This window comes from Putridiphycobacter roseus (assembly GCF_003234935.1).
Classification (GTDB): domain Bacteria; phylum Bacteroidota; class Bacteroidia; order Flavobacteriales_D; family Crocinitomicaceae; genus Putridiphycobacter; species Putridiphycobacter roseus.
The window spans coordinates 1-53,138 of the sequence record NZ_QKSB01000017.1 but is presented as its reverse complement, the minus strand read 5'-3'; the positions used below and the strand labels follow the sequence as shown (position 1 = coordinate 53,138).

Genomic DNA, 53,138 nt, shown 5'->3' with positions numbered 1-53,138 from the left:
ACAACCGGAATCCGAGACAACTATTAATGCTAAGGTATAAGTTCCTATTTGATTATAGGTGTGACTTGGTTGCTGGAGGTTACTCGTAGTATTATCGCCAAAATCCCATTCGTAAGATTGAATACTTCCTGTAGTAATACTTGAATTATTAGACAAAGTGATTGCATCTAGCACACAGGTATCGTTTACGGTAAAAGCCGCAGTTGGATTTGGGTCGATTGTTATTGGTTTAATGATGCTATCAAAACAACCTAAATCTGATTCGGCATAAAGCGTAACGTTATAAGTTCCTGCGTTTGAATACCAATGTGTTTCTAAAGAATCTAAGGCAGTGGTGTTGTCCCCAAAATCCCAATGTAAACTATCAATCACACTGCCCAAACTAAGGGTACTTAGGCTGATAAAGTTAACAGAATCTGAAAAACAATTTTCGTTAGAGATAAAATCAACTGCAGGTTTGTCATCAATGTTAACGATTATGCTATCAGATGTTTGACAGCCTAAATTGGATTCAGCAGTAAATTTCACCTTAAAAGTACCAGCAGTGTCGTATGCAAAAACAGGGTTTTGTATAAAAGCAGAATCTCCACTACCAAAATCCCAATAATGATGATCAATACTATATCCACCGATAATAAAACTTGAAGCGTCGAATGTAATACTGTCTCCTAGGCAACCATTTCCGCCTGAGTTAATAAAAGCAAATGGATAAACAGATGGGATAGCTTCATAGTTAGCTCCTTGACAATTGCCACCTAAGTTGTAAACAGCGGTATAATTCCCAAGGTTATAAGGGGTAATGTCTATGGTGCTATTTGTTTCTCCAATCAAAGCAATAGAGTCTTGAAACCATTGCCAAGTTCCACCAGTAGTGTCTATACTTGCGGTTAGCAAATAATCATTGGTACAAAAACTGCCAGTATCGGTTATCTGTATATCATATAATTTACTATACATTAAGTCTAGGTTGTCAAACATAATTCGATTCCAATTGTAAGAAGTTCCGACATAAGGAACCGTCAAACAAGTTTGGGTGAGCGCTATGCCGTAAGTAGCAATAGTGGGCGAGAAATTGAAAGAAAAAGTGTGCCATGTACTATCAAATGGCACTGTTGGACTAACAGAGTCTAGGACATACCAGTTTGGATCTGCACAATTTTGATTTTGGATAGGAATATTACCACAATTCGCTGTTCCCATTAAAGAAATATGAATTTTATTGTTCCAATTATTGTTCCAATTAATATTGCTCCACGTGTTAAATGCATCCACATTTATAGTATACGTGTTACCTGGCATAAAAGGTGCGTTCAAACAAGCATTTGCACCTTGGTTAGTATTACTGTTGGTATAATTATAGTTGTAAAAAGCCATTGCTAAAAATCCATTAGCGACACTTAGCGTGCATTCTTGGGGTACATTATAATAAGAGGAATTCGTGTAATAATCACTACAACTATCACAAGAGTTTTGATATTGCAAGGACCAGCTACTATATATGTTTTGGGAGGTCGACCAATCGTCTAAACAATTTAAATTATTATTGTTATTGTAATAATAAACATCTGGGCAACAGGAAGAATTGTCAAAATTTGGATTTGGAATAGCAGATGACCATTGTGCATTTAAGCCGGTGCTACAATCGCAGTCGGGGTCATTTAAATCAATTAAACCATCCCCATCATCATCCAAAGCGTTATCACATATTTCTTGTGAAAACAAGGAAATGTTTATTAGAAGTAAAAAAATAGTTCCAAAAATACCTTTTAACATAAATTAGTATATCTACTATATAAACGTTATAATTTCCAAATGGTTGCCTCTGTGTTAATCAGAAGGTGGTTTCTGAGCTATTAAGTCTTGGTAATTAAGCGGCTATTTTAGTTAAAGATGTTGTACATGTTGGAAAGACAAAATCCATACAAAATAGTACACCATTTTGGTTCTTCATGTGGAATAGATTTGTAAAATATAAGAATGCAAGAATGAGGAAATAAAACAACTATAGTTTTAATACCTCAGTCTTGCACTTATTAATGAACTGGCTTTAGAATAGTTTAGCTAACTTTATTTCCAAAACGCATGGCTTTAATCATCCAAGTTGGCAGTCTTTTTTCGGCATCTCTTTTGCTTAAATCTAAATACCAATTTAATTTTTTCATTAAAGGTACTTTATGTGTTTCTACAAATTCTATTAAATTTCCGTCAGGATCTTCAATGTAAGAAAATCTTCCACCTGCTTCACCCATATCAAATGTACTACCACTGTCTACGGTAAAAGGAAAGCCTGCGGCTGCGCATTCTTTTTTTAGGGTATCCATTCCTCTTACGTCGAAACAAAGGTGAATAAATCCCCAATCTCCCCATAATCGATCCTTGAATATCTTAACAGGTTTTCTTTCTAAAGCTTGAACTAATTCTATTTGAGTGGGGCCTAATAATTCTGAAAAAGGACCTTTTCTTTCTTGTTTGTGTTTCAGTAATACTCTTCTGTATTTTTGGTTTCCAGTTGAAAAACCTTTTAAATCTTCAAAGTTTCCTGTTTCATCATACACTATGGTTTCATAATCCAATACATCTTGGTATAATTTTAATGCAGCATCAATATCACTTACACCAATTAAGGCACCAGCAACACCACCACATTTTGAAGGGTGTTTAGTATCCATTAGCCATCCGGATCCTTTAACTACATTAAAAATATTTCCATTTGGATCTTCCACAAAAAAGCTTTGCTCTCCAGCAGGATTTGTAGATAGTTCACCAATGAATTTTGCACCATTTGCTTTCATATGTGCAAATGAGGCAGCCACATCATGCGATTTAATACGACAAGAAAAAGTACCTAAGTCCCCTAATTGAATGTCAAATTTCGCTTTGTTTGTAGGTCGACTGGTATATTGCCATATTTCAAATCCGCCGCCGCCTTCCATTGAAATGGCCAAAGAAGCAGTTCTTTTCTGTATTTTATCTCCAGTATATTTAATCATTAAGGGTGCTTCAGCAGCATCTTCAAAAATTCGGATATCCATGCCGAACATGGTTCTATACCATTTCCAAATACCCTGTACGTCGGGAACGCCAATTCCCATTTGTTGTATGCCACAAATTATTTTTTCCATTGTTGATAAATATTTAAAGATGCAAATATAAAAAATTATTAGATTGGATTAATAATTGATACTTTAGCCAATTGTAATTTATGAAATTATTTACTTTATTTCTTTTTGTTCAATGGTGCGCAGTAGGATTGTACAGTCAAACTTATATTTATAAGGGAGAAGGCAAGTATAATAGAGATGTTGCATTTACGATAGATAAAAACAAAGTGTATCACGGAAACGGGAATAGTGGAAATACCGTGATTTATACCATTGAAAATAATAAAATTTATTTTGGGAATAGCACTTCTACCTTTCAATTAGCTTATACCATTGATGGTAATAAAATATACAGAGGAAATTCCAAATTTACGGATGATTTACTCTACGTGATTTATGACAATAAAGTATACAAAAGTGACTTTAGAAGTCCTATGGATTGCTTGCTTACTTTTGAGGATGCCAAGGTATATTTTGGAGATTCCACATTCGATAATAACTTGATATATTCCTACAGCTCTAAGGAGACTTACGACTTGACTATTTTGACTTGTATTTTAGGACCTTATTAATATTTTAAACATTTATGAAGCGTTTTTTAAACTTATTATTTATATTGATTTCTACTTACTCATTTGGTGTTAAGGTGAATCCTGTTTCTCCAGCCCAAATGGAATCAATGACCTTGGTGAAGCGAATTAATTTCGATCAAATTGGTGGTGTATTGTACCAAGATGAAGTCCAGAATTTTGTCATAGATTTTGATAATTATCGTAATTATTCTTTGTCTGTAAACGACTCTATTTATCCTACCTTAAGTAATGGTTTGGTATTGATTAAAGATTTTCAATTAGGGGAGCATTCTATTGCCTTGGTGAAGACGGGGGAAAAAACAATAAAGAAGAAATTTAAGTATAATAGAACTGCACCGTTGATTACAAATGATGCAGTAGTTTTTGGTTTGTTATTCTTGGTATTAGTTTTAATTTTTAGAACTGCTGAAATGCCAATATTCAAAAAGTTTTATGGCATTGTACCTGCTTTGTTATTGTGCTATTTTATTCCGGCTATTCTAAATTCTCTCAACATTATTTCCTCGGATATTTCAAATTTATATTTTGTTGCTTCTCGTTATTTATTACCTGCTAGTTTAATTCTTTTGTGCTTAAGTATCGATATTCAAGGAATCAAACGATTGGGAGGCAAAGCAGTTATCATGTTTTTTGCAGCGACTATTGGGATCATTATTGGTGGTCCAATTGCTTTGTATTTAGTTTCCTTAGCCGCACCAGAAGTACTGACTGGTGGATTATGGCGTGGTTTAGCGACAGTGGCGGGTTCATGGATTGGTGGTGGTGCAAATCAGGCAGCTATGTTGGAAGTGTATCAAGCATCCGATAAGTTGTTTTCTAAAATGATTATTGTAGATGTAGTGGTGGCTAATATTTTTATGTCAGTATTATTATTTGGAACTGGCCAAAATAAGCGCTTGAACAAATTCTTTAAAGCAGATGATAGCGCCATAGAAGCATTAAAAACTAAAATGGAAGCCTTTCAAAAAAGTGTTGAAAAAGTCTTGACATTTAAATCCTTGACTTATATGCTTGGTATTGTTTTTGGTCTTGTGGGCTTGGCACATTTACTTTCTGGTTATATAGCACCAGGTATTGAAGAATGGTTAGAATCCATCAAGTCTTCTTCTCCAAATGCAGCAATATTATTCACTTCCTTTGGCAGTGGCTTCTTTTGGTTGGTGGTTTTATCGACTATATTTGGGGTGATTTTATCCTTTACTAAGGCCAGGAATTTTGAAGGAATAGGAGCTTCTAAAGTCGGTTCTTTATTTTTGTATATTCTAGTAGCTACTATTGGTACGAAAATGAATATTGCTGAAATGATAAGGGAATGGAATGATTTTGTTTACTTATTTGCCATTGGTCTTATTTGGATATTAATTCATGCTTTGTTTTTGTTTGTAGTGGCTAAAATTATTAAAGCACCTTTCTTTTATGTAGCGGTAGGCAGTCAAGCTAATGTGGGTGGTGCTGCATCTGCTCCTGTGGTTGCCAGTGCTTTTAGTCCAGCATTAGCACCTGTTGGTGTTTTGTTAGCTGTGTTAGGTTATGCTGTTGGTACCTTTGGTGCCATATTATGTACTATATTAATGCAATCTATTTCTGTATAAAAGTGAATAAAATTTTAACAGTAATATTATTCTTTTGCTTTACCTTATCTGCTTGGACGCAAATTAGGGTAAAAACTTCGACCATTGATTTGGGGGATATTTTAGAAGATAATGGCGTGGTAATTGCCAGCTTTGAATTGCTTAATCCCTATTTTAAGGATACCATTACGATATTAGATTATAGCACTTCTTGCGGTTGTACTGCTATATTAAATGAGGAAACCTTTATTTATCCCCGACAAACCATTCAACTAAAAGTATCTTATGATCCCAATGATCGGGTTGGACTTTTTGCTAAATCCATTCATTTAAAAACTAAGACAGGACGATACGAAGAAAACAGTCTGTATTTAAAATTGACAGGAAACGTAATTGGAAAAGAAAAATTACAAACCGAAGTCCCCGTAGCATTAATTGATTACAAGGTAGCACCCATTTATTTTTACCCCATTACAGTTTTTGATACTTCTTTTTTTGATTTAAATAAGATAATTGACTTTGTAAATGATATTACTTACGAAATAGACTACTATAATTTTACAACGGTAGGTATTGAAATTAGGGTAAGGGATAAAGCACAGATTGAGCAATTAGAAATATTAATGGCTTATTACAAGCACAAATTAAAAAGAGAATTAAACAGACGACAATATGGGGAAGGCGCATTAATGTTCGCAAATACTGTTTTTATAGCGGATAATCGCATACCAGCTTGGTCTGTGGCCCAAATAAAAGTATACTCCAATAAATTTAATGCGGATGCATTGACAGAAAGTGTAATTGAAGTAACAAAAGTAGCCCCCGTAAAAAGAGATGTTCGCTTATTGGCTTATTCAAGTGAGGAAATGCCGAAGGGTAAAGATTTGGTGGATAAACTAGACTTAAGTACAGTTAATGCTAAGCTGTTTAAAAATGGTAGAATTGATTTAAACGTAACCGTGAAAGTTCCAGCATCAAAAGGAAAAAGGAAGGCGCGTAAAATTGGAAAAAGCTTGGATAAAAATTTATATAGAACTTTAAAAAAATCCAGTGGTATAACCAAAGCAGATTACCAAATAGTAATGGACACCATAGCCGTGCATGCTAAGGAAACATATGAAGTAGAAGTGTATGATGTGGCAGATAATAATAAGATACCCACTTTAAAATATGTCGAAAAACCAGAGTCGGTAATTGTCCCTTTGTTACCAACCTATAAAGCACAAATGTTTACTGCCCAGGAAAATATACTTGAAAATTCGGCTGATTTTAAACAGTTTTGGAATGCATTGTTAGCTTATACAAATACCGGAAATGAAGTCCAAATTACCATAGAATCCTCAGGTTCTAATTATCCAAAAAAATTAGCGGGTGATCCATATGCTATCGCACAAGAAAAAGGAGAGAAAACAATGGCTTGGATAAAAGAAAAATATTTTCAAGCCACTGGAAAAAAACTATTGGTTGAATTAATCGTTAATATTCAAGGACCAAGCTTTGAAACTCAAAATTTTACGCAACCTCAATATTTTAATTTTGAATACATAAAGTTGGTGCCTAATTATTTAAAGTCACGAAACATGCCTTTGCGTCCAATTAAACCAAAACCATATATTGTTAACTATGACTATTATTATGTAGGGATAGATACTGGCTCTATTGTGTTTCAGAAATTTGCAGATTATTTAATTTATGAAGTGCAAAAAAATGGATTTGTAACCCTCCGAACAGAATCAAGCGCTTCACATATTCCAGTAGATGAAAAACGCTCAAATGAATATTGGGCATATAGTCACCTGCAAGTAAGTAAAGAAAGATTGTATGACTACTTGAAAAAGAGATTAATTGATCCAAATAGGGTACTGATAACTAATGAAAAAATTGTGGTACAAGGTATTCCTTATGATAAAAAAACGCCAATTGTTAGGTATCGAAACTTTCAATATGTAACTTTCGTTCCTCAAAAATACTTATAACCCATGAAGTCTTTGATTCTTTTCTTTTTATTGTGTTCCACTATGGCTTTTGGTCATAAGTCTTATATTTCTATTGCGACCATGGAGTATAATGAAAAGTTAGGGCAAATTGAAGTATCCTTGAAGTTAACAGCGCATGATTTTGAACACATTCTCGACCAAAAGTTTTCTAAATCCATTCATATTGAAAATGTATTGGATAGTAGCGAAGTAGGGCAGTTTATTCAAGCTTATTTAATGGACCATTTTACCATAAAATCTGACGGTCAAGCAGCAAGTATGCATTATGTAGGTAAAGAAGTCACCTTAAGGGATGATTTGTACTTTTATTTTACGTTTAAACCTATTTTAAACCCATCACATATAATCATTCAAAACTCCATTTTATTTGAACTATTTTCGGAACAACAAAACCGGGTACACTATAAATACAAAGGAGATTTTAAAAGTGGTACTTTAACAACTAAGACAACTGTTTTAACAATTAAGCAATAAATTACATACCCTCATGAAAAAACTAGTTTTATCTATTTTTATTTTCGGATTGGCAGGACAATTAATTGGTCAAGATCAAAGTAAATTCAAGCAATTAAAAGAAGAATTAGCTACACCTAATGTATACAGGACAGCCTCAGGCGCTCCTGGTCATGAATATTACCAGCAAAAAGCGGATTACAATATGCAAATTGTATTGGATGATGCGGCGCAACAGATTTCAGGGAAAGAAACCATTACTTATACCAATAACTCCCCAGATGTATTGACTTATTTATGGGTTCAGTTGGACCAAAATATGCGGGCAAAAGATTCGGATACAAAATTAATTTCAAGTGAAGATATTAACAAATTTAAATACCCTGGTAGTTTACAACGTCATTTTGACTATGCAAATTTTGATGGTGGCTTTAAAATTGAAGGTGTGACTGATTATGCAGGCAACAAACTGACCTACACTATTGTGAAGACCATGATGCGAATTGAACTTCCAAAACCAATGTTATCTAAAGGAAAATTCTCTTTTAAGATTGATTGGCACTACAATATCAATAACCGCATGGAAATTGGTGGTCGTTCAGGTCTAGAATATTTTGAAAAAGAAGATAATTACATTTATACCATTGCACAGTTTTTTCCTAGAATGTGTGTTTACAATGATGTGGAAGGATGGCAAAATAAGCAATTTTTAGGCAATGGTGAATTCACTTTACCTTTTGGTGATTATGAGGTTGCGATTACGGTCCCTTCTGATCATGTTGTTTCTGCAACCGGCGTATTAAGTAATGCAGGTAAAATATTATCGGACGATCAATTGGATAGATTAAAAGAGGCTGCTGATGCTGAAAAACCGGTTTTTATTGTAACTCCCGAGGAAGCATTAGAAGCAGAGAAATCTAAAGCAAAGGATACTAAAACCTGGAAGTTTGAAGCAAAAAATGTAAGGGATTTCGCTTTTGCTTCTTCTCGCAAATTTATTTGGGATGCACAAGTAGTGAAACAAAAAACAAAGGATGTAATGGCTATGTCTTTTTATCCAAAAGAAGGAAATCCATTGTGGGAAAGGTATTCTACTAGAGTGATAGTGCAGACTTTAAAAACGTATTCCAAACACACGTTCGACTATCCATATCCAGTTGCAATTTCGGTACATACCGATAGAATAGGGATGGAATATCCCATGATTTGCTTTAATGGTGGTCGTCCAAATGCAGACGGTACTTATTCTGAAAGAACTAAATATGGGATGCATTCTGTGATCATTCACGAAGTTGGACATAATTATTTTCCAATGATTGTTAATTCCGACGAAAGACAATGGACTTGGATGGATGAAGGATTAAATACATTTCTACAATACTTAACAGAACAAGAATGGCAAAGAGATTACCCTTCTCGAAGAGGTCCAGCAAATTTAATTGTTGATTACATGAAAGGGGACAAAAGTAACATAGTGCCTATTATGACAAATTCAGAATCATTGTTGCAATTTGGTAACAATGCTTATGGGAAACCAGCAACAGCTTTAAACATTTTACGGGAAACAGTAATGGGGAGAGAGTTGTTTGATTATGCCTTTAAAACTTATGCTACGCGTTGGATGTTTAAACACCCGACACCTGCTGATTTCTTTAGAACCATGGAAGATGCAAGTGCCATAGATTTAGATTGGTTTTGGAGAGGTTGGTTTATGACTACAGACCATGTAGATATTGCCTTAAAAAACGTATCTCATTACGAATTAAATACCATGAATACGGAAAAGGAATTGGCATTTAACGAGTCAGTTGCTAAAGCTGGACCAAAAAATATCAGTGAGATAAGAAATAAAACCGCTATTAAGCAAACGGAAAACGAACGCGATCCTAGTTTAAATGATAAATATATAGGTGTAGATGAAAATGCATTGTCTGAGGCTGAAATTAAAAAGAATGAACGTATTTTAGAAAATCTTTCGGATAAAGAGAAAGCTTTACTTGATGCAGGATACCAGTTTTATCAACTCGATTTTGAAAATATAGGCGGCTTAGTGATGCCTATCATCTTATCCTTTACTTTTGAAGATAATTCAACCGAAGTGGTTCGTATTCCTGCAGAAATATGGAAAAGAAATAACTTTGAAGTATCGAAAGTGTTTATTTTTAAAAAACAAGTAAAAAATATTCAACTGGACCCATTTATTGAAACTGCAGATACCGATACTGGAAATAATGCATGGCCAAGTCAAGTGGTACCTAGTAGATTTAATATGTTTAAAAGCGGAAGTCGTTACTGAAAAAATAAAATATGGCCGAAAAGCAATCTAAGAAAAAGTTAGCATTACATTGGAAAATAATGATAGGTATGGCATTGGGAATTCTGTTTGGAATTGTCATGCTGTATGTTTCTAATGGACCTGATATCGTAAAAGATTGGATTAAGCCATTTGGAAGTATTTTTATTAAATCCTTAAAGTTAATAGCCATACCATTAATTTTGGCTTCTTTAATTTCGGGTATTACCAATTTAAAAGACATTTCAAAATTATCTAAAATGGGAGGAAGGACTATTGGTATTTACATTGTGACTACTATCCTAGCAGTTTCCATTGGTTTAGTTTTGGTCAACTTGGTGAAACCAGGTAATTCTATCACGGATAAAACCCGAACTGAATTAGTTAAAAATTATTCTGGAGATACGCAAAAGTATAAGGATGAGGCAAAGCGTCAAAAAGATGCTGGTCCGTTACAAGCATTAGAAGATTTAGTGCCTGAAAATATTTTTGCCGCTGCGACTTCGAATAGAAATATGCTGCAAATTATCTTTTTTGCTGTCTTTTTCGGCATCTCCTTGGTATTGATTCCTGAAGAAAAAGGAAAAACAGTGCAATCCTTTTTTAATGGGGTAAATGAAGTGATATTAAAAATGGTCGATTTAATTATGTTGGCTGCTCCTTACGGCGTATTTGCATTATTGGCGGCCTTGGTAGTAGAAGCACCAAATCCCGACCTGTTTCAGGCCTTAGGTTTTTATGCCTTGACCGTTGTTTTTGGTTTATTAGGAATGATAGTTATATACATTATCATCATGTCCGCTTACACCAAAAAGTCTCCTAAATTCTTCTTGAATGGTATTGCTCCAGCTCAATTATTAGCATTTTCTACCAGCTCAAGTGCAGCTACTTTACCAGTAACCATGGAAAGAGTAACGGAACATTTAGGCGTAGATGAAGATGTGTCAAGCTTTGTATTGCCAATTGGTGCAACCATTAATATGGATGGTACAAGTTTGTACCAAGCTGTTGCTGCTGTGTTTATTGCACAAGCTTTTGGAATGGACCTGACTTTAGGTACACAATTGGGAATTATCGCTACAGCTACTTTAGCTTCTATAGGTAGCGCCGCTGTTCCAGGCGCAGGTATGGTAATGCTGGTTGGAGTGCTGGGGTATGCAGGTATTCCTGAAGCAGGTTTGGCTTTAATTTTTGCAGTAGATCGTCCTTTAGACATGTGTCGTACAGTGGTCAATGTTACTGGTGATGCAACAGTGTCAATGATTGTAGCAAAATCTATCGATAAGCTGGGTGAACCAAAGGTTAAGGATTGGGATGATAACTTTGTTCAATAGATATGTTGATGACTTTTAATTTGACTTATCATCTAAAACTATATAAAAGAGTATCGGCTTGCATAGTACTTGTGCTTTTATTTTTTTCTTGTCAAAAAGAAGAGATTGTTCCGAATGCTGAAATATATAAAGACATAGATATTTATATTCCAAATACAATTACAACAAATACCTATGGCAATTCAGTATTTACAGTAGAAATAGCTATAACTAATGATAGCATCAATGATTTTCATTTTATCATTTTTAATAAAATGAAGTATAAAGTATTTGAAAGTTTTAATGCTTATGAAACCACTTGGAATGGCCAATATAATAATGAGTTTGTACCTTCTGATGTTTATACTTGGGAGCTCAATTTTAGACTTGGAAACGGGAAAAAGAAATTTTTAGCTGGACATGTTTTTGTGCTTAGTTAAGGTTTCAAAAGAATAAATGTAAAGAAACTTCATGAATTTTATTAAGTATGCCGGAGTAGTTGTACACTTGGTAATCTTGACTATAGGTTAGTTTGAGTTTGTTGAAATTTAGTCCAATACTAAATATGACTGCATTATTAATTCTAAAAAAGGATCCTAGACTGATTATTTTGTATTTAGCATTAAAACCAAAAATAATTTCTTCAAATCTCCCTTGTTTTGAATACATAAATTGTGGAGAAATTACTACGTTCTCCAATATATTACTGTAGTTTTCTAAGTTGAAATTTAGTCCCAAATGAGCGATATATTTCCTATCTAATTTTATTTGGTCTTGTAAAAATGATCGCCTTGGTTTTAATAAGTTTTTTACTGAAAAGCCACCATAAATCAAAGGTGAGTATATGGCAATTCCAGAATTAATATTTAGATAACGTATTGTACCCCATAAGTTTTGATATACAGCTCCTCCTGGTAGATCGCTTGTGGTATAAATAAATCCAACGCGCGGGTCAATCTGGTCGCCAAAATTCAATTCATTCCAATTAAAAAAATTTTGGTTATACCCTGCTTGAACACCAACTAAGAGCGTGTAATTTCGGGACAGCTTTTGGTGAAAGGAATACGTTAAGTAGGCTGCATTGTTTATATAAGTATTATAACCAACCATTTCGTTTACCAAATTAAATGCAATACCTCCCCTTAATTTTCGATTGTAGCTATCAATTGAAACGGTATTGGTATTAAAAATTCCTGTATTAAAATTTTGGTATCTCGAGTTGATATGAATACTAGGACATCCATGGTCTGCACCAGCCAAAGCAGGGTTCAGGTAAATTGGGTTATTGTGAAATTGGCTAAAAGTAGGGTCTTGAGCTAGACTTGTTTTAAAAATTAAAAGCAAAAGAGTGATGATTTGTATTTTTTTGAAAGATTCAGGTTTTAAGATAAACACAGAATTCCTTTTTTTACTTTGCATTTTTTTATACACACTTAAAGATAATAGAGGACTAAAAGTATTAATAATTACTTTAATCACGTCTTTTATTTTACTTTTTAAAGACTGAAGATAACATATTGCCACTTTTAGCGCAAAAAGTTATAGCTATACGCCATGTTAAGTAAGTACCCGAAATAAAACCTATTATATGGATGGTACAAGTTTGTACCAAGCTGTTGCTGCTGTTTTTATTGCACAAGCTTTTGGAATGGACCTGACTTTAGGTACGCAATTGGGAATTATCGCTACAGCTACTTTAGCTTCTATAGGTAGCGCCGCTGTCCCAGGCGCAGGTATGGTAATGCTGGTTGGAGTGCTGGGGTATGCAGGTATTCCTGAAGCAGGTTTGGCTTTAATTTTTGCAGTAGATCGTCCTTTAGACATGTGTCGTACAGTGGTCAATGTTACTGGTGATGCAACAGTGTCAATGATTGTAGCAAAATCTATTGATAAGCTGGGTGAACCAAAGGTTAAGGAGTGGGATGATAACTACGTCAAGCCTTCAACACATTAAATATAAAATATATCCCTATTGATGGATTTAACATCAAAATCAATGGTACCATTTTTGGCGATAAATAGGTCAATCATGTCACCAACCATAGCGCAACTCAATGGGTTTTGATTATTAATGTCTAGGGTGGTTAATTCCTCTTCAATACACCAAGCAATTGCATCATTAATTAATTTTGCGGCTGCATTTTCGCCTAAATGTTCCAACATTAAGGCCACCGATAAAATAGCTGCCATGGGATTACCTTTGTCCATTCCTTTTATTTCAGGGAAGGCGCTATGTGAAGGCTGGAAAATTGTGGTTGAATTTCCTGTAGAAATAGCAGCAAGTAGTTCTATTGAACCAGAAATTTCATGGACTAACCCCGTTAACTTATTATCAAACATATTGCTGGTCAAAATAACGTCAAACTGAAGTGGATTAACTAGCAATTGAATAGCCGCTTGGTCGATATCCAGATGTTTTAATTGTACGTCTGGGTACTGTTTTGATAATTTTTCAATTACGTTTTTCCAATGTGTTGATATTTCAAAAAAATTAGCATTCTCCATTAAGCAAATAGTATGTTTTCTTTTTTGAGCGGTTTGAAAGGCTAAATGCCCGATACGTTCTATTTTTTTAATGGAATATTCGGATAATTCACTTGGACTATTTTGATTCTTTTTTTCTGGTATAAATTGAATACTTTCTGACATTTCTTGATAAATAATCATATCTGTCCCTTTAATTATTTTTGACTTTAAGGGTGATTTAACCAAGAGTTGTTGGTGTATTTTTATCGGACGAATTTTGGCGAATAGACCTAAAAAATGGTGCAGATTTAAAAGTCCTTTTTCGTTCTGATTTTTAATATTTATATCTCTATCCGCTGTAGAATCGTCAAATGTTCCCAATAAAATAGCATCTGCTTTTTCATATTTTTTTAAAGTATTTTCTGTAATGGTTTCTCCGGTATGGGTAATGGCAGCCGCACCAATCCAATCATAATTTAATTCTATTTGGAATGAAAATAATTCTGCACAAGTAGTTAATACTTTAACTGCTTGATTAATAACTTCTGGCCCTATGCCATCTCCAGGTAAAACAATAATATTATATGATTTCATAAAAATGATTTTTCAAAAAATTCAACGTCAGGTCTAAGTTTAACTAAGTAATCTATTTCGTCTACGCCATTAATTATACAAGCTTTTTTGAATGGGTTTATTTCAAATTTTTTCATGCAAATTCCAGGTATGTCAATTTCCTGCTTTTCTAAGTCAACTGTAATCAGTAAGCCTGGTTGTTGAATAATTGCAGAGATCGTTTGCTCTATTTCGTATTCGTTCAAAACAATGGGAATAATACCATTGTTAAGGGCATTATTTTTAAAAATATCTGCAAAACTCAAAGCTATAATTATTTGAATGCCATAATCTTTAAGTGCCCATGCTGCATGTTCTCTTGAGGATCCGCACCCAAAATTAGTCAAGGTAACTAGTATGCTACCTTTAAATTCTCTATTTAACCAAAATTCCTTTACTAACTTTTTGTTTTCATAACGCCAGTCAGCAAACAAACAATCTGCATAATCATCTAAATCAATTGCTTTTAAAAATCGGGCAGGAATGATTTGATCGGTATCAATATCGTTTAAAGGGATGGGAATGGCAGTAGATGTAATTTTGGTTAATTTTTTCATGTTATAAATATTGTCGTGGGTCTTTTATCGTTCCATGTATTGCTGCCACGGCTGCTGTGGCGGGACTAGCAAGGATGGTTCTTGCCCCTTTTCCTTGTCTACCTTCATAGTTTCTATTAGAAGTAGAGATACATAAAGCGCCCATGGGAATTTTGTCATCATTCATTGCCAAACAAGCCGAACAACCAGGGGATCTAAATTCGGCACCAAAGGATTTAAAAATTTCGACCAGTCCTTCATTAGCAGCTTGTTTACTAACGATTTGAGAGCCTGGTACTATCCACATTTTTACACTTTTAGCTTTTCGTTTACCTTTTATTATTTTGGCAACCAAACGTAAATCCTCAATCCTACCATTGGTGCAACTGCCAATAAAAACATAGTTTATTTTTTTATCTATTAGACTTTCTCCTACTTTAAAATTCATGTATTTTAAGGCATCTGTTTCCTTATTTTTTTTGGTGATAATATCATTAATTCTAATACTTTGGTCGGGACTAGTTCCATAAGTGATCATGGGTTCGACATACTCGGCATGAATGGTTATTTTTTTATCGAAGACCGCATTTTTATCTGAATTAAGAGCCGTCCATTTTTCTTTTAGTTTTTCGAAAGCCTTTCCTTTTGGAAGCGTAGGTTTATCTTCCAGGTATTGATAAGTGGTTTCATCTGGTCCAACCAAACCTCCTCTAGCACCCATTTCTATACTCATATTACAAATGGTCATTCTTTCTTCCATGCTTAGGTGGGTAATTCCTTCTCCAAAAAATTCTATAAAATAGCCTGCCCCACCATTTACACCAACTTTTTTAATGATGTGTAATATTAAATCTTTTGCAGTTACCTTGCTATTTATTATTCCTTTTACCTCTATGCCTAAGGTTTTGGGACGTGACATGATGACACATTGTGCCGCAAATACTTGTTGTATTTGAGTGGCACCAATTCCAAAAGCAATGCAACCAAAAGCACCATGGGTACTGGTGTGACTATCACCACAAACAATGGTGATACCTGGTTGGGTTAAGCCTAGTTCTGGACCAATAACATGGACTATTCCATTGTGTTGGTCTCCAATACCATAATATTTTACTTCGTGCTTTGCACAATTATTTTCAAGTGTACTAACTTGTAACTTCGACAAAGGGTCTTGGATGGGGAGGTGTTGCTTTTTGGTTGGAATGTTATGGTCCACCGTTGCAATAGTTTGTGCAGGTCTAAATAAATTTAAGTTTTTATTTTCTAATCCATTAAATGCCTGTGGACTGGTAACCTCATGTATAAAATGTTTGTCAATATATAATACATCTAATTCTTCCGATATTTTTTTTACTACCCTTGCATTCCATATTTTTTCAAATATTGTTTGACTCATGCTTTGGTAATTAGTCGGTTAGTATAAGTATAGTCTTTTATTGGGTTTTGATTTGCAGATATTAGATAAAACATCATTCCTGTTTGCATCACACTTCTGTCTGATAGAAATTCAGTTGACAATGCTATGCTATAAACATAGGTTTGTTGCAATGTATCTGTAGTTTTATTTTCTTTAGCTATGCATAACATCCCTATAGAATTTTGTTCTTTACTTTTGGAAGAAATACCAATATTTGGGGTGTTTTTACGGACCATGATTAGCTTAATGATTACAAGAAGACTAATATTGATAATATAAAAGAAATAACCGTGTCAATTTTTTTGATTATTGGGATGTTAAACTATCTTTATATTATTGCAACTTACTGGTAAGGTGTATTTAATGGCAGTAAATTTTTCCAATGTCTAAACAGTTAACAAACCAACTTTTCGTATTGATAAAATCGCTGAGTAAAGCAGAGAAACGCCATTTTACGCTATATGCAAAAAGATCATCAGGAGCTAAAGAATTGAAATTTTTGGCGCTATTTAAGGTCTTGGATGGACAACAAAAATATGATGAAGAAAAGTTACTGAAAAAGATTCCACATGTGAATAAGACACAGCTTTCTAATTTGAAAGCACATTTATATGATCAATTACTGGTAAGTTTAAGGTTGCTGAATAGAAAAGAAGAGGATTTGCACATTCGTGAAATTGTGGATTTTGCAAAAGTATTATACCAAAAAGGTCTTTTTTTACAAAGTTTAGCGCAATTGGCTAAAGCTAGAACTTTAGCGGAATCGAGTAATAAATTAACCTTGTTTTTAGCGATTTTAGAATTTGAAAAATCTATCGAATCACAATATATTACCAGAAGTCACAAAACTAGATCAGATGAGTTGACCCAAATGACCCAAGAAACTAGAAAAGTGATCAATATGGAAAGCCAATGGTCTGACTTTTCTTTACAACTTTATGGTTTATACCTAAAAATTGGACACGTAAGAAACAATGCGGATTATAAAAAAGTAACCCTATTTTTTAAACAAGGTTTACCGCTCGAAAAAGACTTAACATTGGGGTTTTATGGACAGGTATATAAATTGGAATCTTATGTTTGGTACCATTTTATTGTGCAAAATTTTGAACAATGTTATAAGTATTCAAGGGCTTGGATAAATGTGTTTGAAAAAGAGCCAAGTTTTAAATCCATCACTCCAGACATTTATATGAAAGGCTTACATAACCTAATTTCGGCACTTTTCTTTTGTCAAGATAATCAGCGATTTTCTATTTATTTTATGGAGTTAAATAACTTTATTACGGATAATACTGCCATTTTCACTCAAAAAAATAAAATATTAGCCTTTCTATATCTCGAAACAGCCAGACTCAATCAATATTTTTTAAATGCTGAATTTTCAAAAGGAATTATGTACCTGGATGATTTAGATGCACAAATTTCTAGCTATGATATATATATAGATGAACATAGAAAGTTGGTGCTTTATTACAAAATGGCTTGTATGAAATTTGGCGCGGCAGACTATAAGGGCTGTATTGATTATTTAAATAGAATTATCAATAATAAAATGAGCCATTTGAAGGAAGATATTCAAAGTTTTGCTCGAATTTTAAATTTAATAGCACATTACGAATTGGGTAATGACGATTTAATTGATTACCAAGTCCGGTCTACTTATCGATACTTGTTAAAAGTGAAAGATTTACAATTAGTACAAATAGAAATATTGCGTTTTTTAAAACGTTCCGTCTATATGAACCGAATCGACATTACGGAAGATTTTAGGGACTTAAAAAATAAATTAGAAATTATTTTCACTAATAAATTTGAAAGAAGACCATTGTTATACCTTGATTTATTGGCTTGGCTAGAAAGTAAAATTCAAAACTTGTCTCTTGAAGAGGTACTACAAAAAAGGTTGAACAAAGGGGAGCACTGATATTTTTTTTGGCCAAAACTTTTTTATTGCGGCTGTCGATATTGGATGGGATATCTTTCCATATTGAAGTATAGAATCCTTGGTTTATGCAGTGTAATTGTTCAAAAACAACAAAATTTGACGAATGTAAATATTGTTTTAATGCTAGATAACTAGTGTTTTAGTATATGATTTGTTATTTTATATAGTACTTTGTATTGCATAGTACTATATAAATGTTTAGATTTGTAAAAAAATCGAATATGAAAGTCGACAATACGAAAGCACAAATGCGGAAAGGTATTTTAGAATACTGCATATTGATGTTGCTTTCAAAAAAAGAGGCCTATCCATCTGAAATAATAGCTGAATTAAAGTCTGCAAAATTAATTGTAGTAGAGGGGACTATTTATCCTTTACTGACCCGATTAAAAAATGCAGAATTGTTGCGTTACAATTGGGTAGAATCAAATGCCGGACCTCCGCGTAAATATTACAGCATTACCGTTACAGGAGAATTATTTTTAAAAGATTTAAAAACAACATGGGAAGAATTGGCTTTTGCCGTTAATGCCATTTCAAAAGCTTAAGTTATGAAAAAGACAGTATCAGTAAATATAGGTGGGTTTGCTTTCAATATAGAAGAAGGTGCCTATGAACAATTAAGGGCTTATTTAGCCGCAGTAGAAAATAATCTGGCAACTGATCAAGCGGAAATTATGCATGATATTGAAGCGAGAATTGCAGAGATTTTTAAAGAGAAATTAGCGGGTACCAAAGAAGTGATTGATGAAGGGAATATAGAAGAGTTGATTGGTATTATGGGACAACCAGAAGATTATCAAGAAGGAGAAGAAACTTTTGAAAATCAGGAACAAAGTGCGCATTCAGATACAGCTCATGATAATAGAAAGTCCTTATACCGTGACATGGACAATGCTTCTGTTGGTGGGGTATGTAGTGGATTAGCCAAATATTTTGATGTGGATCCATTGTTTATTAGGATTTTATTTGTTCTCTTCACTGTGTTTGCTGGCTCAGGACTATTATTGTATCTGATTTTATGGTTGGTGATTCCAGAAGCTAAAACAACAGCAGATAAATTAAAAATGAGCGGAGAAAACATTAATTTAGAATCGATTAAATCTCATTTCAATCAATTAGGACGCGATATTAATCAAAACTTAAAGTCAAAAAAATTCAATAAAAAAATAAATAAATTTGTTGATTCCTCGGTGAGTACAGCTAACCAGGTAGCCATTGTTTTACAAAAAATTATAGGTACCGTATTTATCATAGCCAGTATTGTAGCTTTATTCTTTTTTACCTTGTATTTAATGGGGAATCAAGACATCATTCCGTTTACTTCATTTATCATAGCCGATAGTTTATTTGATTTTTCATTGCTCATTTTTCCAACTGTGTTGTTGGCTAAAATTGCCTTTGTTAGTATTGTCGTAATGTTAGCTATTCCACTGGTATCATTCTTGTTGGCAGGGGTGAAAATGGTATTTAATTTAAATGGAGAAGTGCCTAAGGCGCTTAAAATTATCTTGGGTATCCTATTTACATTGAGTGTTTGTTTTTTGTTTATTGCAGGAGTCAGAACAGGTGTCCACTTTACACATGAAGGTGAAATTGAAAAGACTTATGAAGTGACTAATAAGGAAGCAGTAATTCAAATAGCGTTTGTGGATGGACCATCCAATTACTTTATGAATAATAGTTTGTATTTCGGACCGCAATTTATGGATGTAAAACAAGACTCATTTGGATTGCGAAATATTGCGCTTCACTTGTCAGCCACTACGGATACCAATGGAATAGAAGTAAAGGTGATTAAAGAATCACATGGTATTAGTCAAATGAGTGCAAATGAAAATGCAGTACAAATACAATATGAATTGCGTATTGTAGACGGCGTGATTCAATTGCCTTCATACATGTTGTTAAACAACGCGCAAAAATTTAGGGGACAAGCTGTGGATGTTTATGTGAAAGTACCTGAGAATACAATTGTTGTATTGAATGAAAACGCTTATAAGGTGGATTTTTATATTAACCACAATAATTATTACAAACATTATTCAAAGTATGGCAGACGAGTTATTGAAAAGAGGTGGAAAGCGAAGGATGGAAAATTAATCTGTGAAAATTGCAGGGAAGATTATTGATTATTGTAAAGGTGGTTTAATTTTAATTTAAAAGTAAATGTTGTTCCATGGGCAGTATCAATTTCATAAGATCCGTCAAAATGCTCTATCAAAGTTTCAATTAATTCTATTCCGAACGAATTTGGTTTAGAAGGTGGTATCCATGTTCCTGTATCTTGGTACTTAAAAGTGATGCCATTTTCTTGCTTAAGGATTTGAATCGTAATACTACCTTCTTTTTTATGTATAAAACCGTGTTTAATTGAATTCGTGATGAGTTCATTCATGATTAAAGATAGTGGTACCATATCATCCATATGTAACCTATTTATTTCTGTTTGAATTTGTGTGGAAACCGCACAATTTGTAGCATATGAACTGATTAAATCTGCACACAAGTTTTCTAAATAAAATTGGAGGTCTAAATCATTTACCTTGTCTCCTCTATAAAGTTCTTCATGTATCAAGGCCATGGTAGATATTCTGTAGATAGAATCTTTAAAGGGGGCTGTAAGTGCATCTTCTTTATCAATTTTGTACAATTGTAAACGCAAAAGACTTATAATAACTTGTAAATTATTTTTAACGCGGTGATGGATTTCTTTAATCATGGTTGTTTTCTCTAAGGTGTTTATTTTAAGAGAATTATTAGATTGTATGAGGGCGTTTTGGGATTGTTCAAAATCTTTTAATATTTTATTTATCATAAATATAAATATGATCGTACAAGCAAGTAGATTTAACACATATTTTACTGCAGGAAAATCAGGGCTTAAGAATAAATCGTTCATAGGAGGAGCGATTTGTAAAGTGATAAGAATTTTAAGGGAGATTAAACTCATGATGTTAAAAACTAAGTAAAATAAGGCGCCCCTTTTACCCACCGTATAAAATGCAAATAAAGTGATGTTGATAATCCAAAACATACCGCCATGATTTCCAATGTAAGTACCCGAAATAAAACCTATTATATGGATGATTACCGCGTATCCAATATTGGTAAACACCGCTAGTTTATAATTCTTTGTTTTTTTAACAATTGTATAACAAATGGTCGCTATAAATAATGACCCAAGTGCTTGAATAAAATACATTTTTTGATCGAAATAAGCAGAAAAAACAATTAGTAGGAAGCATATGATGGCAATAAAATAAACATTTTCAGTCAATTTTAATCTTTTTAATTCTCCTACATTTTGTTCCGTTGTCATGGTTTCAAATTTACAATTGTAGCTTCCCAAAAATTAGGGTAACTTTTATTAACACATTCAGGATCCGTAATATATAGTCCGTGAGGTGTAAGTAAGGATGCAATGGCAAAAGCCATGGCTATTCTATGGTCTTTATGAGAATTAATTTGACCAGAATTTAAATTCCCTTCACCATATATTTTTAAAACATTGTCGCCTGCTTTAATGGTTAAACCTAATTTGGCAAACTCTTCTATTAATACAGTAGCTCTATCGGACTCTTTATACCTTAATCTTTCCGTACCAAATATGGTCGATTTACCTTGTATTCCGGCAGCTAAACTTGCTAATACAGGAAATAAATCTGGACAATTTTCAGCATTAAATTCAAAAGGTTTTAATACTTCTGGCGGAATTATTTTTAAGGTATTGTTCTCCCATTTTATTTTTCCGCCAACTAAATGAACGACTTTTAAAATCGCAATATCGGCTTGTGTAGAATTTGGATTTAGATTCTCAATTGTGATCCCATTTTTAGAAAGTAATCCATAAACAATCCAACAAGCAGCCCCACTAAAATCTCCTTCAATGGTAAAGGTATTCAAAGGTGGAGTATAGGTCTGTTTACCTTTGATATGATAAGATAAATAATCGTTATTTTGAATAGAGATACCATATTTTGCTAAAACAGCTATGGTAATGTCAATATAAGGAGTACTGACAGCGTTTTCTACCTGCAATACGGAATCTTCTGCGCACAATGGTAAAGCCATTAATAAGCCAGAAATGTACTGAGAACTTAAATTACCATCCACGGTATAGTTACCACCTTTTAGCTTTCCTTCTACTTGAATGGGTAAGTAATTGTTGTTTAATTGCACTTTTAAACCCATTTCAGGAAGGTATTTTTTAAACCAATGCATTGGTCTATTCAAAAGGGTACCCGTTCCAGTTATGGTGTAATTTTTATTGAAATGACTTACGATAGGGACACTCAACCGGGTGCCTAATCCCGATTCTCCAACAGACAACTCGTAAGCAATTTTTCCTTTTTTAGGAAGGATGGTGATTTGTTCATTTTCCCAAATAATTTCAGCGCCTAATTGGGTAATAATTTTTAAGATGTTTTGCACATCATCACTTTGGTTAATGCCAAGTATTTTTGAGCTTGTATTTGCTAAAGCTGCAGCAAATAGTACCCTTTGTCCAATACTTTTAGAAGTCGGTGCTTTAACCGTTTGTATGGTATCATTTATGTGGATGAATTTACTCAATCTCCTTGGTTTTATTTAATATTTTGGTTTGTCTTGCGACAGATTCTTTATGGATACTTTTTAAAATTCCCTCTACAAATTTCTCACTTAATCCATTATTTAAGCCAAATTTAGTTCTTGTTCTTAATATTTCTGACCATCTATCTACTTGTAAAATAGTCATGTTATTATCTTTTTTAAACTGTCCTATAGCATCAATTACTTCAAATCTTTTGATAAGATTTTTAAGTAAATCCGCATCAATTTCATCTATTTTACCTCTTAAGTTTTCTAATATAGAATTTTCCCCCGTATTTGGTGTTAATTCACGGATGATTATTTTCTCTAGTATGTTTTTAAAATTAGCTGGTGTAACTTGTTGTTGTGCATCACTCAAGGCCTTGTTTGGTTCATGGTGTACTTCTACCATTAAGCCAGTCATGTTCATGTCCATTGCTTTTTGGGATATAGGTAAAATTAACTCCCTTGTTCCACCAATATGACTGGGGTCACAAATAATGGGTAAGCCTGGAAAAGCTTGCATTAGTCCAACTGGGATGCCCCAATTTGGAACATTCCGATATTTAGTTTTCTCATAGGAAGAAAATCCCCGGTGAATCGCAGCAATATCTGTCACCCCAGCTCCTTGAATTCTTTCTATGGCACCTACCCATAAATCTAAATCAGGAGTAATGGGGTTTTTGATCATAATTGGAATATTTGTCCCTTGAATGGCATCCGCGATTTCTTGAACTGAAAAGGGATTTACGGTAGTTCTAGCACCAATCCATAATACATCAATACCCGCCTTTAAAGCTTCCTCAACATGCTTTGCATTTGCCACTTCGGTGGCAGTAGGTAGCTTTGCTTTTTTTCCTGCCGCTACAAGCCATGCTAGTCCTACAGACCCAACCCCCTCAAATGTGTTCGGTCTAGTCCTTGGTTTCCAAATTCCTCCCCTTAATAAATTCGTGTTGCCATCTTTGGCCAAGGCAGTCGCTATGTAGTCAATTTGTTGCTCACTTTCTACACTGCAAGGTCCTGCAATTATATAGGGTTTGTCCGTTTTTTTAAACATAGGTGCTCATGAATTTTATAATATCAATAATCCGTTTTCATTCAAATATTCAAAGTTTTTTGAACCTAAAAAATCAGAAAGATCATAATTGGGGGTGAATATAGTATCTAAGTCTTTTATTCTGCAACTAGCTGCGTTGGAAATGTGACATTTTTCTAATAGGAGGGCAGTTAAGTTTAAAACCTCTTGCTTGCCTTTTATTTCAAACTGGTTATTTTTTGTGTTTATTTTCAAAGCGTATTTATTGCTTTTAATTTGCACCATTCTATCAAGTATGATTTTTGGACCAAGCCATACTATTTTTGAAGTTGGTTTAATCGCTACGGCTGGACTGTTTTCAAGGGCAAGTTCAATAAAGTTTTGGGCTAAAGTTGTTGGTTTTATATGAAAGTCAAACCATGTTTTTAGTGGTAGATCAAAACCGGTCCCGCGCATGTAGTTATGTAAAGATGTTTTTAATCCTTGACTGTATTTTTGGTGGTCTACTCCAGAAGTATCTTGGTGTGGAATATCGTTATTAGCAAAGCTTCCTTTGTCTTCCTTTGTAGCCAATACTTTAAATCTTTCCGGATTTATGCCGATAGGACTATGTGCGGTCATGGCAAATTGATGCCAAAAACCAGATTGCACCAAATTTGCCTCAAATAGCTGTCGAACGACTTCTAAACTATTGATGGTTTCCGCATCTGTTTGTGTAGGAAAACCGTACATTAAATAACCATGTACTAAAATTCCAGCTGCTGAAAAATTTTGCGTTACTGTAGCGAGTTGTTGTAAATCTACCCCTTTGTCAATTAACTTTAATAAGCGATCCGAAGCTACTTCAATTCCACCTGAAACAGCAATACAACCTGAAGCTTTAAGTAACTGACATAAATCGGCAGAAAAGCTTTTTTCAAATCGAATATTTGTCCACCAAGAAACACTTAATTTTCTGTGCAGGATGGTCAAAGCCAATTCTCGCATTAAGGAAGGTGGAGCCGCTTCATCCACAAAATGAAAGCCTGTCTCGCCAGTTGCTGCTATTAATTCCTCCATTCTATCTACGAGCATGGCCGCAGAATTTGGTTCATAGTCTTTTATATAAGATAAACTAATGTCACAAAAGGTACATTTTCGCCAATAACAACCATGGGCTAAAGTAAGCTTGTTCCACCGGCCATCACTCCATAAACTATGCATGGGATTTGTGACCTCAATCACGGAAATGTAGGACTTTATTTTTAAATCACTATAATCTGGTGTACCAACATCTTCTTGTTTAAAGTCTGCGATAACTGGATTGTCAAAATAGGTGACAAGTCCATCTACCAAGGTCAATGTTCTTTTTAAAGTCTTTAAATTGGTTTGTGACTGTACATGCTTTATTAATTGTAAAATGGGTGCCTCTCCATCATCTAAAGTAATAAAATCAATCCACTCAAAAACTCTTGGATCTTTAATGCTCCTTAACTCTGTATTTGGGTAACCACCCCCCATGACAATTTTTGTGTTGGGGGCTATTTTTTTTATATGTTGTGCACATTTCAAACCAGCGACTAAATTGCCAGGAAATGGAATCGATAATGCGACCAACTGGGGTTGTGTTTTTCTGATTTCGGTACCAAGTATTTCAAGTGTGACTTGATGAATATAACTATCCTCTTTTTGAATAAAATCATAAATCTCATCAAAATTATTGGCACTTTGACTCATTCTTTCTGCATAGCGACTAAACCCGAAAAGTGGATCAATATTTTCGACAATAAAGTCGGAAATGTCTTCTAAATACAAGGTGGCTAAATGCTTTGCCTTGTCTTGCTGTCCCATTTGACCAAATGCCCAGTCTAAGTCTTCCAAATCATTAAATCTGGGTCCTTCTGGTAAAAAACCTTCTTGTACAATTGCGTTTGCTAAAGTTGGGTTCTGGCCTTGCAAAAAATGAATAGTTGCATCTATACTACCAATATAATCTTCTTTTAAATCAATAAATCGCCGACTTTGTTCACTGCAATTTTCCCAAGTTACCTTTTCGAAAAGCGCAATTAAACCTTGGGTTGAAAAAATATTTAGTATGACATCAATTCCCAAATCAAGTTGTGCGACAGAAATATTTTGGGTGTTTAAAAAACCTTTTAAATAAGCCGTTGCTGGATATGGCGTGTTCAATTGTGTAAAAGGGGGAGTAATTAATAAAATATCTTTTGTCAAAACGAAGGGAATTTAATTCAAATTTACAGTAAATTACCGAATCTAGATTAATTCTTAAGACAGAATCATAAATCATTTTTAAAGATTGAATTTTTTGTGCTAAAATCATTATTTTAGCAGAAAAATAACATCATATGAGCAGTATTTCATTCCAAATATCTAATAACGTTGGCTACATTACATTAAATCGTCCAACTGTTTTTAATAGTTTTAACCAAGAAATGGCTTTTAGTCTGCACAAAATATTAGACGAGTGCAATGCAAACGACGAAGTAAGAGCAATACATATTACAGGAGAAGGAAAGGCTTTTTGTGCTGGTCAAGATTTACAAGAAGTAACTGATCCGAATGGACCAGAATTGAGTTCGATAGTGAGCGACCATTACAATCCAATTGTAGCGAGGTTAAGAAGTATTGAAAAACCAATAATCGCTGCAGTAAATGGTGTCGCAGCTGGTGCTGGAGCAAATATAGCATTGGCTTGTGATATTTGTGTGGCACATGAAGCTGCGAGTTTTATTCAAGCTTTTAGTAAAATTGGCTTAATTCCAGATTCTGCAGGGACTTATTTTTTACCCCGTTTAATTGGTATGCAGCGTGCAACAGCTTTAATGATGTTGGGGGATAAAATTGCTGCAAATGATGCTGTGGCTATGGGGATGATTTATCAAGCATTTTCTGAGGCAGAGTTTGTAGAAGGCGCAAAAAAAATTGCTGAAAAACTAGCTAAAATGCCCACCAAAGGATTGGGGTTAACTAAAAGAGCGTTGAATCAATCTTTCAATAATGATTTAAATCAACAATTGGCCTTAGAAGGCGAATTGCAAACCATTGCTGGAGAAACCTATGATTATAATGAAGGTGTGAATGCTTTTTTAGAAAAAAGAAAGCCTACATTTAAAGGGAAATAGAACAGTTAAGCATGAAGCAATTAATAATTGGATGGTTCATTTGGTGCAGCGTTTTCACTTTTGGACAAGGCAGAGTGGATGGTTTTTTAAAAGGAAAAGGTAATTTAGATATTGCCTTGGGTAGCAATTATGAAGCCAATAAGCAGTATTATGCTGGAAATAATTTGATAAACCTATCAAGAGATATTTTGAGCTTTAGCGCTTTTTTCGCCTATGGGATTACGGATAAATTAGATGTGAATTTTTCGGTACCTTACGTAAGTGTAAATAGTGCTGAAAAGAGTATTCAAGATCCAGCTTTATTTATTAAATACCACATTACATCCATTTCATTAAAAGCGGGTGACCATAACTTAGGTAAACTGAACTTAATATTTGCTGCAGGTTTTTCAGCCAATATCAACGATTATCAGACTGCTGGAGGCAATGCAATTGGACAACAAGCCAAAACAATTGACCTTAGACCAGTCATTCATTATCAGGCGAATTCCGGTTGGTTTGCAACCTTACAAGGCGGCTATAATTACAAGTTTGAACCTGTACCGGACGCCATTCCCTTTGCATTGAAAGTTGGTTTAGCTAAAGCAAAATGGTATGCAGATGTTTGGTATGATGGGCAACATGGAATTGGAGGTTTCGATTATCTAGGTACGCCAGCGCCACCTTCTTTTAGAGAATTAGGGGTCAGTTATCACAAAATAGGAGGGACATTTTATAAGCCAATCAATCAATACTTAGGTGTTTTTGGTGGACTATCTTACATGTTGGCAGGAAGAAATATATCAAAAGGAGCTGGTGGTAATATTGGTTTTGTATTTAAACCGGCGATTAAAAAGTAATAATTTATTTAAAATTTTATAGAAAAATGATTGAAATTGGCGTATTAGGAGCAGGATCAATGGGGGCAGGAATTGCACAAGTAGCATCACAAGCAGGACATAAAGTGGTGTTGTGTGATTTAAGTGAGGAACAGTTAAGTAAAGCGAAAGCTAACTTGGGTAAAGTTATGCTCAGGTTGGTGGAAAAAGGTAGATTGTCGGAATTAGAGGCCAATGATATTCAAAGAAGAATAAATTATTCCACAGACATGGGTGACTTTAAGAATGCTGGTCTAGTAATTGAAGCCATTGTGGAAAATATTAAAGTAAAAAAGGATGTTTTTGCTACTTTAGAAAATATTGTAAATGATACTTGTGTCTTGGCTTCCAACACCTCTTCCTTATCCATTGCTTCCATTGCAGCAGCATGCAAGCAACCAGAAAGAGTAATGGGAATCCACTTTTTTAACCCCGCGCCATTAATGCCTTTGGTAGAAATTATTCCAGCAGTACAAACAGATGAAAATAAATTAAATAAAACCAAATATTTAATCGATTCATGGAAAAAAGTGACGGTTTTAACTAAAGATACACCTGGTTTTATTGTCAATCGTGTAGCAAGACCATTTTACGGGGAAGCATTAAAAATATATGAAGAAGGTGTTGCTGATTTTGCAACCATTGATTGGGCAATGACTGAGTTGGGTGGATTTAGAATGGGCCCATTTACTTTGATGGATTACATAGGTAATGATATTAATTATACGGTAACAGAGTCTGTTTTTAAAGCTTTTTATTACGACCCACGTTATAGACCTTCTTTTACACAAAAAAGACATGCAGAAGCAGGTTGGCTTGGTAGAAAGTCGGGTAGGGGTTACTTTAATTATGCCGAGGGAGCAGAGAAAGCTTTACCGAAGGAAGATAAAATACTAGGTACAGAAATATTAAATAGAATTTTAGTAATGCTGATTAACGAAGCAGTAGATGCTGTTTTCTTAAATATTGCCTCTACTAAAGATGTTGATTTAGCCATGACCAAAGGGGTGAACTATCCAAAAGGATTGTTGGCTTGGGCCAATGAAATAGGTTTAGAAAATGTGTTGTCTCAGTTGGAAAATTTACACAATGAATACGGGGACGATAGATACCGTCCTTCTGTATTGTTGAGAAGAATGGTGAAAAATAAGGAAGTGTTTACTTTTTAAACCAAGTAAGCAGATTCCTGTTTACCAAATTGAACTTTAATCTTGTCTTGAAGGGTGGTAGAAATTGCCATCCCTTCAAAGTCAGCCGAAATTGGAAACCTTCGGTGCGTTCTGTTGACTAAAACAGCGGTCTTTATAGAATGAATATTGGTAGATAATAAATGGCGTACTGCATGAATTAAAGTCCTGCCAGAGTTAATCACATCATCTACTAAAATAACATTGGCGCCTTTTAAATCTTCTAATGAAATATCCATCACAATGGGTACTGTTAGAGGCGCATCTTTGTTTATTTTAATGTTGAATAAATGTATGCCACCCTTAAAATCATCTGCTGCAATTTTCTTTAATGCAACGACTAAGCGTTCGGCAAAAATAAACCCGTTACCATCAATACCGCCTATGAATAACTGGTCTTCCTTGTAAAAATTCTCATAAATTTGAAAGGCAATCCGTTCAATTCTTTGTTTGATTTGTGACTGGTTTAAAATTTCTGTTTTCATAAAATTATTTTACACTGCGTTCATTAAACAATACATACCCGTAACTAAGTTGTAAAGAAAGTGGTTTTTCTTGCTGTCCGTAATAATTGACGGTGGCACGGATAGGACCAACAAAGGAATGGTAAATTAAGGAGGCGGAAGCTAATTCAAACCGACTGGCAAATGGTTTTGAAAATGAAGTTTCTCCATTTTCATTTAACATACTTTTTAAAGGTTGAAATAGGTACGCTTCAATTCTTAAATCTAATTTATCTTTTAGGGTGAAAATATTAATTAACCCTATTGCCGCATATTCGTTAGAGCGATAATCTTCGTAATAAACAGTTTGTGCATCAGGAAAAGGGTTAAAGTTTTGTGCAGACAACTTGGATACTGTATAATTATGCAAATTAGGTTTGTAGGCGTAATACCCCTCCAGATAAAATCCTAGTCGATAATTTTTATAATCTAAAAAGTAATCGACATATTTTAAATCCAAATAAACCCAGTTTCTAAAAGTATTGTCCTGTGAAATATTATTTGGAGAAGTAGATCCTGGAACAGTGTTTTCGATTGCATGTACATATCGTGAAGAAATTTCAAACAAAGAACCACTAGATTCAAAAGATTTTCTGTTAAAAGTGTTTCTGGTATATTTAATCCCTGGAGAATAGAATAGCATGCTGGTAACATCAACAGTATCATTATCTAGGTAATCGGAAGACTGATAGTATTCATAATTGTTAACGCCATTTTTAAAACTAAACTCTAACTTTCCTTTTGTAGCAACTTCCACATTGTATTTTACGCCCCAAAAAGATTCATCTAATATTAAAAATGAAGGTTGCACATCTTCAAAAAATATAGCAAAATTGGTAAAGTAATCCCAACGACTTCTACTATACATAGGCTCTATATAGGTCTCGTTTTTGGTGGGTAAGTGTAATTTAAGTCCTGTTTTAATAGAACCATAAAAATTACCAAAATAGGCATTTGCATAAACCGATACTGGGGTGATTTTAAAATCGTTATAGGATAGCTTTAAAAACCCAGTATTGACCGGGCGAGAAGAAAAATGTCCGCCAAAGGAAGCTTTTAAAGGTTTTTCTTTCCGGACGTATAACCCAAGTGTTTGGGTGGAATCTTTATAGGCCTCAATACTTGGAGAAAAGGAATGAATATAATCAGACTGGTATAGTTTTAAATACCGGTATTTTAAAGTTTCGTAATTTATACCATTTTCCTTCTTTAGTTTCATCAACTTTCGGTTTATATAAGCGCTTTCATTTGCATTTATTCCCGTTGTTTCAATTGCATCAAAAGAAAATTTTATTTTTTTGTCCAGGTATTTTTTTCTTCTTGCTTTTAAATCCTCTTTATTTTCAATTCTGAATATTTGGGATTTAATAGAGTCCACTTTTAATAATGCGGCTTGATAGCCAATCGCTATCGCACTATCAATTTGGTCAAAATCAAAAGTACCTATGTTCCCTAAATCAGGAGATATGATGACACCATTTTCACAGGGTAAATTGTAATTAGAATGCTGGGAGAATAAGTTTCTTACTTGAGACATTAAATCGTCATCTAATGGTGGTGGTTCATTATAGGAAACATTACTGCCAATGATAAAATCTATATTGAACTCATCAAGTAAACTATTTGCTGGGAAGTTATTGTATAAACCACCATCAAAAAGTAGTCTACCATCTAATTTAACGGGACTCAAAAAAAAAGGATAAGCCATAGAGGCCCTGACTGCCATATTTAAACTGCCCTTTCTAAACGTAATGCTTTCTTTGGTGGTGATGTCTGAAGCAATACATCTAAAAGGAATAAACAAACTGTCGAATGAATTATTCGTTGCACTTGGATTAACGCCTAATAAATGTAACAATTCCAAGTCCAAATAGGTCGAATTGAGTAAATTTGTGGGTAAAGATTTTTGAATAATGGAATCTTTTGAAAGTTTTATGGATAATAATTCTGCATCAATATCTGCATTGTGCAAATAGAATTTATATTCTTCTTCAATTAATCCTTGGGACATTAAAAAGAATTTTTCAGACTTTGCAATGGCCTCAATTTGTAAGGGGCTAAGTCCAGAAGCATATAAAGCACCAACCAAAGCTCCAGCAGAAGTACCTGTAATATAGTCAATTGGGATATTGTTCTCTTCCAGTGCTTTTAAAACACCGATATGGGCAAAACCAGTTGCACCACCACCACTAAATACTAGACCAATTTTTTGAGTCATTCCAAAAAAGGAATAAAAAATCAATAAAATAGACAGCATTTTCTTCATATGTAAGCAAAAGTAAGTTTTCTTTTTTTAAAAGAAAATAATATCAAATGATAAGTGCTTATATTTGCAGAAAAAAAAATATGCAAATTGTAGCGAAAACGTTTTTTGGATTTGAAGACCTATTGGAAGAAGAGTTAAAAGCCTTAGGAGCAAAAAACATTGAGAAAGGTAATAGAATGGTAAAGTATGAAGGTAATAAAGAGTTACTTTATCGTTCAAATATTTGGCTACGTACTGCAATATCTGTTTTAATGCCTATTGAAACTTTTCAATTTAGAGATGAAGATGATTTAAAAAAGAAATTGAGTTACATTAAATATAGTACTTATTTCTCTGTTACAAAATCTTTTGCTGTAAAAGGGGCGGTAAATTCCAAAGAATTTAATCACTCTCAATATCCTTTACTATTGTTAAAAGATGCCATTGCAGATCACTTTAGAGATAGTTTTAATAAAAGGCCAGACGTAGATAAATCTAAACCTAATGTCGTTTTTGATTTACACATTCAAGACAATGAGTGTACGGTATCTCTAAATAGCTCTGGGGCGCCTTTATTTCAAAGAGGATATAGAAAGAGTGTTGGTGAAGCACCTTTAAATGAAATTGTTGCAGCAGCCTTAATTATGCGATCTGGTTGGGATAGAAATTCAGATTTGATCGATCCTTTTTGTGGGTCTGGTACCATTCCAATTGAAGCAGCTTTGATGGCCAATGATTTACCACCAATGATTGAAAGAAAAAACTTTGGTTTTAAACATTGGAAAGATTATGATGTAAATTTATTTGAAGCTTTGCAAGATGAGATTCCAAGAAAACCAAAAGCGGGTTTAAAATTTAAAATAATTGGGTCGGATACGGATACACAAATGATTCTTAATTCAAGAGAAAACTCTAGAATGCTGCCAGTGGATAATATTTTAAAATTTGAAGCAAAAGATTTTAAAGACCAAGAAGCACCAAGTGATAAAGGGGTGTTAATTTGCAATCCTCCTTATGGTGAACGTTTAGAAATTGAAGCATTGGAAGAGTTTTATGGTGAAATTGGCACTTTCTTTAAACACAAAATGGGTGGTTTCGATTGCTGGATAATTAGTTCTAGTACAGATGGATTAAAGTCTGTTGGTTTAAAGCCTGCTAAAAAAATCAGAGTATATAATGGGGATTTAGAATGTGATTTCAGAAAATATGAAATTTTCCCAGGTAGCTTAAAAGAACATAAAACTAGAATTACGGAACCAAGAGGAAGAAGACCTAAAACGAAAAAATAATTACGATTACTTATCGGCTGCTTTGGTTTGGAAATCAAGCCAAAGCGGATCGTTAGGTACTGGTGCAATAATGCTAACCATTTCCTTTTTTATTGGATGTTCAAAAATTAATTTTCGAGCATGTAAATGAATGGATCCATCTTTATTCGGTCGCTTAGCACCATACTTTAAATCACCTTTTATAATACATTTAATGTTAGACAATTGCACTCTTATTTGGTGGTGTCTACCTGTAAGTGGATTGATTTCTAAGTAAAAATAGCGGTCTCCTTTTCCTTTATAAGTATATTCTAATTCTGCTTTTTTACTTTTGTCTACCGGTTTAATGTGCGGGTAGCTTTTATTTTGTTTTTCATTTTTTAATAGATGGTCTACTAAATAACCCGTTTTTTGGGGGGGGTGTGCTTCGGTAATGGCCCAATATATTTTATTAATCTCTTTGTCTTGAAACATTTTATTTAATCGAGTTAAAGCTTTACTCGTTTTTGCAAACATTACAATGCCAGAGGTGGGTCTGTCTAATCGGTGAACAGTACCTAGGTATACATTACCAGGCTTATTGTATTTTATTTTTAAATATTCTTTGAGCAAGTCATTTAAAGGAAGGTCTCCCGTTTTGTCCCCCTGTACTATGTCCCCACTTTTTTTATTGATAATAAGAATGTGGTTGTCTTCGAATAAAACTTCGGGTTGGTATGGCTTGGACATAAGTATAAAATTAATTGGCTAAAAGTACAAATAGATAAATCAATGACAAAAAAAAAGGCCTCCTTATCGGAGACCTTTCTATAGTAAATGCTGTAATTAGTTTACTTTAGTTGATAAATCAGCTCCCGCTTTAAATTTAACAACATTTTTTGCTGCGATATTAATTTCTTTACCAGTTTGTGGGTTTCTTCCAGTTCTAGCTGCTCTATTAGAAACAGAGAAAGATCCAAATCCAACTAAAGAGATTTTATCACCTTTTTTAAGTGCTCCTTCTGTAGCAGTAATAAATCCTTCTAAAGCTCTTTTTGAGTCAGCTTTTGATAATCCTGAGTTGTCTGCAATTGCATCTACTAATTCTGATTTGTTCATTTTTTTGTTTTTTAAAATTGGTTAAACATTTATTTGAAACGAATATATATTTAAAATCCTTAACTTTCAAGCGTTTCAAGGGAAAATTCCTTTATTTTGTTAATAAAAGTGGTTGATTGTTAATAAACCCCCATATTTCGCACTTTTTCGGCATTGCTTTATTGGTGCGGGTTTGCAAGGTGCCATTGTAGAATATCGAAACCTTTTAGAAAATCTGAAGTTTTCATTCTCGTTTTTCCTTCTAATTGTAAGTTTTCTATTTTTAAATAGCCATCTGTACAAAGAAAGAATAATCCTTCTTCGTTGACTACTATGGATTCCTTATTCGAATTAATAATTTTGGCAGGTTTACTCTCAAATATTTTTAGGTTTTTTTGTTGACCTTCCTTATATAATATAGTATATGCCGTTGGGTAGGGAGAAAGGCCCCTTATTTTATTGTGGGTAGCTTTTACGGTATTGTCCCATTTTATGAGACAATCGGGTTTGAAAATTTTAGGTGCATGTGTTGCTTCTGCAGCAGGCTGATCAATTGCAGTGGCTGTACCATCAAATATTTGACCAACGGTTTTACTTAATAACTTTGCCCCAACAACCATTAATCGATCATGTATATCCCCTGCAGTATCGTTAGGTGCTATGTCAATTTTTGAAAAATCAATTATTTTTCCAGTATCAATTTCCTTTTCAATAAAAAAGGTAGTGACTCCTGTTTGTGTATCCCCATTTATAACTGCCCAATTAATAGGCGCCGCACCACGGTATCTCGGCAGCAAGGATCCATGCAAGTTAATGGTTCCTAATTTAGGCATGTCCCATACCATTTCTGGAAGCATTCTAAACGCAACGACAACAAAAAGATCCGCTTGGTAAGCTTTTAACGCTGCTATAAAGTCTGGTGATTTCAATTTTTCCGGTTGCAAGACTGGAATATTTTGGGTTAAAGCAAATTCTTTAACTGCCGAAGCTTTTAATTTTTGTCCCCTGCCGGCTGGTCGGTCCGGTGCTGTGACAACCGCTAAAACATCTATTCCAGTTTCAATTAACGACTTTAAAGATGCTACTGCAAAGTCGGGTGTTCCCATGAATATTACTTTTTTACTCATAATAGTATCGATTCATTTTTTTATAATAATGCCACAAATATATAACAGATAATATGCCTGTCACCAGAAAGTAAATATATTCAACGGTCCATATATAAAATATATCCCATTGGTAAACGAGTATCACTTGGTAAGAGAAAATTAAATAAATAAGGATAGAAACAATTTCAATGAGCATGGCATGAAAAGTCTTACCTAAAGCGGAAACAGAATTATAGAGAATGGCGACTACCGAAAATATAAGCATAGACCCAAATACCAATTGTAGTATTTCTGCTGATTTTTCAATGACTAATGGATTGTCTGAAATTAAACGTACTAATAAATGGGGGTAGAGTATGGCACCATGAAAAAATAGCAAATAGAAAACTACACTCAAAATCAACATTTGTTTAATCGACTTTTTTATTTGGATTGGATTTTTCTTCCCATGAAAGTAAGAAACATAGGTTCGTGTTGTAGCGCCAAATCCAAAAATAGGAATAAAGGAAATAAAAAATAAATTTCTTACTACATGGGATACTTCTAAATTAAAGGCGCTCCCTTGTTCTATCATGCTAAAAAATACAAACCAAACAGCAATAGATAAAAATCCACCAATCATTAAAGGATAACTGAGTTTTATTAATTGCTTAAACCTACTGCTTTCAAATTGTTTCACCCAAGTGAATTCAAAACCTTTTAAATGTTTACTTTTAATTAAATAATAAAATAATAATAAACAGGTAGCTGCTTCCGAAATTGTAGAGGCAAGTGCAGCGCCAGCTAGTCCCATTTCTGGTAAGCCAAATCGGCCGAAAATTAAGCCAAAGTCTAAGAAAATATTAAGAACAGCTAAAAATAAAGAAGCATAAATAATGATTTTTGTTTTTCCTATACCTATAAAAAAAGACATGATGCTCACTTGGATACCGGCAAAAATTAAACCATACATGCGGTAATTTAAAAATGTTTCCATGGCTTCACCAATGGGCTTGTTGGCTACAAAATTTTGCGTGAAAAGAGGGATAAGCAAAAATAATATGCCAATAAATACAATGGATAATGTCATTTGAATGACAAAAGAATGGTTTAAAGTTCTGTTAATGGCAAATGGTTTGTTTTTGCCAAATTCATTCGCAATCTGAATTTGTGTTCCATCTCCCAAGCCCTTGTTTAGCATGAAAAACACTAAATACAATAAGCCGGCGTTGTTGGCAGCATCAAAGGCTACTGTACCTAACTTATTTACCAAAATCGCATCTGTAATCATGACAATGTTTTGGATGAAAGTCCCCAACATTATTGGAATAGCAATTTGAATTATACTTTTTTTGTCTACTTTTAACATTATAGAAGGATGAAAAGATTTTTCAAAAAAAATCTCGTACAAAAATATAACAATGTTCAAACAATTTAACATATCTATTTTATTTATTATATCCTCTTGGACATGTAGTTTGCATGCTGCAATTGATTCTACTTATTTTAAATTATTAGATTCTGCCGAGTTGTACATTACTTTTTTAGAAAAGGATCAACAAAAAGCGGATATTTATTTTGACCAAGCATATGATTTGTTGAATGGATTAAATGATCCCTTAAATACAGCAATTTTTTATTTTCGAAAGTCTAAACTTGAAATGTTTAGAGAAAACGTAAAGCTTGGGGAGAAATACTGTAAAATCGCTTTGGCTGAGTTAAAAGGAGAACAGAATAATATTTTGTATTACCAAATAAAGCACCGATTAGGAAATGCTTATTACATAGAAAATGAATATAATAAAGCCGTAAATCAATATTTGGAAATAATATATTCCGAAAAGAAGGAAGAAGAACTGAGTGAAGAAGATAGATTAGAGTTAAAAAAAATAAAAGCCTACTCGTACAATAATATTGCTGGGATAAATTATGTACTATCTGCTGAAAATAATGCAATTAACTATTACGAAAAATCAGCAGTACTTTTTGAGGAATTAAATAATGAGGCAATGCTAAAGTATTGTTACTTTTATTTGGCTAGTGCTTATATCGACAAAAAAGAATTTGAAAAAGCTAGAGAAAATATTTTGATAGGATTGAAAATGGTGGATGAACAAAATAATACCATTGATGTAGCGGATTTTTATTTGACATATAGTCACTATTTTTTGGAAATTAACCAATTAGATTCCGCTAAATATTATATAGATAAATGCCTATTAATTTTTAATGAATATGATGATGTGCTTTCTATCCATAAAGCGAATGTATTCAAAGGGGAGTATTTATTGAAAACAAATAAGTATCATGAGGCTATTGATATTCTAGAAAATGGTTACCAAGATTTAATAGAAGGGCATTCTAGGAAGCTTCAATTAAGAATTGAAGAATTGTTGGCAAAGAGTTACATGGAGATTAATAATTATCGAAAAGCATACGAATACATTAATCTAGCATTGAAATCTCAATCTAATATTTTGCAAAACAATGAAGATTTCTTTGCTTTTGAATTCGATAAACGAATTAAAATGAATCAAATTTTCTACCAGGATAGTATCCAAGCCATATCTGACAATTTAAAGATCAGTAAAATTGAATCTGATTTAAAGGAAAAGTCGATTTTAAATAAATTTCTATTTTTCGCTGTTCTCGTTTTTCTATTGATAACAGTTGGCCTATTTTATATTGTGAACAGAAATATGAAAATCAATAAAAAATTAAAAAGTTCTATTAATGAAAATAATATTTTATTTAAAGAGGTGCACCACCGTGTAAAGAATAATTTTCAGATTATTTCCAGTCTAATGAATTTACAAAAAATGGCCGTGGACGAACCAAAAATAGATGCTATCTTAAATGAAATCCAACAAAGAATAAACTCCATGTCATTGGTACATGAACTATTGTATAAGCATGACGAAGTGGATAGAATTGATATTTATGAATATGTGAAAGAGTTGGTGGTTTCGATTGAAAACAGTTACAATAATGCAAAAAAGGAAATTAATTACCATATTCAAATCAATAAAATTGAATTGGTTTTAGAAAAAGCCATCCCACTCGGGTTGATTTTAAATGAAGCGATTACAAATGCCATGAAACACGCATTTGTAGGTAATGATAAAGGTGATATTTGGATTGAATTATCCAGTATAAGCGAGACGCATTATCAGTTAATTGTAAAAGATAATGGTATAGGTACTTCTGGCGTAAATTATCGAAGTGACAATTCTCTAGGTTTAGATTTAATCGAAATTCTTTCTGAACAGTTAGATGGTAAAGCCGAAATTAAAAATGAAGATGGTATGCTGGTTAAAATTATTTTTGAAAAATAATGGACTTAAAAATCAATGTCTAAATTAAACATTTTTCTAAATTTTATCAGCGATTCGTTTTCTTTACTGAGGTCATCAAATACGGATTTATTGTCCGTAAAACTTGCTTTTTTAGCTTCAATCATGTTGTAATTCAGACTGATATTTGAGTTTTTTAATTTTTTTCTTAAGAACCCTATAAAATCTGGTTTAATAAAATCTACTTCCTTTACTTGATTACCATTATTGAGGTCAATAGTAATGGAAAAGTCTGAAGCTAGTCGGTGATTGGCAGCGTTGAGGGTAGAGTATAAGCTACTTTTTTTCTCTCGTTGTAATTTTAATACATAAGAACGCCATGCGTGATCTAGTTCTTCGGTTGTAAAGGTTTGGTTTTCTTCGGCCTGTCGCGAAGCTTGAACGTCTTCCTTATTGTTCGTTTTTTTTATGGGATTAAGTATGCTGTTAATACCCACGTTTGCAGATCGAAATTCACCTACAGGTCTCCCAATTTTTTTTGGAGGAACACTGGTAGTCGCGGTATAGGACTTAGTGGGCTCACTAGAGACTGATTGCGTTTCTTTAGGCGCAACTGTTGGAGTTACTTTTGCGTCTTGACTGGTAAAAGGAATAATTTCTATGGGGAGAAATTCTAAGGTGACTGGGTCAATTAAACTTTTTTTTTTTCAATATTCGATTGAATAGAGGATAATTTCATCAAGGAAACCTCTACGTGAAGTCTTTTATTTTTACTGCCTTTAAAATGGTGTTCCGTTTCTTTTAATAAATTTAAAGCTACTAAAATAAATTGAACAGAACAGGCTTTGGATTGCGCCAAATATTTATCCTTAATATCATTAGGTACTTCTAAAAGTTTGAGAGAAGCTTCTTCTTTACAAACCAATACATTTCTTAAATGCTCTGCCAAGCCAATAATGAACTGTGAACCATCAAAACCTTTGTCTAAAATATCATGATAAATCAATAAATTACTACTGATATCCGAATTTAGAGAAGCATCCACTACTTTAAAGTAATAATCGTAATCCAGTACATTTAAATTTTCAATAACCGATTCATAAGTAATGTTTCCACCACTAAAAGATACAATCTGATCGAAAATAGATAAAGCATCTCTCAAAGCACCATCTGCTTTTTGTCCTATAATATGTAAAGCTTTGTCATCTGCTTTTACCGACTCTTCCTTCGCTATGTGTTTAAGATGGCTTACTATATCATCTACCTTTATTCTATGAAAATCGAAAATTTGACAACGGGATAAAATGGTGGGTAAAATTTTGTGTTTTTCCGTAGTTGCTAAAATAAAAATGGCATGCTCTGGTGGTTCCTCTAATGTTTTCAAAAATGCATTAAAGGCAGCTTGAGATAACATGTGTACCTCGTCAATGATAAATATTTTGTATTTACCGACTTGAGGTGCTATTCTAACTTGGTCAATTAAGTTTCTGATGTCTTCTACAGAGTTATTGGAAGCAGCATCTAATTCTAAAATATTAAATGAATGGCCTTCATTAAAAGAAGTACAAGATTCACAATTGTTGCAAGGCTCCGCATTTTCATCTAAATTAAAACAATTGATGGTTTTGGCTAAAATTCTTGCTGTAGTCGTTTTTCCAACTCCCCTTGATCCGCAAAATAAAAATGCTTGTGCTAAATGTTGTTTGTTTATAGCGTTTTTTAAAGTCGTGGTAATAGAAGATTGCCCCACAACAGTGTTGAAGGTTTGTGGTCTATACTTTCTGGCGGATACTACAAAATTGCTCATAATCTTTAGAGCTGCAAATATAATTTATCTACTTGTAAATTGATTATATTTATCCGTTTTTCTACTAATTGTTGATAAGTATTGGATTTCCGATATAAAAAACTATCTTTGCACTCAATTTTAAAAACAAATAATATGAATAGGTACGAAACTGTTTTCATTCTAACTCCCGTTTTGTCTGAAGAACAGGCAAAGGAAGCAGTAAAAGTCTTTGAAGATTATATCACTACTAATGGTGGTACAATCAAGCACAAAGAATTCTGGGGTATGAAAAAAATGGCATACCCAATCCAGAAAAAAACAACTGGATTTTACAATTTAATTGAATTTGAAGCTGATGGTGAAATGATCCGTAAGTTAGAAATCGAATATAAACGTGATGAGCGTATTATGAGATTTTTGACTGTGAAAATGGAAAACCATCACATTGCATTCGCTGAAAAAACTAGAAGTAAAGCTACTGCTTAAGTATTAATCAATTAAAAGTAAAGAATTATGGCATCAGATATTAGATATTTAAATCCGATCAGTATTGAAATTAAAAAAGAGAAATACTGTAGATTCAAAAAAAGTGGTATTAAATATGTGGATTACAAAAATCCTGATTATTTAATCAAGTTTATTAATGAGCAAGGTAAAATTTTACCAAGACGTTTAACAGGTACTTCTCAAAAATACCAAAAGAAGGTAAACAAAGCAGTAAAAAGAGCGCGTCACTTAGCTATTTTACCGTATGTAGCGGATATGATGAAATAATTTTATTTCACATTTGTTAAACAATTAAAAAACTTATCATGGAAGTTATATTAAAGAAAAACGTAGATAAATTAGGATATAAAGATGAAGTTGTAACTGTGAAAAATGGTTACGGAAGAAACTTTTTAATTCCTCAAGGTTATGCAAAATTAGCCACAGTTTCTGAAAAGAAAGCGCATACAGAAGTATTAAAACAAAAGTCACATAAAGAATCTAAAATTCAAGAGGATGCAACAGCTGTTGCAGCTAAATTAGAGACTGTAGTGGTGAAAATTATTTCTAAAGTAGGAGAAAATGGAAAGATTTTTGGTTCAGTGAATGCTGTATTAATTTCTGAAGCATTAAGAAAAGAAGGTGTTGAAGTTGATAGAAAATCTATCAAAATTAAAGATGAACCAATTAGAGAAATTGGAACATACGAAGCAACAGCTAACTTACACAAAGAAGTAAAGCAAGATTTCAAATTTGAAGTAGTAGGAGAGTAATTCTTTCAAACTTTAAAAAATATTAAACCTCGACCATATGCGTCGGGGTTTTTTTATGACCTTATTTTTCTTGAAAGTATTTGTTGTGATGAAGACCATTTGGATACATCCACAATTTGTTTTCGTTGCATACCATACGATTGATTATTTTATAAGTCTCAATCCATTTTGAGACGAGTTCACTTTGTGCCGAGCTCACTGGCCCAGTATTCCAATCCGCGTCTAATGTAAAAAGTTGTTCTCCGTATTCCATATAATTATCAAAAACAAAACTCGGAATGTCGCTCCTGTTAATGGTCAATGGAATGCTTCTGTTTGCGCAATATGTTCTGCTGGTGTCAAGTCCTTCACCAATAAAGTGCTTTTGTGGAGAGAATGATAAGTCAAAATTTTGTGCTAACAAGGAGAGTAGGCTTGGGGCAATGTCGATATGCGAACACATACCTTTAAACGTTGCCGCTTTTGTAATAAGTGGGGAATAAATAATTAATGGTACATGGAATCGCTCTAAAGCGTGTGCTCTTAAGTTTAAGTTGATAGCATGATCTCCAACTATAATAAAAATAGTGTTTTTAAACTGAGGAGTCTTACTACATGCTTGTATAAAAAAACGCAAATCATCATCCGCTGCAATAGCCGAACTGATTATTTTATGGGGGATGTTAATACTGTCAAGTTCTAATCCGCACTTAGTAAGCCTGCTTTTTAGGTAGTCCTGATTGTAGTAGTGGTCGTCAGCCAAGTTAAAGGGACTGTGTACCGTAATAGTTTGGTAAATACTAAAAAATGGTGATTTAAATTTGTTAGCGTGCATGTCGTCGAGTGATTGACTGAACAGCGCTCTGTCATTGTAGCCCCAGACATAGTCGCTTTGTTTATTTGATTTTTTTTGGTATTTAGTCGTATCGAAATTATTGTCAGACGTAAAGTAATCAATGCCATTGTATTTTATAAAGTATTCAATTTTATCAAATAATTTCCAGCCACCATAATAGTAGTTTGATAAATAGTCATTTTCTTTTAAGTATTGAATGATACTTGTTTGGTTTGGATATCTGCTACCATATGCATTGGCGTAAAATTGGCCCATAAAACCGCGTTCACTCGTTCCAAAAGGTAAGGAAGCTAAAATGTTAGGCAGTACACCAAATGAGCGATCGGCATTGGATAGGAAATGTGTCCAATTTAAACCTGCTTTGGCTAAACTATCGGTGAATGGTGTTAAACTACCACCTATACAATTACTTTCGCCAGAAAATGTACTGGATAGACTTTCAGAGATAATAAGTACAATATTGGGTTGTATGCTGTCCTTTTTAAAAAAAGATCCTAAGACATTCGAATCTTCTGAGTCGTAAATGAAGGGTAGGTTCTTATGGGTGAAGTTTCGCTGCGGGTAATGGGTTTGGAAATTTATGATGGCTAATTTTTTTGTCACCTCACTGTCATTTGTTGTTCCATATGCTTTAGAATAGCTGTCTATAAAAAAAATAGGTTTTGAGTTTCCTAATAAAAATTGATACGCTGTATCGAAGGCTTGAAATTCTTTAAATAAATTTTTGTGAGATAATACAGCAATTATAAAGCATGCTAGTGTGGTATAAACCACAATGTTTTTCCGGAAATTTCTTGCTTTAATGCGCTTGTGTTTAATGAATAGCAGGATGATGGTAAACACGATAATAATAAAGTTCATGATCCAGAAATAAGACCGGTTTCCACTCATCTCTGTATTGGCAATATGGTAGAGCTCTTCAAAGGTGAATTCAAAGAGTATTGCTGTTAATACCGCATTATTCGTTAAAAAAAACTGAGTAAATATTAACTGAATAAAAATGATGAAAAATATAACAATCCTGATGGTTATTTTATAAGTGCGGAAGTGAAGAATTGAAATTAAAAATGCTGGAATGAATAATATCGCACCAGTGATAAGTATGAATAGGGTGTCGTACTTTACACTCTTTGTGAAGAATAACTGTAAACTTAACTGTTGGTCTGAATGATTATAAATGTAGTAATATTCACCTAATCTAATCAGCAGGAATACAAAAATAGTACTTAAAAAAAGTATGGCATAGTCGAAGAGGAATCTTTGTATGTTTTGTATTTTAATTTTTTTCATTTACCTGTTACCTCTATTTTTGTTTGCCTTTATTTTTTCAGCCACCTGATCGACTGTTGCTGTATTAAATTCTTTATTTATTCCGGGGATTGCCTCTTTGGCTTTGCTGTATTTTAAAAACTCGTACAGTAATTTCTCTCTACCATATTCATTGGTTGAGAAAATGTCGTTACTTATAGCGCTACTAATACTTGTTATTTTACCTATGAAGTAGTTTTGGTGGAATTTTTCCTGCTCTATTGAAAGTGTTAACTTGGCATTAATGATTTGCTTGTATTGCTGCCAGCTTCTTCTTTTATGTCTTAAAAAGATACGATACGCCCTGTATTTATTGTTCTCTTTATCGAATAATAAATCAATTTTGCTTAAAAGCGAAGCAATGGAAACTAATAGAATGAATAGGTGAAGCATGGGGTTAATAATTAAAATAACTTTAATGAAGTCAAATGTAAATACAACATTTACAAGGTGGTTGTAGGTTTTTTCTTCGTTATTTATAGTCATGTAGTTTTAATAAACGTACTAATATATATAAATAATATACAACGACTACTTTTTAAATGATAGTTAGTGCATTATTAGTCTGTTAATGAGTTTGGATCAACGATTTTCACCTAGATATAGGTATGGTTATTTCATTATTTTTTTTAATTATTTCCGAAAAATAAATTATGATTAATATATAATAATTAATGTTTATCGTTAAATATGTAATTTAATTCATTACATTTACAAAAAAAAACAATATGAAAAATTTAAATTTTAAAAGTGTATTCGGAATTTTGTTCTTGATTGGACTTTTCATTGTCATTAATAAAGTGGATGATAAAAGAATCTTAATGGGCATCACAGGTATACTTGTGGTGATTTTTTTGTTTAATTTTTTAGTCCGAAAAAAGCCTGGTTTTAAATCTTATTTCTTGAGTCCATTCAATTTATTTTCTTCAAAAATAACAGTGAAAAAATCTTTTGACCTTTCAAAAGATATATTGGTACCTAAATTTAAAGAAGTACTAGAAGCTGCTGATTTTAAAATTGGTTATAGTGATGAGGCTGCAGGGGAATTGTTTGCTTATTCCAATATTTCATGGAAGTCCTGGGGCGAAAATATTTATGTTGATGTAAATGAAAATGGAGATGTTGTGTTTACATCAGTTGCAATCATTGGTGTTTATAGCTGGGGAAAGAACGAAAAGAACTTAGAGAAATTAGTAGAAACATTTGAATCATCATTAATTATATAAGTATGGCAATTATAGTAAATTTAGACGTGATGATGGCAAAGCGTAAAATGCGCTTAAATGAATTATCCGAAATTGTAGGGGTGTCTGTAGTTAACTTGTCCATTTTAAAGCAAGGCAAGGGAAAAGCTATCCGATTTTCAACCTTAGCCGCTATTTGTGAAGCCTTGTCATGTCAACCTGGAGATATTTTGGCATACGAGGACGATCATTCTTTAGAGTAGACTCCTTTAGTTTCTAGTAAAGGAATATAGATTTGAGTCTAATGCTGTACTGAAATAGTCTTTTTTTTTGGCTTAGGGTATTTGTGTAATATTAAAAATCTGTAATTCCTCAGTTGTTTACTTGATGGTTGTCAGGTTTTAAATTGGTAATATTCAATAAATTTGTTGTGCAAATAAACAGCACATGAAGTTTACAAAAGAACAATTAGAAGGGGCAAAAACGCGCAAAGATTTGATGCAAATTGCTTCAGAAAATGAGATGGATATCCGTAAAGTCACTAAAAATTTAAAGTACTTAATGGAGTTAGAGTCTTTACAAGCTGAAATGGTAGCGCTTCAGAAATGGATAACAGACAACAATAAAAGGGTGGCTATTATTTTTGAAGGTAGAGATGCAGCAGGTAAAGGCGGGGCGATAAAGCGTTTTAAAGAGCATTTAAATCCACGTACTTCAAGAGTAGTTGCTTTGTCTCGACCAACAGAAGTGGAACAAGGACAATGGTATTTTAGAAGGTATATAAAAGAATTACCAAACCCTGGTGAAATTGTATTTTTTGATAGAAGCTGGTACAATCGTGCAGTGGTTGAGCCTGTAATGGGATTTTGTACAAATTTACAATATGATCAATTTATGGTTCAAGTACCCGAATTTGAACATATGCTGCACGAAGACGGGTTAGTCGTTATTAAATTTTGGTTCTCTATTTCGAAACAAGAACAAAAGGAAAGATTTGACGATAGACTTGGGAATCCATTAAAGCAATGGAAGTTTAGTCCCGTAGATATGGAGGGACAAAAGATGTGGGATAGGTACACTTTTTTTAAACAAGAAATGTTTAGTAAAACGCATACCAATTTTTCTCCGTGGATTATTGTTAAAACCAATGATAAAAAAACAGCAAGGTTAGAAAGTATGCGCTATGTCTTGTCCCGTTTTAATTATAAGGATAAAACAGAATCATTAGATGGGTTAATATCTCCAGATCCTAATGTTATCATTCGATATTATAGAAATGCCAAACAAATAGATATTTAAAGTAATGGAAGCGACTACTAAAATAGAATTAACAGAAAGCGAAGTAGATTTAATAAATACTAAATTGGGACTTCGAAACTTATTTTCGTCAAAAAAAACGGATGTCAAAAAGGCATTAAGGTACACCAAATATGAAAATGATTTAACAGATCGACAAGTAGAAATGGTGAAACTACAAAGTTGGGTGATTAAGGAGCGAAAAAAAGTGGTGGTTATTTTTGAAGGTAGAGATGCTGCTGGAAAAGGTGGTGCTATTAGAAGGATTACCGCCCATATTAATCCAAGGCATTTTAGAATTGTTGCGTTAAATAAGCCTACTGAGGATGAAAAAGGACAATGGTATTTTCAACGATATGTCAATAAACTGCCAAAACCTGGTGAAATCGTATTCTTCGATAGAAGTTGGTATAATAGAGCCATTGTTGAACCTGTAAATAACTTTTGTACCCAAAAAGAGTATTCCGTTTTTATGTCTCAAATTAATCCATTTGAAAAAATGGTTTTAGATTCTGATACATTTCTAGTGAAAATTTATTTTTCTATCAGTAAAGAAGAACAAATTAGAAGGTTTGAGGATATTAAAAAAAGTGATTTAAAGCGTTGGAAAATATCTCCAGTAGATGAACGTGCCATTGCATTGTGGGATGATTATACTAAATACAAAGATGCTATGTTTGAAAATACAAATGAGGCTCAAGCACCATGGATGCGTATTGATGCCAATAAAAAAACAAATGCAAGAATTAAAGCGCTTGATTATATATTAGAAAATATACCCTATGATAAATAACCATGTTTAATTGGTGATTTAGAAAATAAAAAAACCAGTCCGTATTGGACTGGTTTTTTTGTAAAAATATTTATTTGATTACATTAACATGCCGCCACAAACATTTAAAGTTTGTCCGGTGATGTAACCCGACATATCAGAAGCTAAGAATACTGTCGCATTAGCTACATCTGCAGGTGTACCACCTCTTTTTAAAGGAATTGAATCTCTCCATCCTTGTACCACTTTCTCGTCTAAGGCAGCAGTCATTTCCGTTTCAATAAATCCTGGTGCAATGGCGTTACATCTAATGTTTCTCGAACCTAATTCTTGTGCAATAGATTTGGTAAAACCAATCATTCCTGCTTTTGAAGCCGCATAATTTGATTGTCCAGCGTTTCCTGAAACACCTACTACTGAACTCATGTTTATAATAGAGCCTTTTCTAGCTTTTAACATGGGACGCATTACAGCTTTGGTTAAGTTAAAGGCAGACTTTAAGTTTACGTTCATTACTTCATCCCAATGCGCTTCTGTCATTCTCATCAATAAATTATCTCTTGTAATTCCAGCATTATTTACTAAAATATCAATCTGACCAAAAGCTTCCATTACTTCGTCTGCTAACTTTTGTGCAGAATCAAAGTCTGAAGCATTTGATTTAAAACCTTTAATAGATCCACCATCTGCAGCTAATTCTGCTTCTAATGCTCTTGCTTTCTCGTCGGAAGATAAATAAGTGAAGGCTACTGTTGCACCTTGTTTTATAAATTCTTTGGCTATTTCTTTTCCAATACCTCTTGAGGCACCGGTGATAATAGCTACTTTACCGTCTAATAAACCCATAGTTAATTTTATTTGGTTCAAATATAGAAAATTTATGGCATAAAAAAACCCAGAGGATTAATGTCTGGGTTTAATATTATCTTAGTAAAAGATTAACTTTCTACTGGTGGCTCAATCAAAATTCTTCCACAGTGCTCACAAACAATAATTTTCTTTCTTGCTTGTATGTCTAATTGTCTTTGTGGTGGAATTTCATTGAAACAACCGCCGCATGAGTTTCTTTCTACTGAAACTACCGCTAAACCATTAATTGCATTATTTCTTAATCTTTCGTATGCAGCAACTAATCTTGGTTCAATATTTTTCTTTGCTTTATCCGATTTTTTAATCAACTTTTCTTCGTCAGCCTCCGTTTCGTTGATAATCGCTTGCAATTCTTTTTTCTTAATTTCTAAATCGTTGGTACGCTCCGTTAATTTAGCTTTTGCTTCTTCAATTGCTTCCTTTTTAGATTCAATTCTAAATTGTGCCTCCTTGATTTTTTTCTCTGCTAATTCAACTTCTAATCCTTGAAATTCAATTTCCTTAGATAAAGAATCGTATTCTCTGTTATTTCTAACGTTTTTTTGTTGCTCGCTATATTTCTTTATTGCAGCACCTGCGTCAGTAATTGCATTTTTCTTGTTAGAAATATCAGTTTCTAATTCAGTCAACTCATCATCCAACTTTCCTGCTCTGATAGATAATCCTTCAACTTCACTTTCTAATTCTTCTACCTCTAAAGGCAATTCACCTCTTACGGTTCTAATCTTATCAATCGAAGAATCAACTTCTTGTAAATAATAAAGCGCATTTAACTTTTCGGTAATAGCGCTATCTGTATTTTTTTTAGCCATCTTTATTTAATAATATTTTACAGGATTTGTAACTCTTTCTGTTAAATAGGGTGCAAATTTAATAAAATTTTCTGATAAAATATCATGAATTAACTCAATTGTGAATTGCTCACTTTCATAATGACCAATGTCTGCGATAATAATATCTTGCTCCGCATCAAAAAATTCATGGTATTTAAAGTCTCCTGTGATGTAAATATCTGCCTTTACGTTTTTGGCTTGTGCCAATAAAAAACTACCAGAACCACCACACCAAGCAATTTTTTGTACCGTCTTTTGTAAAATGTCTGTGTGCCGAATGACTTGACATTTAAATGTCTTTTTTAATTGATCAAAGAACTCAAGTGTATCGACTGGTTTGTCTAAACTGCCATACATACCAGCGCCAATTTCGGTATTGGCATTGTTCAGTGTAAAAATATCGTATGCAACGGACTCGTATGGATGTGCTTGTAATAATGCAACAATAATTTGGTTGCGTTGCGATTTATTGATGATGACTTCAATTTTAATTTCTTTTTCAAGCTGTCTTTTACCAATTTCACCTACAAACGGTTGGGCACTATCATTTGCCTTAAAACTGCCATCTCCCTCTAGTGTAAAACTGCACTCGCTATAAGCACCAATCTTTCCAGCTCCTGCCGTATACAAGGCATTCAACACCGTTTCTTGGTGTGCCATGGGGACATATGTAGCTAATTTTTCTAAATTTCCATAGGTAGGCGCCAATATTTTTGGGTTTGTGATACCCAATAATTGACCAATTTTATAATTCACTCCCTTGGCATAATTATCTAAATTGGTGTGAATCGCATAAATGGCAATATTGTTTTTTATGGCTTTAATCACTGTGCGTTCAATGTAATTTTTACCGGTTATACTTTTCAACCCCTTAAATACAATTGGGTGGTGAGCAATAATCAAATTACATTTTTTTTCTATGGCTTCATCAATCGTAGCTTCTATGCAGTCTAAGGTGATGAGTGCATTGGTGATTTCCCAATTTTTATCACCACAGATATAACCTGAATTGTCGTAAGACTCTTGGGTACTCAATGGTGCTAAGGATTCTAAATAGTTGGTGATTTCTTTTAGTAGCATGCTTCAAAAATAATTCATTTTTTTGAAGCAGCAATTTGTGGAGTGATTAAAATAATATTCCTTAAGAATGAATTATATTTGTACTCCCTTACTCAAACTATACAATGGCTAAACCAATCGAATCACAAGAAGAATTTATTGAAATATACGGTGCGAAGGTCCACAATTTAAAAAATATTGACCTGAAAATTCCTCGAAATAAATTAGTTGTATTTACTGGTTTAAGTGGTAGCGGAAAGTCTTCGCTTGCTTTTGATACGATTTTTGCCGAGGGACAAAGAAGGTACTTGGAAACTTTTTCTGCCTATGCCCGTCAGTTTTTGGGTGGACTAGAACGACCAGATGTGGATGAAATCCTAGGCTTGAGTCCAGTAATCTCGATTGAACAAAAAACAGTAAACCGAAGCCCGAGATCTACTGTGGGGACGGTGACAGAAATATATGATTTCTTGAGGTTGTTGTATGCTAGAGTGGGAGAGGCTTATTCCTACAATACTGGGGAGAAAATGGTCAAGTATTCCGACCAACAAATTATTGATTTAATATTAGAAAAATTCGAAGGCCGAAAAATAGTATTGTTGGCGCCAAAAGTAAAAGGTAGAAAAGGACATTACCGTGAGCTTTTTGAACAAATATCTAAAACGGGCTATTCCAAAGTAAGGGTTGATGGTGAGATTATTGACATTACCCCAAATATGCGTCTCGATCGTTATAAAATTCACGACATTGAAATGGTGGTCGATCGAATTTTGGTCAATGAAGAGAATACGCAAAGGGTTACAGATGCCGTGAAATTGGCTTTAAAATTTGGTCAGGATGTGATGCAATTAATCGATTTTGAAACAGGCGAAACCGCACAGTTTAGCCGTTTTTTAATGTGTCCAACTACCGGGATTTCTTATGCCGAACCAGAACCTAATTTATTTTCTTTTAACTCGCCTTACGGGGCTTGTAAAAAGTGTAACGGACTGGGCATGATTTCGGAAGTGGATACGGATAAAGTAATTCCTGATCCCAATAAAAGTATAAAAGAAGGTGGGATTATTCCGCTGGGTAAAATGAAAAACGATTGGATTGGAACCCAAATTGAATCCATTTTAACGGCTTATGGACATAAAACGACGGATAAAATAAAAGATATTGATGACGCCTTGATTCAAAAACTCTTATTCGGCTTTGAAGAAGTATTGACCATTGGTGATGAATCTAAAACGGTAGACTTTGAAGGGATAACTAATTTTGTGTTGCGACATTATGAAGAAAACCCCTCTGCTCCAGTAAAAAGATGGGCCGATAGTTTTATGAACCAAATTACTTGTCCAGTTTGCGAAGGGACTAGGTTAAATCAAGAATCATCTTACTTTAAAATAAATGAAAAGAGTATTGGTGAATTGAGCCAAATGGATGTAGTGGAGCTGCACGAATGGTTTACTCATGTTGCTGAAACTTTAAATGAAAAACAATTAAAAATTGGGAAGGAAATTCTCAAGGAAATTAAAAACCGTTTGCAATTCTTAATTGATGTCGGTTTATATTATTTGAACTTAAACCGTTCTTCCAAGACTTTAAGCGGTGGTGAAGCGCAAAGAATTCGATTGGCGACTCAAATTGGATCGGAATTGATGAATGTGTTGTACATTTTAGATGAACCTAGTATTGGATTGCACCAAAGGGATAATTCTAAATTAATTGAAGCCTTAAAACGCTTGCGAGATGTTGGTAATTCTGTAATTGTAGTGGAGCACGACAAGGAAATGATGGAAGCATCAGACTTTATTGTGGATATCGGTCCCAAAGCAGGGATTCATGGTGGAAATATAACACAAGCTTCAACTATTGGCGAACTCAAGTCGAGTGGTAGTACTACTGCTGGATATTTGAACGGGGACTTAAAAATTGAAGTACCAACTACTAGAAGAAAAGGGAACGGAAAGAAATTAGAATTGATTGGAGCAACGGGACATAATTTAAAGAACATTGACTTAAAAATTCAATTGGGGACTTTTACTTGTATCACCGGAGTGTCGGGGAGTGGTAAGTCTTCTTTGATTAACCATACTTTGTACCCAATATTAAACGCGCACATTTACAATGGGGTAAAAAAACCATTGCCTTATAAAAAAATAAAAGGACTAGAGCATTTAGACAAGGTCATTGATATTGATCAAGCGCCGATTGGTAGAACACCGAGGTCGAATCCAGCAACTTACACGGGTATATTTGGAGATATACGTAATTTGTTTGCGGATATTGGAGAATCAAAAATACGTGGATACAAGGCCGGAAGGTTTAGTTTTAACGTAAAAGGTGGTCGTTGTGAAGCCTGTAAGGGTGGGGGACTGCGTTTAATTGAAATGAACTTTTTACCAGATGTTTATGTAGAGTGTGAAGAATGTCAAGGTAAAAGATACAATAGAGAAACCTTAGAAGTAAGGTACAAAGGGAAAAATATCAACGATATATTAGAAATGACCATTGAGGATGCGACCTTGTTTTTTGAAGGTATTCCTAAGATTAGAAAAAAACTGGAGACTTTATTGTCTGTCGGATTGGGCTACATAAAAATTGGTCAACCTTCAACCACCATTAGTGGTGGAGAAGCACAAAGGATTAAATTAGCGACAGAATTATCCAAAAAATCAACAGGAAATACCATTTATATTTTAGATGAACCTTCCACAGGTTTACACTTTGAGGACATTAAAATGTTGTTGGCGGTACTGAAACGCTTGGCGGATGAAGGCAATACGGTATTGGTGATTGAACACAATATGGACATTATAAAAGTAGCCGATTATATCATTGATATCGGTCCTGAAGGCGGAAGACATGGCGGGGAGATTATGATTGAAGGAACCCCAGAAAAAATTTGCAAGGCGAAAAATACCAAAAGCGATACGGTAACCTATTTAAGGAAAGAGTTGGTTTAGTGAAGAGTTAATAGTTATTGGATATTAGTTTTGGGAAAGTAATGTTTTTATTTATTTACGGATATGATACTCGAGCACTCATATTTCAAATCTCAAAACTAAAATTCCAAATTTCATGAAGGTAGTTGCTATAGTCCAAAAGCTAACTGCTTAACTCCTGACTCCTTAACTCCTTTTTCCTAGATGCTAGAAGATAGACAATAGTATTCATTATTAAGATTATAGTAGCTAAACAAAATACAAGTGTCAGTTCGTCCCGATAGCTATCGGGATTCTGAATTTGGCAGTAGCCAAAAGCAGTTGTATCAAGAACAGAACGGAATTGCTAGCAGCAAGATACTAGACGCTAGATACTAGATGCTAGACAAAAGTATTAAAACATAAGTGGCTAGTCAATGATATTACGTCTTAATTTAGACTAAACGCTTTTA

The 53,138-nt window shown here is 33.6% G+C and carries 47 protein-coding genes and 1 pseudogene; 24 read left to right on the top strand and 24 right to left on the bottom strand.

The window, feature by feature from the left end; all coding sequences use genetic code 11:
• On the bottom strand, nucleotides 1-1,773 hold a 1,773-nt coding region (locus DNU06_RS16535; protein ID WP_146239296.1), incomplete at its 3' end, for a PKD domain-containing protein.
• 284 nt (nucleotides 1,774-2,057) lie between these two features.
• Nucleotides 2,058-3,122, bottom strand: a complete 1,065-nt coding sequence (locus DNU06_RS16530) for a VOC family protein (RefSeq protein ID WP_111064613.1) — start codon at nucleotides 3,120-3,122, stop codon at nucleotides 2,058-2,060.
• Nucleotides 3,123-3,202: 80 nt separating this feature from the next.
• On the opposite strand from DNU06_RS16530, the gene DNU06_RS16525 reads away from it, so the two are divergent.
• Genes DNU06_RS16525 through DNU06_RS16495 form a run of 7 tightly spaced genes read left to right on the top strand, consistent with a single transcriptional unit; the run spans nucleotide 3,203 to nucleotide 11,761 of the window.
• Nucleotides 3,203-3,673 carry a hypothetical protein gene (locus tag DNU06_RS16525; protein ID WP_111064612.1) on the top strand — a complete coding sequence of 157 codons (471 nt, stop codon included), beginning with the start codon at nucleotides 3,203-3,205 and terminating at the stop codon, nucleotides 3,671-3,673.
• 14 nt (nucleotides 3,674-3,687) lie between these two features.
• Entirely contained in the window at nucleotides 3,688-5,286 is a 1,599-nt protein-coding gene (locus tag DNU06_RS16520; RefSeq protein WP_317048252.1) for a DUF819 family protein, read from the top strand.
• A 2-nt stretch (nucleotides 5,287-5,288) separates the two neighbouring features.
• A complete protein-coding gene (locus DNU06_RS16515) occupies nucleotides 5,289-7,241 on the top strand; it encodes a DUF1573 domain-containing protein (protein ID WP_158526936.1) in 1,953 nt (650 codons plus the stop codon).
• A 3-nt stretch (nucleotides 7,242-7,244) separates the two neighbouring features.
• Nucleotides 7,245-7,736, top strand: a complete 492-nt coding sequence (locus DNU06_RS16510) for a DUF6702 family protein (RefSeq protein WP_146239295.1) — start codon at nucleotides 7,245-7,247, stop codon at nucleotides 7,734-7,736.
• Nucleotides 7,737-7,749: 13 nt separating this feature from the next.
• Entirely contained in the window at nucleotides 7,750-10,011 is a 2,262-nt protein-coding gene (locus DNU06_RS16505) for a M1 family metallopeptidase (RefSeq protein WP_111064609.1), read from the top strand.
• Nucleotides 10,012-10,022: 11 nt separating this feature from the next.
• A complete protein-coding gene (locus tag DNU06_RS16500; RefSeq protein ID WP_111064608.1) occupies nucleotides 10,023-11,342 on the top strand; it encodes a dicarboxylate/amino acid:cation symporter in 1,320 nt (439 codons plus the stop codon).
• A gap of 8 nt (nucleotides 11,343-11,350) precedes the next feature.
• Nucleotides 11,351-11,761 carry a T9SS type B sorting domain-containing protein gene (locus tag DNU06_RS16495; RefSeq protein WP_158526935.1) on the top strand — a complete coding sequence of 137 codons (411 nt, stop codon included), beginning with the start codon at nucleotides 11,351-11,353 and terminating at the stop codon, nucleotides 11,759-11,761.
• A gap of 4 nt (nucleotides 11,762-11,765) precedes the next feature.
• Here DNU06_RS16495 and DNU06_RS16490 read toward each other — a convergent pair whose 3' ends face one another.
• Nucleotides 11,766-12,740 carry a PorP/SprF family type IX secretion system membrane protein gene (locus DNU06_RS16490; protein WP_146239294.1) on the bottom strand — a complete coding sequence of 325 codons (975 nt, stop codon included), beginning with the start codon at nucleotides 12,738-12,740 and terminating at the stop codon, nucleotides 11,766-11,768.
• Between the two features lie 160 nt (nucleotides 12,741-12,900).
• Between DNU06_RS16490 and DNU06_RS16485 the strand changes: the two are divergent.
• Nucleotides 12,901-13,275, top strand: a pseudogene (locus DNU06_RS16485) (dicarboxylate/amino acid:cation symporter); the annotation flags it as partial.
• On the opposite strand, the gene DNU06_RS16480 reads toward DNU06_RS16485, so the two are convergent.
• From DNU06_RS16480 to DNU06_RS16465, 4 genes are read right to left on the bottom strand one after another with little or no spacing between them, the layout of a single operon-like run.
• Nucleotides 13,272-14,381, bottom strand: a complete 1,110-nt coding sequence (locus tag DNU06_RS16480; RefSeq protein WP_111064605.1) for an isocitrate/isopropylmalate family dehydrogenase — start codon at nucleotides 14,379-14,381, stop codon at nucleotides 13,272-13,274. The pseudogene DNU06_RS16485 and the gene DNU06_RS16480 overlap by 4 nt on opposite strands.
• Nucleotides 14,378-14,956 carry a 3-isopropylmalate dehydratase small subunit gene (gene leuD, locus DNU06_RS16475; protein ID WP_111064604.1) on the bottom strand — a complete coding sequence of 193 codons (579 nt, stop codon included), beginning with the start codon at nucleotides 14,954-14,956 and terminating at the stop codon, nucleotides 14,378-14,380. The genes DNU06_RS16480 and leuD overlap by 4 nt, the downstream gene beginning before the upstream one ends.
• Before the next feature lies 1 nt (nucleotide 14,957).
• Entirely contained in the window at nucleotides 14,958-16,331 is a 1,374-nt protein-coding gene (gene leuC, locus DNU06_RS16470) for a 3-isopropylmalate dehydratase large subunit (RefSeq protein ID WP_111064603.1), read from the bottom strand.
• Complete coding sequence (locus DNU06_RS16465) at nucleotides 16,328-16,588, bottom strand: hypothetical protein (RefSeq protein WP_111064602.1); 261 nt, start codon at nucleotides 16,586-16,588, stop codon at nucleotides 16,328-16,330. Before DNU06_RS16465 ends, leuC begins: the two co-directional genes overlap by 4 nt.
• A 146-nt stretch (nucleotides 16,589-16,734) precedes the next feature.
• Between DNU06_RS16465 and DNU06_RS16460 the strand changes: the two genes are divergently transcribed.
• The 3 genes from DNU06_RS16460 to DNU06_RS16450 all read left to right on the top strand — a co-directional run bounded on the left by DNU06_RS16460 (nucleotide 16,735) and on the right by DNU06_RS16450 (nucleotide 20,432).
• A complete protein-coding gene (locus DNU06_RS16460) occupies nucleotides 16,735-18,279 on the top strand; it encodes a hypothetical protein (RefSeq protein WP_111064601.1) in 1,545 nt (514 codons plus the stop codon).
• A 242-nt stretch (nucleotides 18,280-18,521) separates the two neighbouring features.
• A complete protein-coding gene (locus DNU06_RS16455; protein WP_111064615.1) occupies nucleotides 18,522-18,848 on the top strand; it encodes a PadR family transcriptional regulator in 327 nt (108 codons plus the stop codon).
• Between the two features lie 3 nt (nucleotides 18,849-18,851).
• A complete protein-coding gene (locus DNU06_RS16450) occupies nucleotides 18,852-20,432 on the top strand; it encodes a PspC domain-containing protein (protein WP_111064600.1) in 1,581 nt (526 codons plus the stop codon).
• Here the strand turns inward: DNU06_RS16450 and DNU06_RS16445 are convergent.
• The 4 genes from DNU06_RS16445 to DNU06_RS16430 are packed head-to-tail and all read right to left on the bottom strand — an operon-like array spanning nucleotide 20,426 to nucleotide 26,122.
• Nucleotides 20,426-21,622, bottom strand: a complete 1,197-nt coding sequence (locus DNU06_RS16445; RefSeq protein ID WP_111064599.1) for a sensor histidine kinase — start codon at nucleotides 21,620-21,622, stop codon at nucleotides 20,426-20,428. The genes DNU06_RS16450 and DNU06_RS16445 overlap by 7 nt on opposite strands.
• Entirely contained in the window at nucleotides 21,619-22,875 is a 1,257-nt protein-coding gene (gene aroA / locus DNU06_RS16440) for a 3-phosphoshikimate 1-carboxyvinyltransferase (protein ID WP_158526934.1), read from the bottom strand. The genes DNU06_RS16445 and aroA overlap by 4 nt, the downstream gene beginning before the upstream one ends.
• Entirely contained in the window at nucleotides 22,868-23,932 is a 1,065-nt protein-coding gene (locus DNU06_RS16435) for a bifunctional 3-deoxy-7-phosphoheptulonate synthase/chorismate mutase type II (RefSeq protein WP_111064597.1), read from the bottom strand. The genes aroA and DNU06_RS16435 overlap by 8 nt, the downstream gene beginning before the upstream one ends.
• A 15-nt stretch (nucleotides 23,933-23,947) precedes the next feature.
• Nucleotides 23,948-26,122 (bottom strand): B12-binding domain-containing radical SAM protein, encoded by a 2,175-nt coding sequence (locus tag DNU06_RS16430; RefSeq protein WP_111064596.1) that lies wholly within the window; start codon nucleotides 26,120-26,122, stop codon nucleotides 23,948-23,950.
• Nucleotides 26,123-26,256: 134 nt separating this feature from the next.
• Between DNU06_RS16430 and DNU06_RS16425 the strand changes: the two genes are divergently transcribed.
• Genes DNU06_RS16425 through DNU06_RS16415 form a run of 3 tightly spaced genes read left to right on the top strand, consistent with a single transcriptional unit; the run spans nucleotide 26,257 to nucleotide 29,059 of the window.
• On the top strand, nucleotides 26,257-27,033 hold the full coding sequence (locus DNU06_RS16425; RefSeq protein WP_111064595.1) for an enoyl-CoA hydratase-related protein: 777 nt from the start codon (nucleotides 26,257-26,259) through the stop codon (nucleotides 27,031-27,033).
• An 11-nt stretch (nucleotides 27,034-27,044) separates the two neighbouring features.
• Nucleotides 27,045-27,872, top strand: a complete 828-nt coding sequence (locus DNU06_RS16420) for a hypothetical protein (protein ID WP_111064594.1) — start codon at nucleotides 27,045-27,047, stop codon at nucleotides 27,870-27,872.
• 29 nt (nucleotides 27,873-27,901) lie between these two features.
• Nucleotides 27,902-29,059, top strand: a complete 1,158-nt coding sequence (locus DNU06_RS16415) for a 3-hydroxyacyl-CoA dehydrogenase NAD-binding domain-containing protein (protein WP_111064614.1) — start codon at nucleotides 27,902-27,904, stop codon at nucleotides 29,057-29,059.
• Here the strand turns inward: DNU06_RS16415 and DNU06_RS16410 are convergent.
• Complete coding sequence (locus tag DNU06_RS16410) at nucleotides 29,056-29,562, bottom strand: phosphoribosyltransferase family protein (protein ID WP_111064593.1); 507 nt, start codon at nucleotides 29,560-29,562, stop codon at nucleotides 29,056-29,058. The genes DNU06_RS16415 and DNU06_RS16410 overlap by 4 nt on opposite strands.
• 4 nt (nucleotides 29,563-29,566) lie before the next feature.
• Nucleotides 29,567-31,846 (bottom strand): patatin-like phospholipase family protein, encoded by a 2,280-nt coding sequence (locus DNU06_RS16405; protein WP_111064592.1) that lies wholly within the window; start codon nucleotides 31,844-31,846, stop codon nucleotides 29,567-29,569.
• Between the two features lie 80 nt (nucleotides 31,847-31,926).
• Here DNU06_RS16405 and DNU06_RS16400 point away from each other — a divergent pair, with 80 nt between their 5' ends.
• Nucleotides 31,927-33,114, top strand: a complete 1,188-nt coding sequence (locus tag DNU06_RS16400; RefSeq protein ID WP_158526933.1) for a THUMP domain-containing class I SAM-dependent RNA methyltransferase — start codon at nucleotides 31,927-31,929, stop codon at nucleotides 33,112-33,114.
• Nucleotides 33,115-33,120: 6 nt separating this feature from the next.
• On the opposite strand, the gene DNU06_RS16395 is transcribed toward DNU06_RS16400, so the two are convergent.
• From DNU06_RS16395 to DNU06_RS16380, 4 genes are all read right to left on the bottom strand, one after another.
• On the bottom strand, nucleotides 33,121-33,822 hold the full coding sequence (locus DNU06_RS16395; RefSeq protein WP_111064590.1) for an RluA family pseudouridine synthase: 702 nt from the start codon (nucleotides 33,820-33,822) through the stop codon (nucleotides 33,121-33,123).
• A gap of 96 nt (nucleotides 33,823-33,918) precedes the next feature.
• A complete protein-coding gene (locus tag DNU06_RS16390; RefSeq protein ID WP_317048253.1) occupies nucleotides 33,919-34,209 on the bottom strand; it encodes an HU family DNA-binding protein in 291 nt (96 codons plus the stop codon).
• A gap of 140 nt (nucleotides 34,210-34,349) precedes the next feature.
• Nucleotides 34,350-35,297 (bottom strand): methionyl-tRNA formyltransferase, encoded by a 948-nt coding sequence (gene fmt, locus DNU06_RS16385; protein WP_111064588.1) that lies wholly within the window; start codon nucleotides 35,295-35,297, stop codon nucleotides 34,350-34,352.
• Entirely contained in the window at nucleotides 35,290-36,627 is a 1,338-nt protein-coding gene (locus tag DNU06_RS16380; RefSeq protein ID WP_158526932.1) for an MATE family efflux transporter, read from the bottom strand. The genes fmt and DNU06_RS16380 overlap by 8 nt, the downstream gene beginning before the upstream one ends.
• 52 nt (nucleotides 36,628-36,679) lie before the next feature.
• On the opposite strand from DNU06_RS16380, the gene DNU06_RS16375 reads away from it, so the two are divergent.
• Nucleotides 36,680-38,593, top strand: coding sequence for a tetratricopeptide repeat-containing sensor histidine kinase (locus DNU06_RS16375; protein WP_111064586.1), 1,914 nt, complete (start codon nucleotides 36,680-36,682; stop codon nucleotides 38,591-38,593).
• A 5-nt stretch (nucleotides 38,594-38,598) separates the two neighbouring features.
• Here the strand turns inward: DNU06_RS16375 and DNU06_RS16370 are convergent, their stop codons facing one another.
• Together DNU06_RS16370 and dnaX are read right to left on the bottom strand one after the other, a co-directional pair.
• Nucleotides 38,599-39,048, bottom strand: coding sequence for a hypothetical protein (locus DNU06_RS16370; protein WP_111064585.1), 450 nt, complete (start codon nucleotides 39,046-39,048; stop codon nucleotides 38,599-38,601).
• A 194-nt stretch (nucleotides 39,049-39,242) separates the two neighbouring features.
• Nucleotides 39,243-40,358: a DNA polymerase III subunit gamma/tau gene (gene dnaX, locus DNU06_RS16365; RefSeq protein WP_111064584.1), complete on the bottom strand. Its 1,116-nt coding sequence runs from the start codon at nucleotides 40,356-40,358 to the stop codon at nucleotides 39,243-39,245.
• A 135-nt stretch (nucleotides 40,359-40,493) separates the two neighbouring features.
• Between dnaX and rpsF the strand changes: the two genes are divergently transcribed.
• From rpsF to rplI, 3 genes are read left to right on the top strand one after another with little or no spacing between them, the layout of a single operon-like run.
• Entirely contained in the window at nucleotides 40,494-40,826 is a 333-nt protein-coding gene (gene rpsF / locus DNU06_RS16360; RefSeq protein WP_111064583.1) for a 30S ribosomal protein S6, read from the top strand.
• A 27-nt stretch (nucleotides 40,827-40,853) separates the two neighbouring features.
• Entirely contained in the window at nucleotides 40,854-41,114 is a 261-nt protein-coding gene (gene rpsR, locus DNU06_RS16355) for a 30S ribosomal protein S18 (RefSeq protein WP_111064582.1), read from the top strand.
• A 38-nt stretch (nucleotides 41,115-41,152) separates the two neighbouring features.
• Complete coding sequence (rplI, locus tag DNU06_RS16350) at nucleotides 41,153-41,599, top strand: 50S ribosomal protein L9 (protein WP_111064581.1); 447 nt, start codon at nucleotides 41,153-41,155, stop codon at nucleotides 41,597-41,599.
• 61 nt (nucleotides 41,600-41,660) lie between these two features.
• Here the strand turns inward: rplI and DNU06_RS16345 are convergent, their stop codons facing one another.
• Nucleotides 41,661-43,724, bottom strand: coding sequence for an LTA synthase family protein (locus tag DNU06_RS16345; RefSeq protein ID WP_111064580.1), 2,064 nt, complete (start codon nucleotides 43,722-43,724; stop codon nucleotides 41,661-41,663).
• Nucleotides 43,725-44,228 carry a hypothetical protein gene (locus DNU06_RS16340; protein WP_111064579.1) on the bottom strand — a complete coding sequence of 168 codons (504 nt, stop codon included), beginning with the start codon at nucleotides 44,226-44,228 and terminating at the stop codon, nucleotides 43,725-43,727.
• Nucleotides 44,229-44,470: 242 nt separating this feature from the next.
• On the opposite strand from DNU06_RS16340, the gene DNU06_RS16335 reads away from it, so the two are divergent.
• The 4 genes from DNU06_RS16335 (at nucleotide 44,471) to ppk2 (DNU06_RS16320) (ending at nucleotide 47,015) form a co-directional block, all read left to right on the top strand.
• Nucleotides 44,471-44,968: a hypothetical protein gene (locus DNU06_RS16335; RefSeq protein ID WP_111064578.1), complete on the top strand. Its 498-nt coding sequence runs from the start codon at nucleotides 44,471-44,473 to the stop codon at nucleotides 44,966-44,968.
• 2 nt (nucleotides 44,969-44,970) lie between these two features.
• Entirely contained in the window at nucleotides 44,971-45,189 is a 219-nt protein-coding gene (locus DNU06_RS16330; protein ID WP_111064577.1) for a helix-turn-helix domain-containing protein, read from the top strand.
• 184 nt (nucleotides 45,190-45,373) lie between these two features.
• Nucleotides 45,374-46,225, top strand: a complete 852-nt coding sequence (ppk2, locus tag DNU06_RS16325; protein ID WP_111064576.1) for a polyphosphate kinase 2 — start codon at nucleotides 45,374-45,376, stop codon at nucleotides 46,223-46,225.
• A gap of 4 nt (nucleotides 46,226-46,229) precedes the next feature.
• A complete protein-coding gene (gene ppk2 / locus DNU06_RS16320) occupies nucleotides 46,230-47,015 on the top strand; it encodes a polyphosphate kinase 2 (protein WP_111064575.1) in 786 nt (261 codons plus the stop codon).
• 78 nt (nucleotides 47,016-47,093) lie between these two features.
• Here ppk2 (DNU06_RS16320) and fabG read toward each other — a convergent pair whose 3' ends face one another.
• The 3 genes from fabG to DNU06_RS16305 form a co-directional block, all read right to left on the bottom strand.
• Nucleotides 47,094-47,840 carry a 3-oxoacyl-[acyl-carrier-protein] reductase gene (gene fabG, locus DNU06_RS16315; protein WP_111064574.1) on the bottom strand — a complete coding sequence of 249 codons (747 nt, stop codon included), beginning with the start codon at nucleotides 47,838-47,840 and terminating at the stop codon, nucleotides 47,094-47,096.
• A gap of 92 nt (nucleotides 47,841-47,932) precedes the next feature.
• Nucleotides 47,933-48,676, bottom strand: a complete 744-nt coding sequence (locus DNU06_RS16310; RefSeq protein ID WP_111064573.1) for a zinc ribbon domain-containing protein — start codon at nucleotides 48,674-48,676, stop codon at nucleotides 47,933-47,935.
• Nucleotides 48,677-48,682: 6 nt separating this feature from the next.
• On the bottom strand, nucleotides 48,683-49,777 hold the full coding sequence (locus DNU06_RS16305) for a Nif3-like dinuclear metal center hexameric protein (RefSeq protein ID WP_111064572.1): 1,095 nt from the start codon (nucleotides 49,775-49,777) through the stop codon (nucleotides 48,683-48,685).
• A 104-nt stretch (nucleotides 49,778-49,881) separates the two neighbouring features.
• On the opposite strand from DNU06_RS16305, the gene uvrA reads away from it, so the two are divergent.
• Nucleotides 49,882-52,707 carry an excinuclease ABC subunit UvrA gene (uvrA, locus tag DNU06_RS16300; RefSeq protein ID WP_111064571.1) on the top strand — a complete coding sequence of 942 codons (2,826 nt, stop codon included), beginning with the start codon at nucleotides 49,882-49,884 and terminating at the stop codon, nucleotides 52,705-52,707.
• Nucleotides 52,708-53,138: the final 431 nt, after the last annotated feature.

Coding starts and splice junctions, on each gene's coding strand:
- DNU06_RS16395 (WP_111064590.1), bottom strand. CDS start 33,822: ATGTCCAAGCCATACCAACCCGAAGTTTTATTCGAAGACAACCACATT.
- DNU06_RS16510 (WP_146239295.1), top strand. CDS start 7,245: ATGAAGTCTTTGATTCTTTTCTTTTTATTGTGTTCCACTATGGCTTTT.
- rplI (WP_111064581.1), top strand. CDS start 41,153: ATGGAAGTTATATTAAAGAAAAACGTAGATAAATTAGGATATAAAGAT.
- DNU06_RS16375 (WP_111064586.1), top strand. CDS start 36,680: ATGTTCAAACAATTTAACATATCTATTTTATTTATTATATCCTCTTGG.
- DNU06_RS16345 (WP_111064580.1), bottom strand. CDS start 43,724: ATGAAAAAAATTAAAATACAAAACATACAAAGATTCCTCTTCGACTAT.
- DNU06_RS16460 (WP_111064601.1), top strand. CDS start 16,735: ATGTCTAAACAGTTAACAAACCAACTTTTCGTATTGATAAAATCGCTG.
- DNU06_RS16340 (WP_111064579.1), bottom strand. CDS start 44,228: ATGACTATAAATAACGAAGAAAAAACCTACAACCACCTTGTAAATGTT.
- dnaX (WP_111064584.1), bottom strand. CDS start 40,358: ATGAGCAATTTTGTAGTATCCGCCAGAAAGTATAGACCACAAACCTTC.
- DNU06_RS16330 (WP_111064577.1), top strand. CDS start 44,971: ATGGCAATTATAGTAAATTTAGACGTGATGATGGCAAAGCGTAAAATG.
- uvrA (WP_111064571.1), top strand. CDS start 49,882: ATGGCTAAACCAATCGAATCACAAGAAGAATTTATTGAAATATACGGT.
- DNU06_RS16480 (WP_111064605.1), bottom strand. CDS start 14,381: ATGAAATCATATAATATTATTGTTTTACCTGGAGATGGCATAGGGCCA.
- DNU06_RS16490 (WP_146239294.1), bottom strand. CDS start 12,740: ATGCAAAGTAAAAAAAGGAATTCTGTGTTTATCTTAAAACCTGAATCT.
- DNU06_RS16410 (WP_111064593.1), bottom strand. CDS start 29,562: ATGAAAACAGAAATTTTAAACCAGTCACAAATCAAACAAAGAATTGAA.
- DNU06_RS16425 (WP_111064595.1), top strand. CDS start 26,257: ATGAGCAGTATTTCATTCCAAATATCTAATAACGTTGGCTACATTACA.
- DNU06_RS16530 (WP_111064613.1), bottom strand. CDS start 3,122: ATGGAAAAAATAATTTGTGGCATACAACAAATGGGAATTGGCGTTCCC.
- DNU06_RS16305 (WP_111064572.1), bottom strand. CDS start 49,777: ATGCTACTAAAAGAAATCACCAACTATTTAGAATCCTTAGCACCATTG.
- DNU06_RS16495 (WP_158526935.1), top strand. CDS start 11,351: ATGACTTTTAATTTGACTTATCATCTAAAACTATATAAAAGAGTATCG.
- DNU06_RS16505 (WP_111064609.1), top strand. CDS start 7,750: ATGAAAAAACTAGTTTTATCTATTTTTATTTTCGGATTGGCAGGACAA.
- DNU06_RS16500 (WP_111064608.1), top strand. CDS start 10,023: ATGGCCGAAAAGCAATCTAAGAAAAAGTTAGCATTACATTGGAAAATA.
- DNU06_RS16465 (WP_111064602.1), bottom strand. CDS start 16,588: ATGGTCCGTAAAAACACCCCAAATATTGGTATTTCTTCCAAAAGTAAA.
- leuD (WP_111064604.1), bottom strand. CDS start 14,956: ATGAAAAAATTAACCAAAATTACATCTACTGCCATTCCCATCCCTTTA.
- DNU06_RS16435 (WP_111064597.1), bottom strand. CDS start 23,932: ATGTTTAAAAAAACGGACAAACCCTATATAATTGCAGGACCTTGCAGT.
- DNU06_RS16455 (WP_111064615.1), top strand. CDS start 18,522: ATGAAAGTCGACAATACGAAAGCACAAATGCGGAAAGGTATTTTAGAA.
- DNU06_RS16445 (WP_111064599.1), bottom strand. CDS start 21,622: ATGACAACGGAACAAAATGTAGGAGAATTAAAAAGATTAAAATTGACT.
- DNU06_RS16405 (WP_111064592.1), bottom strand. CDS start 31,846: ATGAAGAAAATGCTGTCTATTTTATTGATTTTTTATTCCTTTTTTGGA.
- DNU06_RS16525 (WP_111064612.1), top strand. CDS start 3,203: ATGAAATTATTTACTTTATTTCTTTTTGTTCAATGGTGCGCAGTAGGA.
- DNU06_RS16310 (WP_111064573.1), bottom strand. CDS start 48,676: ATGGCTAAAAAAAATACAGATAGCGCTATTACCGAAAAGTTAAATGCG.
- DNU06_RS16400 (WP_158526933.1), top strand. CDS start 31,927: ATGCAAATTGTAGCGAAAACGTTTTTTGGATTTGAAGACCTATTGGAA.
- DNU06_RS16450 (WP_111064600.1), top strand. CDS start 18,852: ATGAAAAAGACAGTATCAGTAAATATAGGTGGGTTTGCTTTCAATATA.
- fmt (WP_111064588.1), bottom strand. CDS start 35,297: ATGAGTAAAAAAGTAATATTCATGGGAACACCCGACTTTGCAGTAGCA.
- DNU06_RS16380 (WP_158526932.1), bottom strand. CDS start 36,627: ATGTTAAAAGTAGACAAAAAAAGTATAATTCAAATTGCTATTCCAATA.
- DNU06_RS16335 (WP_111064578.1), top strand. CDS start 44,471: ATGAAAAATTTAAATTTTAAAAGTGTATTCGGAATTTTGTTCTTGATT.
- fabG (WP_111064574.1), bottom strand. CDS start 47,840: ATGGGTTTATTAGACGGTAAAGTAGCTATTATCACCGGTGCCTCAAGA.
- leuC (WP_111064603.1), bottom strand. CDS start 16,331: ATGAGTCAAACAATATTTGAAAAAATATGGAATGCAAGGGTAGTAAAA.
- rpsF (WP_111064583.1), top strand. CDS start 40,494: ATGAATAGGTACGAAACTGTTTTCATTCTAACTCCCGTTTTGTCTGAA.
- DNU06_RS16520 (WP_317048252.1), top strand. CDS start 3,688: ATGAAGCGTTTTTTAAACTTATTATTTATATTGATTTCTACTTACTCA.
- rpsR (WP_111064582.1), top strand. CDS start 40,854: ATGGCATCAGATATTAGATATTTAAATCCGATCAGTATTGAAATTAAA.
- ppk2 (WP_111064575.1), top strand. CDS start 46,230: ATGGAAGCGACTACTAAAATAGAATTAACAGAAAGCGAAGTAGATTTA.
- DNU06_RS16420 (WP_111064594.1), top strand. CDS start 27,045: ATGAAGCAATTAATAATTGGATGGTTCATTTGGTGCAGCGTTTTCACT.
- ppk2 (WP_111064576.1), top strand. CDS start 45,374: ATGAAGTTTACAAAAGAACAATTAGAAGGGGCAAAAACGCGCAAAGAT.